This is a genomic window from Sporolactobacillus terrae DSM 11697, from assembly GCF_000648615.1.
GTDB classification, from domain to species: domain Bacteria; phylum Bacillota; class Bacilli; order Bacillales; family Sporolactobacillaceae; genus Sporolactobacillus; species Sporolactobacillus terrae.
This window is the reverse complement of the sequence record NZ_JFZC01000033.1, coordinates 1-51,844: the sequence shown is the minus strand read 5'-3', so window position 1 is coordinate 51,844 and position 51,844 is coordinate 1. Positions and strand designations below refer to the sequence as shown.

Below are 51,844 nucleotides of genomic sequence, written 5' to 3'. Positions count from 1 at the left end.
AAAAAGAAATAAAGAAAGAACTGCATGCCATCGCATCCTCTTACGCCCACATCAAATTTATCCCCCGAGAAACATTTTACACATAGGCTTGATGCTGCTGCTTATTTCTAAATAGGGCTGATAATTACTCCGAAATTCCCGTCTGTCTAATGGTTACGTCGACTTTGCAGTGGAAACGAGCGTTCGGGTAGCGTTCCGGCCATGACTTTCCATCAAAGTTGCGTGTGTAGCTGCGCACATGCTGCCCGAGTTGAAGCGGATCGATTTGCTTCCTTTGAAAACGGCGAACGAGCTGAACGGCCTCTTTAGCCATGTGTTTGTTTAGCTTTTTTTCCATACCCGGACCGGTTGTTTTGCTAAGCGTTTTCGGATAAGACTGGCGCACTTGCGCGCTGACGTTCACCGATGCGTAGATGTCGGGCGCAGCGCTGTTTCCGTTTTTAACTTTATAGTTCACATCAGTATGAACGTTTTTAAAAGCAATGTGTTTGTTCGGGGCAAATTCATAGTCATAGACGCCTTGGTTAAATTTTTGAAAGAGCATTTTAAACGTGAACACTCTATTCTCGCTAAGGCGCATAACATATTTGTCATTCTTAAATAAAGCGAGTCCGTGCATGGCAATATGGTCACCTTGCTTACGAATTATAGGAAGAAACGGGTCCATATAGTCGCCATAATAGGCGTACATGAAGGACTCCATTGTACTTTCCGGATAATTTTGCTCCGTGTTTTGCTCAATCATATCTTGAATATAACGGGCAACCGGAATTTGTGTTTGATAGTCCGCAGACGTCAGTAATTTCCGGCAGCTGCCTTCTACAACCGCAAAATTCATATCGCGTGGTGAGTCAGGATCGCGATTTCTTAAATCAATTTGTTTGTACAAACCTTTTTTTGCCATGGCCGTGTTAACCAGCATAAGCCGTATTTTGCCAACGCGAATGGGCATTTGTCCGGATTGTTGAAAACGGTCGACAAGCGATTTGCCGTCGTAGGTCACTCCGCTAAGATGACGCAGCATCGATGCGGTCGTCGGCAGTCCGGCGCCGCCGCTTCCAGGGTTTGGATTTTCAACATAGTTCGGCATGGTAATGGTTCCCATCACTTTCTCATTCCCAAGATAGTCAATCCCCTCTGCTTCAACAAGCAGAACATCGTCGAGGATGCTCGTTGGCAAACATCCGGACAGAAGGAGTAAAGCGATCAAGGGCGCGATAAGGACTGCCTTTTGTTTCATGATGCAGCTCCCCTTCCACATTTTTTCTTAATCCACTGACAAAACAAGAGAATTGGAAGATAGATATAGATAATCAGCGCACCGTACGTTGCATACACATCGTTTATCTTCTTCACTTGGAGTCCGCTATGGATCATCGTTGTCCCTGCAATAATTAAAGCGAGAATAACGATCAGCGAATATTTCATTTTAATCTTCGGTACAGTGAATTTTACAGCGCGAGCGATAATCCAGCTGCATAAGCAGATATTAGGGACAAGACTCCATAGTAAGAGGACGATCGCAATGATATCGATGTGTTCAACAAGAGGAAAGCGGACACCTTTCCAATAAGTGACCGTCGGCCAAATCGTGTTCTGCATCTCGCCTTGACTGAAATAAACAATCGCAAGAATGAGCGCTGTTGTATAAAAATAAATGGTTGTCAGTACACTGCGAAACGCCCATTTACGTGCTTCACGCGGATGGCTGATAAACGGATAGATATAAAGCAGCAATTCAAATCCCAAATATTCATGCGTGAGTTTATAACAGGATTTCAGCAGCGTTACCGGTGAGTGGTCAAAAAACGGTTGTAAATTTGCAAACTGAGCATGGGGAACAATAAAGAGGGTCAGGATACTCAACGGCATCAAATAGATGAAACTGAGCAGACAAACGCCGGTGATCGTTCGAATCCCTCCGCTGACAATATACCAGACAATGGAACAAAAGATAAGCGAAAATAGAAACGTTGACATTTGCGGAAAAACCCACACGTGTACAATTTCGACGTAACTACGTAAAAACATGATAGTGAAGAGAAGAATATGCGTCACGGTGAAGAGATTAAGGAAGGTTCCGATTCGTCTTCCGAAAATACGGGAATGGATCGAAAAAAGGTCGGGCATACCGAATTGACGCTCATTCTCCAGAAGGCGCAGAACAACCCAAAGAATGCCAAGAATAATCGCACCACTGATAAGCGCTGCGAGCCATGCGTCTTGCTGGCTGTACTTGGTTACGACGTGCTGGAACGAGAGATAGCCGATTCCAATCTGCATGGTCTGCGGAATAAAAAAGGCAGAAACAGGACCAACTTGATGTGCAGGTTTTATCTTATCATTCATAGAGCGTCAGATCCTCCATTTTGAAAAGGCAATTATTCATCAATATCCGGCTTTGGTTTGCCCTTCTTCTGCGTTGTCCGCTGCAGATTCACACGATTTTTATCCGCGGTGCGCAGAAACATCGGACGTTGTCCTTGCGCGCTGGTTGGCAAACGGATGAAGCTGTCCTTCAAATCTGTCACGCGCATGGGGTAGATGGGTTCAATAAACGGTCGGCCAAGCGAGGTCAGTTTCAACAGGTGGCAGACGAAAAACATAAAACAAAGACCGACACCGAGCAGACCGAACACTTGCGCAGCAAAAATAAATGGAAAGCGCATGAACCGGATCGTTGTTGCCATCCGATAGTTTGGTGTGATAAAGGCAGCCAGTGCCGACATCGCGATAATAATTAACAGAATATTACTTGTTACACCGGCTTGAACGGAAGCGGTACCGATGACAATACCGCCTACGATACCGATGGTTTGGCCAACCTTTGTCGGCAGGCGTGCGCCTGCTTCGCGAAGCAGTTCAATCATGACTTCAAGCAGCAGCACTTCAATGATCGGATCATATGGAACGGAACTGCGCGAAACGATTAAAGTTGCCAGTAAATCTTTGGGTACTAATTGATAGTGGTAGGTCAGCACAGCAACGTACAGCGATGAAGAAATGACGGAAAAGGCAACGGCAAACAAGCGCAGCAGCCGATATAAGGATGCGATCGGCCAGGTCAATGAATAGTCGTCGATGGTTGAAAAAAACTCAACAATTGTACTTGGTAGAATCAGTGCACTCGGAGAACCATCCACGAGCACGGCAATTTTTCCTTCGTAAAGGGCGCCGCTGACACGATCGGGACGCTCAGTATCGATGAATTGAGGAAAAAAAGACCAACTATTGTCGGCAATCATTAAAGCAAGCATGTTGGCATTGATTACGCTGACGGTTTCCAAATCGGTGATTCTTTGCTTAGTCGTATTCAGATTAGCCTTATTCGCGAGTCCTTCAATATAGAGAATGGAGATGCGCGTTCGCGACAGTTTGCCAATGCGGTGTTCCTCGACTTTAAATTGAGGAATCGGAATGCGCGAACGAATCAAATTGATATTGGTTTCCAGCGATTCAACAAAAGCGTCGTGCGCACCGACAATGCTGGTTTCGATTTCCGTCTGCTCGACTTGTCGCGCCTGTTTTTTTGGGCAGGGAATAAGATAGACGTGTTGCGAACGCTTCGACGGCTGAATCATTAAACAACCGTCAAGCAGACTTGTCTGAATGACGGATAAATCCCTTGTCTCGATTAATTTATCAACGGGAACGACCTGAGCAATGTCTTTCATGCGCTGCACGCGTTCAGAATAAAGCGCAGGCAGCAAGTCTCTGTGGATGTACTCTAAATCGACCACTGTGTTAATGAATGAAATCCAACAGGTAAGCGTTTTGCTGTTATGACAGAAATGATTGAAATCAGGATTGGTTTCAAGCTGAATCAGTAAGTCAGCCATGCTTTTTGAGGGCTGTGCCGGACCTTGGTCATTCTTTTTTTTACTGTTTTTCCAAAACACGAATAACCCCTCGTTTCATGTTAATTTGCATCCCGTTCCATCTGCTTTGCTTTTTTGTGTTCATCATGCCGTTGATCGAGAATCAGGATTATGAAAGGCATTAAGCAAGGAAAACAGATCAACAGATAAAGCAAGACTGTCGCACCCATCGAAATACGAAAACCGACGAAAAGTAAGAAAATGAACAGCAGACCAAAATAGGATGTATAGAGCAGCGTATACATAAGAACCTTCCTTTGTCGTTCGTCATTCACATGTGGGGTTAGTTTTCCCGAGAACGATCGTATTATTCCAATCTTTTAAGGCGATTGGCTGTGCCTTTCTAAAAAAACTGTCGTTTTCTTTTTTAAAAGAGCTGTGTTAAAGTATGGAAGGAGAAATGTAAATTGGTGACGAGTGGAAGGATTTTGTTATGAAATCAGCATGGAAAGTTATTCAGGAACAAATAAAAAACCTGTACTTAATCAGGCGTTTGTCTCTGTACGAATTAAAAAGCGAAAATAGCAACAATTATTTAGGGATGGCATGGATCATAATCAATCCAATGATTCAGATCTTTGTATACTGGCTTGTTTTTGGCTACATCAGTGGACGAGGCGATGTGCTTCTTGAAAATGGAAAACATGCACACTATATTACATGGCTGATCTCAGGGATTTTTCTTTGGTTTTTTCTGCAGCCGGCAATCATTCAAGGATCAAGATCCATTTACACGCGGATTCGTTTTATTGCTAAAATGAACTTTCCGATGAGTGCAATTCCGAGCTATGTCATTTTTGAAAAATTGTATCAGCACCTGTTTTTAACTGGAATTATTTTAGTGATCATGCAGTTTACTGCATTCAAAGCCAGTCTGTACCTGATCCAATTGCCCTATTTTATGTTCGGCGCTATCATGTTTTTGTTCTCAGTGTCATTAATTACATCGACACTATCAACAATTGTACGCGACGTTCATCAAATTTTAATTTCAGTGATGCGAATGATGTTTTATTTGACACCGATTCTTTGGGAGCAAGCGTATCTTGAGAAGGTACCCTCAATTTTACGGCAGGTTCTGCTTCTGAATCCCATGTACTATTTAATTCAAGGTTATCGGGCCTCTATTTTGGGAACCTCCTGGTATGCCGTTAATCATAGTGCCTATACTGTATATTTCTGGTGCTTCATTCTCATTGTGTTGATGTTTGGTTCATTTATTCATCTTAAATTTAGAGATCATTTTGTTGATTATTTATAAGGAGATCTCAACTCATGGAAAAATCAGTGATTGTAAAAAATGTATCAAAAAAATATAAAATGTACACAAAAAACTCCGAAAAACTATTGGATTTGATTTTGCCGAAAAGTTACGGAAAATCCTTCTATGCGCTGCATGATATTAGTTTTGAAGCGGAAAAAGGCGATGTTATCGGCATCATTGGTGTCAATGGGTCGGGAAAATCGACCTTATCTAATATTATTTCAGGTATTATTCCACCGACGAGCGGCACGGTACAGGTAAATGGCGAGGCGTCGTTGATCGCCATTCAATCCGGATTGAAAAATGAGCTGACCGGCCGTGAGAACATTGAACTCAAGTGTTTAATGCTTGGGTTTAATAAAAAAGAAATCATCGCCTTAACGCCGCAAATTATTGACTTTGCTGATATCGGTGATTTTATTGACCAGCCAGTAAAAACGTACTCCAGCGGGATGCGCTCGCGGCTCGGGTTTGCGATCTCCATTCATATCGATCCCGACATACTGGTCATCGACGAAGCACTGTCGGTTGGGGATCGCACCTTCGCCGATAAATGCTTGGATAAGATGAATGAATTTAAGTCACGCGGAAAAACCATTTTCTTTATTAGCCACTCCATTGGTCAAATGAAGAAGTTTTGCGAGAAAGCACTTTGGGTTCAATATGGACATGTTGAGCAATATGGGTTAATGTCTGAGGTCATGCCGAACTATGAAGCATTTATTAACAAGTACAAAAAAATGAGCAAAGCGGAGAAACAGCAGTTTAAAAAAGAAGTTGAAGAAAAAAGAATGGTACAAGCTTGAGCGCGAGCAGCGCTTTTTTTTTGCAGAAAAATATCCGCAATGACGATGCGGACAAATCAAAAAGTGAATTGGGGTTAGGGTTATTCTTATTATTGCCGCTTTCATTGGTAAATAAACCTATTTCCTGTTAAAAAAATAAATAAACCCGCACAATGTAGGAAAAATGAGCGGATGCCTAGGCTAAATAGTATCAATGTAAGCGCTTTTATTGTATACTAGCGATTAAAAATACGCCTTCGGTGCATACTGGAATCGGGAAGAGTGACCACAAAAATCGATAAGAAAAGGAAGGAGGAAGGATCGCTTTCAGCAAACAAATGTAACCGTTTTCCGAAAGCGAGTCCGTTGATGATGCATGTTAACCAACTGAGAAGAGCCGTCGAAAATCGAAAAAAACAGTTGATTCAAGCTTTAAGGGATCATTCAGCTGTGCCGGATACAGAGCGTCTCAACGCATGGACACTGTCTGAACTGGAGCGCGAATGGAGCAATTATCAGAGGAGCATGCACAAAGAGATTGGTTGAGTTCGGAATTTCATTTAGAGGCCATGTGACTTTTTTGATAGAATAGGGGGTATCACCTGCAAGGACAGAGGGTGATACGGAGGTGACTGCCAGGTGGGCAAACAACGTATCTTTCCTGATTTTTATGGAAATAAAGTGACACTGGCATTTTTAGCAGAACCCTTTTCAAAGGATCCCAGACATGTATGGGTGGTTTGCCGCTTTAATCACCAGTGGCTGTTGACAAGACATTCAAAACGTGGGTTGGAATTTCCAGGAGGAAAGGTCGATCCTGGAGAGCGGCCGGAAGAAGCCGCGCGGCGGGAGGTTTTTGAAGAGACAGGCGCTCATGTGGCGAAACTCTTTTTTATCGGTCAATATCAAGTTGAACAGCAAGCAGAACGGATCATTAAAAATATCTATTTTGCTGAAATTGATCGGATGGAATTCAAAAAGGACTATCTGGAAACGGATGGGCCGAAATTGATCCGCTCATTTCCGAATTCGATCAAAGACGAGAAACAATTTAGTTTCATCATGAAAGATCGGGTTTTCATTGATGCGTTAAACGCCGTACGGCAAAAAGAATGGCTTCCAGTGACTGTGTGAAGCGGTTTCAATGGATAAAGCAGGCGCCCCAAAGTCCGCTTGGACTGTGAGACGCCTGCTTTTTAAATGATTCCTGTAAGAAGATGAAGCGATATAAGGGGATGAGACTGCTGCTCCGTTTCAGTCAAGCAGGCAATATCACCGCAATGCCGGACCGGCGCAGCGAATCCGTTCGGACGTTTGTGCGGCAAATTGTTTAAAGTTCGCATGAAAAGCATGTGCCAACTGATTTGCGGCTTGTCGATAATCGGTTTGGTTCGCCCATGTTTTCCAAGGAAGCAGGATGGGATTGGAAATTCCGGGACAAGTTGTTGGGATCCGCAGTTGAAAGATCGGATCAGTTAAACAGGCGACATTGTTCAGTTGCCCATCTAAAGCAGACTGAACGATTGTTCGTGTATCGGAAAGGCGGATGCGTTTGCCGATCCCGTACGGTCCACCGGTCCAACCGGTATTGATTAGATAAGCGCTTACATTATGCTTGTGCATCAGCTGACCCAGAAGATCCGCGTAACAAGGCGCTGGAAGCGGCATGAAAGGGGCACCGAAACAGGTTGAAAATGTTTTTTCTGGAGCGGTTACGCCCCGTTCGGTACCTGCCAGTTTGCTTGTATAACCGGATAGAAAATAATACATGGCCTGTTCGGGAGAAAGAATGCTGACCGGCGGAAGCACACCGAATGCATCGGCGGTCAGAAAAATGATCGCTGACGGATGTCCACCGACACTGGGGTGTTTCGCACCGGCAACGTTTTGCAAGGAAAAAGCGGCACGTGTATTCTCGGTCCGCTGCGCAGAAGCGTAATCGGGCAGCCGACTTTTATCGGAAAAGGCGACATTTTCAAGTACGGTACCAAATTTGATACTGTTGTAGATTTGCGGTTCTTTTTTAGGCGACAGACGAATGGCTTTTGCATAACAGCCGCCTTCAAAATTGAAGATTCCTTCACTTGACCAGCCGTGCTCATCGTCACCGATTAATGGTCTTCCTGATGCGTTGGATAAGGTCGTTTTTCCGGTACCGGATAAGCCGAAGAACAGTGCCGATTTTCCGTTTTGTCCTTGATTGGCGGAACAGTGCATCGGCAGAATTCCTTTTTGCGGAAGCAGGAAGTTCATGACGGTGAAGAGTGATTTTTTGATCTCACCGGCATACTCGGTGCCCCCGATGAGGATGGTACGGTGCTTCATTGAGAGAATAATAAATGCTTCGGAGCGCGTGCCGTCAACTGCAGGATCGGCTTTAAATCCCGGAGCTGAAAGGATGGTGAAATCCGGATGATGGCTCTCCAACTCTTCTTCAGACGGCTCGATAAACAATTGCCGGCTGAACAGGTTCTGCCAAGCATACTCATTGACAACTTGGATTGCCAGACGGTGCTTGTGCGCAGCGCCAATAAAACCGCGAAAAACATAGCTTTCTTCGCGTGTGTTTAAATAATCGGCAAGCTTATGACGCAGTTTTGTGAAAGCGGTTTCATTTATCTGCTGATTACGTTGCCAATCGACTCGTTCCTGTGTTTGGTCGTCACTGACAATAAAGCGGTCTTTTGGTGATCTGCCCGTGTATTTTCCGGTCGATACGGCAAGTGCACCGTTGGTTAATAATACCCCTTCATTTTTTCGAAGCGCATGTTCAATCAATTCAGGAACGGGCAAATTAACATGCATCTGCCCAGTATGGAGCAATTTAGCGACAGGATTTTCTAAAGACGCATCATTCATTTTAACATTCCTTCCTTTGACAAGATCGTCGTCTTTGTATCACACATTATAGTGATTAGGCTATACTTTTATTCTAACGACTCCCTCCGTATTCCGCAAGACAAATCTAAGGACATAAATCGAGCGGATTCTTAGGTTTAATTTCACTTTTTTGCTTTTCAAAATGCGTTGACAGTTTTAATTCCCTAAGTTATGATAGGTATCAAATACGGCTGCTCTTATTCCGAGTAGGCAGAGGGACAGGCCCGATGAAGCCCGGCAACCGGTCGAATACGGCACGGTGCTAACCTGCAGAATAACGAGGAAGATCTTCTCTTTATTCTGATAATAAGAGGCGCGCGATAAGAATCGGCCTATCCTTTAATTGGAGTAGGCTTTTTTCATGCCTTGAAAACAAAAGCAGAGGGATCGGGTACCGTTGACACCATTTTGTATATAATGTTTGAAAGGCAGGGTGAAGTACTGTGACAAAAAAGTATTCAAGACGATTATTTACTTCCGAATCGGTAACGGAAGGTCATCCGGATAAAATCTGCGATCAAATATCCGACGCAATTCTTGATGAATTGCTGAAAGGCGATCCAAATGCGCGGGTTGCCTGCGAAACCGTTGTCAATACTGGGCTGGTTCTTGTAACGGGTGAAATATCTACATCAACTTATGTTGATATTCCAAAAGTGGTCCGCCATACTATCCAGGAAATTGGCTATACAAACGCGAAATATGGTTTCGACGCATCAAACTGCGCGATTCTGACCTCGATTGAGGAACAGTCCGCGGATATTGCTCAAGGCGTGAATCAAGCGCTTGAAGCACGAGAAGGAACGATGACTGAGGATCAGATCGAAGCAATTGGTGCCGGTGATCAAGGGTTAATGTTCGGCTTTGCGGTTAACGAAACCCCTGAATTGATGCCGCTTCCGATTGCGCTCGCTCACAAGCTGGCGAAACGTCTATCCGATGTTCGCAAAGATGGCACGATTGGCTATCTTCGTCCGGACGGCAAAACACAGGTTACCGTTGAGTATGATGAAGAGGGGCATCCGGAGCGCATCGATACGATCGTTATTTCTGCTCAGCACGATCCGGAAGCGACAGAAGAACAAATAAAGAACGATTTGCATCGTCATGTGATTGACCCAACCGTCCCAACCGGGTTAATTGATGATCGAACGAAATTTTTCATCAACCCAACGGGACGTTTTGTCATTGGCGGACCTCAGGGAGATGCCGGTTTAACCGGGCGTAAAATCATTGTCGATACGTACGGCGGCTATGCACGGCACGGCGGTGGTGCATTCTCTGGAAAAGATGCAACCAAAGTAGATCGCTCGGCTTCTTACGCCGCTAGGTATGTCGCAAAAAATATTGTTGCAGCAGGCCTGGCTGAAAAATGCGAGATTCAAATTGCCTATGCGATTGGCGTTGCAGAGCCGGTGTCCATCTCAGTTGACACATTTGGCACCGGAAAAGCAACTGAAGAGCAGCTCGTTCAATTAATTCGCCGTAATTTTGATCTTCGTCCAGCAGGCATTATTGAAATGCTTGACTTGCGTCGGCCAATTTATCGACAAACGGCGGCGTACGGGCATTTTGGTCGTACCGATATCGAGCTTCCTTGGGAAAATACGGACAAGGCTGAAATTCTGAAACAGCAAATCCAAGCGAGCGAACAGAACCAATAATTGATCTTTGTTCTATTGCTTTTCATACCTCTGGGTGTGAAAAGCTTTTTGTTTTTGAACCCGCATAGATTGATTTATCGTTTGCTATAATAATTGATAGATATGTGATCGGCAGCACGAACAATGCTCCGCATGTATTTATTGGAGGGATGTTGATGACGGTACCATCACGGCCATTGAAATTGATGGCAGAAATCTACACAAAAGTGCTTCCTGAGGTCCATCGTGAACTAAAAAGGTGGAAGGAAAAGGCATCCAAAATTCCTGACCCGGAACTGCGCAAACAGGCACTGTCCAGTATTGAATCCAAGACCTTCCATTGTGAAGGTGGTGCAATCTATAGCTTAATTGCTGAAGACAGGCGAAAAGAGGTTATTGCATTTATCGTCGCTTATCAAACGATTAGTGATTATTTGGACAATCTATGCGATCGCAGCACGTCACTTGACCCTGAAGATTTTCGCTGTTTACACCGGTCGATGCTGCATGCCTTGACGCCGGACGCGAGGCCTGAAAATTATTATCGCTGCCGCAGCCAGCAGCAGGATGGAGGCTATTTGGAAGCGTTAGTTCAAACCTGTCAGAAGGTACTGTCGGAACTGACCACACTGAAGATCATTCAACCGGCACTCCATGAACTTGCTGGTTTTTATTGTGATCTGCAAGTCCATAAGCATGTCGTTCGCGATCAGCGCGTACCTAGGCTGATGGAATGGTTTCAAAAAAATAAAGCTCATCTGCCTGAGATGAGCTGGTATGAATTTGCTGCGTGTTCCGGATCAACTTTGGGGATTTTTTGCATTGTTTCCTATGCAGCGGCACGCGGTGATGAAATGAGGCTGCTTGTCGGAAAGATCAAGGACAGCTATTTTCCTTGGGTTCAAGGCCTTCATATTTTAATGGATTATTTTGTCGATCAAGAAGAGGATCGGATCGAAGGCGATCTGAATTTTTGCTTCTATTATCCGAATGATCAAGCGATGATGGATCGTTTAAAACATTTTATCGAGGAAGCAGATGCAGCGATTGACACGATGCCGGACAAGAACTTCCACAAGATGATCAACCGCGGGCTGCTTGGTATTTACCTCGCCGATCGCAAGGTTGCCAAACAGCGCAATGTACGCGTTCTAGCTCGCAAATTGATTCGCAAATCGGGTGGCAGCGGTTTGTTTTTCTTTGTTAACGGATGGCTGTACCGTAGAATCAGGCAAAGTATTTAATCCTGATTTTGCAGTGGTATTTCGGCAAATTTACCTTGCCAACTGTCGCGTCGTTTTAATTCGTCGTCGATGGCATCGAGAACTTCCCATTTGTTCAGACTCCACATCGGACCGATCATTAAGTCTGCCGGCCCATCTCCGGTCAAACGATGAATGATCATATTTGCGGGCAGGATTTCCAACTGGTCGCAAACAAGCTGAACATATGTATTGAAATCGAGAAATTGGAGCATGCCTTTTTCGTATTGCTTGACCATTGCCGTTTTTTTCAGAAGGTGAAGCAGATGGATCTTGATGCCTTGAACGTCAAGCTTTGCCACAGCTTTCGCGGTCTCAAGCATCATCGCCGGTGTTTCCCTTGGCAATCCGTCAATGATATGAACACAAACGGGAATGTTGTGTTTGCGCAGTTTCGCAACGCCTTCGACAAAGCAGTCATAATCATGTGCACGGTTGATTAGACGTCCGGTTTCGTCGTGAACGGTTTGCAGGCCCAGTTCCAGCCACAAGAATGTGCGCGCGTTTAATTCGGCAAGGTAGGCGACCACATCGTCAGGCAGACAGTCGGGGCGAGTGGCGATCGACAAGCCGACAACGCCTTCTTGTTCCAAAACCGTTTCGTAACTTTCACGAAGCACGTCAATCGGTGCATAAGTATTTGTGAAGGCTTGAAAATAGCCGATGTATTTGTCGGCATGCGGCCATTTTGTTTTCATTTGTTCTTTAATGGTTTTGAACTGAGTGGCGAGACTGTCCTTGCGGTTCCCTGCAAAATCACCCGAACCTTTTTGACTGCAAAAGGTACAGCCGCCCCAGGCAACTTTTCCGTCGCGATTCGGGCAGTCGAATCCTCCGTCAAGCGGCACTTTAAATACTTTGCTTCCGAACTTGTCCCTTAAATAGGTATTCCATGTATAGTACCTTTTATCCGGCCCATAATGAGCCGGCCATTTTTGTTCCGCCATTTCACGTACTCCCTTCACTAACCTATGGCACATTCTAGCAAACATTCGCTGAAACATAAAGCCGTTACACCGACTGCGCCTGTCTGCAGAATCCCATCACTTTTCTCAGTGATTCCATTAAAACAACTTCAAAGATCAACTTTTTTCCGACCTGAGTTGACATCTGATTGCAATATCAATAAAATAAATACACAACCTAAAATGAACGACTACTGATGATGAAGAAAAGTAGCCTGTGAGCGGTTTTCAGAGAGTCGGCGCTTGGTGTGAGCCGATACGGTAAGCAGACGAACTCGCTTCGGAGGTGCGGGACTGCCCATCATTGGGTATCCCGACGCAGCCCGCGTTACAGGGATTAAGCGAGCGTGATGACGGCTGAAGTCTCATGCTAATCTGGGTGGTACCGCGGGAATAAAACAAGTCATCAACCTCTCGTCCCTGACAAACTGTTGGGGCGAGAGGTTTTTCTGTATTTCACAATCTATTTTGACGATGCAGGATTAAAAAGGAGGAAATCGCCATGGCAATGGCATTTGATCACCGAAAAATTGAAGCAAAATGGCAAAAATTCTGGGATGAGCATCAAACGTTTCGTACAGATGATGCATCGGATAAACCGAAATATTATGTTTTGGATATGTTTCCTTATCCATCAGGAAAGGGACTGCATGTCGGTCATCCGGAAGGGTATACAGCAACGGATATTATGGCACGGATGAAACGGATGCAAGGCTTTGAAGTGCTGCATCCGATGGGTTGGGATGCCTTCGGACTTCCGGCCGAACAATATGCGCTTGATACGGGCAACGATCCTGGCGAATTCACCAAGAAAAATATTGCTACATTCAAGAGGCAGATTAAATCACTCGGGTTCTCGTACGACTGGAATCGTGAAATCAATACGACAGATCCGCAGTATTATCGATGGACGCAATGGATCTTTCTGCAGCTTTACAAAAAAGGACTCGCCTACATTGCCGAAGTACCGGTAAATTGGTGTCCGGCACTTGGAACGGTACTTGCAAATGAAGAGGTCATTGATGGAAAAAGTGAACGCGGCGGCTTCCCGGTTGTCCGCAAGCCGATGAAGCAGTGGATGCTTAAGATCACCGCTTACGCGGATCGTCTGCTTAGTGACCTTGAAGATTTGGATTGGCCGGAGAGCATTAAAGAAATGCAGCGCAACTGGATCGGGCGTTCTGAAGGTGCAGAGGTTCAATTCCAAATTGAGGGTCATGGTGATGAAAAAGTAACCGTCTTTACCACTCGTCCGGATACGCTGTTTGGCGCGACCTATATGGTTCTTGCTCCCGAACACAAACTCGTTGACAAAATTGTCACTCCGGAACAAAAGGAAAGCATTGATCGCTACCGCGCAGAAGTGGCCGCTAAGAGCGATCTTGAACGTACCGATCTTGCAAAAACAAAAACAGGTGCTTTTACCGGTGCGTATGCGATTAACCCGGTCAATGGTAAAAAAGTGCCGATCTGGATCGCCGATTACGTTCTGATCACGTACGGCTCCGGTGCAATTATGGCAGTTCCTGGTCATGACGACCGCGACTATGAATTCGCAACCAAATTCCACCTGCCGATCATTGAAGTGGTTGCCGGCGGCGATCTGTCGAAAGAAGCATACACCGGTGAGGGTAAGCATGTTCATTCGGAATTTCTCAATGGATTAGGCAAAAAAGAAGCGATTACGAAAATGATCGATTGGCTTGAAGCACATAAAGTCGGAAATCGTAAAATTACGTATCGTCTGCGTGACTGGCTGTTCAGCCGTCAGCGTTATTGGGGCGAACCCATCCCGATCATTCATATGGAGGACGGATCGCTCAAAGCGGTTCCGGAAGAAGAACTGCCGCTTCGTCTGCCGAAAACTGAAAACATCCAGCCATCCGGAACGGGTGAATCACCGCTTGCAAATGACACAGAATGGATAAATGTCATTGATCCGGAAACCGGGATGAAAGGACGCCGTGAAACCAATACGATGCCTCAATGGGCAGGCAGCAGCTGGTACTTTCTTCGCTATATCGATCCGCATAATTCCGAGAAACTTGCGGATCCAGAAAAGTTGAAACGGTGGATGTCCGTTGATCTGTACGTCGGCGGTGCAGAACATGCCGTCCTGCACTTGCTGTATGCGCGCTTCTGGCATAAAGCACTTTATGATCTTGGCGTTGTTCCGACAAAAGAACCGTTCCAGAAGCTGGTCAACCAAGGAATGATTCTTGGCGGCAATCATGAAAAGATGAGTAAATCCAAAGGGAATGTTGTAAATCCAGATGAAATTGTAGGCTCGCATGGCGCAGACACGCTGCGTCTTTATGAAATGTTCATGGGACCGATTGATGCTGCCGTTGCTTGGTCTGAAAAAGGGATTGACGGTGCGCGCCGTTTTCTTGATCGTATCTGGAGACTGTTTGTGAGCCCAGAGGGTGGTTTGGCTGATCAGATCACGCAAAATGGTTCAACCGACGAGGCTTTTGAGAAAGTGTACCATCAGACCGTGAAAAAGGTAACGGAAGACTATGAAATCATGCACTTCAATACCGGCATTGCGCAATTGATGACCTTCATTAACGAAGCGTACAAACAAGAGACGATTCCTGCATCGATGGCAGAAGGATTTATCAAGCTGCTTTCACCGATCGCACCCCACATCAGTGAAGAGATTTGGTCGCTGCTTGGTCATGAAGAGTCGATTGAAACATCATCGTGGCCGTCGTTCGATGTGAAAAAATTGGTCGAAGATAAAGTTGAGATCATCGTTCAGGTGAACGGAAAGATCCGTACACGGTTCCAAGTTGATAAAGGGATTGCGCGTGAACGTCTTCAAGAAATTGCATTGAATGACGAACGGATTAAAGAACGTCTCAAGGGCAAATCCGTGAAAAAAGTGATTGCTGTACCAGATAAATTGGTCAATATCGTTGCAAAATAACCAAAAAGGGAAAGGCCTGCATAAAAACCGCTTTCTGTGCGAACGCATAGGAGCGGTTTTTTTTGCAGATAAAGAGAAGGATATGTGAGATGCTAGTGGGACAGCGATCAGCTGAAGTGTTGCTCAAGCTCAAGGTGGATAAATCAGCCGCTGATAAAGGATCGACTTAGCCCGGATAGGCAATGAGACAACCGCAATAGGATTTAGACAATGTTACGAGCGAACACCGCACATGACCAATACGATTTGTCATGGCAAGGAGGGTGCCCCCTTTTTTCGACAAAATGTTACAAATAACGTACGACCCTGTTGAAGCCATGCTGTACAATCGTTATATTGTGGTAAAATACAAAGAGTTGTGGGCCGTGCGCCCAATTGAAGATTAGGAGCGTTGACAGATGTCCGCATCGAAAATGATCCGAGGTGCCATGATTTTAACAGTCGCCTCAATTGTTTCACGTTTGCTTGGAATTTTCTTTATCATCCCATATAATGCGTTAACCGGCACAGAAGGGACTTTTCTCTATGGGATCGCCTATACGCCTTATGGTATTATGCTGAGTGTATCGACGATGGGTCTTCCGCTTGCTGTGTCGAAATTCGTTTCAAAGTATAATGCACTTGGCGACTATGAGTCCGGAAGGCGACTGCTTAAATCCGGCTTTGTCTTAATGGCGGTAACCGGGCTTATTGGGTTTCTGGTTCTTTTTATCGGAGCACCGCATATTGCTGCTGCTTATGGCTTGCCGGCAAACAGAATGAATGATGTGATATTGGTTATTCGTGTGGTCAGTATTGCCATCCTGATTGTCCCGGTCATGAGCCTGATGCGTGGGTATTTTCAAGGCTATCAGTCAATGGGTCCGACAGCGGTTTCTCAGATTGTTGAGCAGGTTGTCCGGATCGCCTTCATTTTAATCGGCGCGTTTCTTGTGATTAAAGTCTTTCATGGTTCACCGGTTACCGCTGCTGCACTTGCCACTTTTGCAGCATTTGTCGGAGCGGTTGGCGGCCTTTATGTTATGCTGCACTTTTGGGTGACGCGGCGCGGGCGTATGTCTAAGATGAAGCAAACGGTACAGAGAAGAAAGAAAATATCCTATTTATCGATGTATCGCGAGTTAGTCAATTACGCCATTCCTTTTGTTGCGGTTGGGATTTCGATGCAGCTGTATCAATTGATTGATCAATTCATGGCCTACCATTATTTAGCGTACAGCGCGCAAGTCAAGGAGCTCGTGATTACCGATTTAACGGTTAATGATCAAAAGATGGTGATGATACCGGTAACGCTTGCAACATCGCTTGCTGTCAGTGCTGTTCCGGCGATCATTAATTCTTATGCAAAGCGAGATATTAACGAAGTCAATCATAAAATCACACAAGCTTTTGAACTTGTATTATTTTTAACCATACCGGCTGCGGTGGGTCTTTCTTCTTTGGGGTATATGATTCACGGTTTGCTCTTTGAAATTAACCTGCATGACTTGCTGATTGGCGGGCGCATTCTGCAATGGTATGCGTTGACCGCGATTTTCTTTGCTTTGTTTCAGGTGACTGCGTCCATACTTCAAGGGATTAATCGGCAGCGTGTCACTTTAATCAGCCTTTGCGCAGGAGTCATGATTAAAATCTTGCTCAATCCATTATTTATGAAAGTATTTGGCATGGTTGGTCCGATCCTTGCAACCGATATTGGCTATGCGGTCTGCATCCTTATCAATTTAATTGCGATTAAACAAGCGACCGGTTACAAATACTCGGCGATTGGTCAGCAAGTGATACATATCGTTGGCTATACGGCCATTATGGCTCTTTCAATCCAGTTGATCTTTCTCCTATTCGGTGGTTCGATTCCAAGTGGCAGAGGCATTGCGTTTGTTGTCGTGATGGTTAGTGTTGCGGTTGGTGTAGCCGTATATCTTTTGCTTTCTCGATGGACCGGTTTGCTGCGCCGCGTGGTCGGCGGAATGAGAAAGCGCAGGACCGATTAAAACATAAAAAGGTGTCTCTTTGTCAGTAGTGACGGTGAGGCACCTTTTTTTGGGCGTTAGGTGTGGAAAACGGTTTATCGTTGCGGGAATCCAGGCCCGCCGAATGGAGGAACTGGAAATCCGAGTCTCCGTTCAATGGCGCGCACGCGGCGGTCAAGGTTCTGAATTTCGCGGTCGGTCTGTGCTTGCGAACGTTCCAACCGGTTTAATCTGCGCTCGAATTGTTGTGGATTAAATGGTGGTTGAGGCGGGCGCGGGGGTTGATGCATCTGTCTGCTTTCAGCGTCTTGTGAATCTTCGTTCCAGACAAAAGCGTGATCAGCATAAGGATTTGCTGTATGCTTAGAATCAAGAAACGGGGAAGATCCAGCCTTTGATTGTTCAGACGGAATTGTTGCGGCTTGCTGATTGAAATGAGGCGCGGTTTGATCAATCCATCCTCTTGGTGCCGATGCAGGCTGATAGGCACTCACGTCTTGCGGAAAAGCAGCATGTTCATTTGAAAACATAGATGATGATCCTCCTTGAAATGTCGGTTTGTTCATCCATAGTCTATGTTTCAAAATGATTTTTGCCCATGTGTTCTTGCAAAATAAAAAGAGCTGCGAACAAGCAGCTCAAGAAACCTTTACCTTCTTTTCTGTTACCGTCCATTGTCCTCGGCGGGGACTTTTTACCAAATTATTATAGGTGAGAATATTGAGATCTCTCTGCATTGTTCTCTGTGTCATGTCAAATTCTTCAACTAACTCCTTTGTCGTAACCGTACCTTGTTTTCGAATGAACAAATAAACGGACTTAACACGATTTAGCATACGATCAGTTGAAGGACCCAAGTCACCACTCCCCAGATTATTTATCAATAAAAGATATGTCTTTTACTGAGCGAAATATTCAAGCAAGAGTAAATACATTGAATTTTGTTGTACAATAGGATTCAAAACGTATTGAACGACGCGATTTCACCGACTGGATCGACATATTGTCTGATTCGAAGAGCACATACCGATTTGCTGCACTCTGAGGTCACATAATTTTCTGTCAACAGTTTAAATATAACGCTACATTTTGAAATGTCAAATATTTTTTGCTGGAAAAAGGCATCTATCCGCAGAAGTGCGTTTTGCTTCTCAATCAATGGCGATCCGAATACTTATGAATACAAGGAATCGTGTAAGAAAAACCGGGCGACGCCTAGTCCTTACTTCCGCAGGATGCGGTGGCTTTCGCGTTGCATACAGGACGTATGCGCACTTAGCGAAAGTTCCTTTTACTCTAAATGCGGCTTTCATTCATCAATGATATGCTTGAACGGCACACCAGCTGCTCGCTTGCCGCGGCAGGCGCCAGAGTACTTCTGCTTTGCTTCTCGGCCAAGACACTTTGCTTTGAAGACGAGGCAAAATCATGGGCTTTCTTATTTTGTAAAAAAACTGCACTCCCATCAGTTTCGGGGAGTGCAGTTCCATTAATGTGGGAAAATATCTCCGGACAAGTAACGTTCACCGGTATCATTGATCATACAGACAACGATTTGATCGGGTTTGAAGCGGCGAGCGACTTGCAGTGCGACATATACCGATGCACCTGACGAAGGTCCGCAGAGAATCCCTTCATCACTGGCTAATCTGCGCGTGATTTCGTAAGCATCATCATCGCTGACGTCGATAATTTCATCGATGAGCGACATGTCCATGGTATCTGGAATAAAGCCTGGGCTTGTTCCAACAATTTTATGACGTCCCGGCTTTCCTCCGGAATACACCGGTGATCCGGCCGGCTCGCAGATATGTACCGTCATTTCGGGGAAAGCCTCTTTCAGAGCCCGCCCTGTACCGGATACTGTACCGCCCGTACCTGCTGCGCCAACGAACGCGCAGAGTGGGCGTTTCAGCTCTTGAATATCACTGATGATTTCAGCGGCAGTTGTTTTGCGATGCGCCTCAGGGTTTGCCTGGTTTTCAAATTGCATCGGCATGTAGCAGTTCGGCAGCACTGCAGCAAGTTCTTTTGCTTTTTCTATTGCGCCGGGCATTTTTTTCCTTCCTGAGGTCAAAACCACGTCAGCGCCGAAGGCTTTTAATAAATTGATCCGTTCTTGGGTGATCGTGTCCGGCATAACGATCATCGCTTTATAGCCGCGTGCTGCTGCGGCCATCGCAAGGCCAATACCCATATTTCCAGATGTTGGCTCAATGATCGTTGCCCCTTTCTGAATGATTCCCCGTTTTTCAGCGTCGATAATCATATTCAGTGCTGCACGATCTTTGACACTTTTGGTTGGGTTGAAGTACTCTAACTTTGCGTAGATTGCTGCTCCGTTTGGATCGGGCAGTCGATTTAAACGAACCATCGGCGTTTGACCGACCAGTTCATCAATAGATTGAGCAGGTTTCGTCATTGTTTTCTCCCTTTTCTTCGTTGGATGCTTCTCATTAGCTTCTCGTTCATGAGGATAAAGTATTCCAATAGTAATGGTTCTATTATACAGGATGAAGTGAACTTGGGTCGACCATTGATAAGCATCTCTTATAAAAATAGTGGGTAATCTCGTTAATATCGAGCAAGTACAAGGATGGGAAGAAGGCGTTTTATGTCCAATCATTATTTTTTAGGCATTCCTGTTGCGGATGCATTACGGGAAACGTTAAATCAGGCTGCTCGCTCATATCTTACAGCTGCAGACTATAAGCGTAAAACCGACGCCCGCGATTACCATATTACGCTCCTCTTTTTGGGCGCACTGGCTTCCGAGCAGCGTACGGCAATTGTACAAGCTGTACACCAAACTTCGACGAACTGGACGCCATTTACGCTCGCTTTGTCAGGAATCGATGGGTTTGGTGATCGCAGGCACCCGCGCGTTTTATTTGCTTCATTAAAGGAAACAAGAGGTCTCACTGGTCTTCAAGCTGCAATTGTGCAAGCCGTGGCTCCGCTCGGCGTGCGATTAGAAAATCGCCCGTACCATCCGCATATCACACTGGCGAAACGCTGGGTAAGCGGCGACCTTCCGATGCAGTTGCCTGCGGTGCATCATGGGCTCGCTGGAAAACAGTGGACCGTATCCGCTGTATCGCTTTTTCAAGTTTGTCCGGGTAATTTGCCGAATTATCAACAGATATGCTTATTTCCCTTTCAATCTGAAAAGAGAGAGTATTCCTAAACCCTGTTTTTGTATTAAAATAGGTTTAGAAGACTAAAGGGGAAAAAGCATGGTTCAATTGATCAAAATTAATCAATGTATTTCGCGTTATCAATTAAATTTTCTTGGCTATGCCAATCGCTACCCGTGGCTGAAGAAGCGGCGGCAGGCAGAGTGGAAACTGCGTCAACAGGGCGCATTGGCCGATATTGCTGAGGAGTCGCACGGATTTGACGATTGGCTGTTTGCAAAACAATTATTGTGGGCAAGCCGTACCGCAGAGGCGTATTCGCCCTATCCGGATCAACTTTTACAAACCGTTTGGCTGCGGCGTATGTTAAAGGGAATTAATGATGTATCTTTTCTTATGTATCAGCCGGTCTTGCTGACAAAATCTGGGCCGGTTCAACTCGACTCAATTCTGCTCATGAACGACCGTATCTGCTGTATTCATCCGCTCTTAGGTGCAGCAGGCGATGTGTTCCAGCCAATGGAACAGCGGCGATGGCAGCAGATCACCAACGGGGCAAGGCAGACATTGGTCAATCCGCTGATTGCTTTACGGCGCACCAAAGCGGTCATTTCCGCCTTTTTACGCAATCAAGGAATGGCTGAACTGCATGTGCAAGGAATGGTTTATGCACCGCAAGCTTATATTGAAAAGGTGCCTGCCGAATCAGAAATCGTATTTGTTGACCGAAGAAATGAGCGTGAATGGTTTCAGCGGGCCGATCAGCATTCTCTGCTTCTAAAGAGAGAACAAGTTGCATGTGCCGAAGCGCTGCTCAATGCGAGCGAAACATTTGCGGAACCAAGGACGAGCTGATCATGAAAAAATGACAGAATTCGCGTTTTTATGATTGTTGATTATCCGTGAACGTGGTATATTTTTATGCATAGTCTGTTTTTTTCGATAACATGCGAAACGGACATGGAAAGGCAATGGTGGAATGCTTTGATTCATTTTTTCGATGGCGATAATTGGGAAATCTCTCCAGCAGGAGGATTGACAGGAGAAGCATATATGGCAAGCTCCGGGGAAAGTAAGCTTTTTATTAAGCGAAATTCTTCCCCTTTTCTTGCTGTTCTTTCTGCGGAAGGAATTGTTCCAAAGCTGCTTTGGACTCGGCGCATGGATAATGGAGATGTGCTCACTGCCCAAACGTGGTTAAAGGGGAGAGTTTTGACACCGAATGAAATGGCTTCAGAGCAGGTTGCCGAAATGCTTAAAAAAATTCATTCTTCCGAACCGCTCTTGACCATGATGAAACGCTTGGGCAAGAAACCCGTGACGACTACACAGTTGCTGAATCGATTATCGAGTCAGGCGCGCGGCAGGACGGAGACACGTGCATTGCGTCAATCGCTGAACTTTTTAAAAGATACTGCCGAGCGCGCGGAATATCCGAAGAAAATGGTTTGCCATTCGGACATCAACCATAATAATTGGCTGCTTGGCGAAGATGAAAAGAACTTATACTTGGTCGACTGGGATCAAGCGGTCATCGCTGATCCTGCCATGGATTTGGCGATGCTCCTTTATTGGTACGTTGAAGAGGAAGATTGGGAAGATTGGCTGCATCTGTACGGCCTGAAACGAACAAAATCGTTACAGTTGCGCCTCGTATGGCATATGATTGCAATGACCGTACGTTTTATGTTCTGGCATCAGGAGCATGCAGAAATGAAGAAAATCATCCTTTTTGAGAAGGACCTGCTGTGGCTGAATGACTATGCTGCCGGACTGCTTGCTTAATCGATCGAGTGTTCAACAGCAGTCACCGTTATCAATTCGTGGATCGGCATCTTTCCGTGACGGGAAGGTGCGCTTTTTTGCGGATCGGACAAACGCTGGTTTTTCTGCTTTTCGCTGATCATTAACCATTCTCCATGGTAATCTGGAGAGAAAAGAAATAGAATAGATGACGGACCCGCCTGAGCGCATGCAGCACGTTTAGGATGATTGTCCCGTATGAGCGAACAAAGGGAGAGTTACACATGAGAGTACGACACAAACCTTGGGCAAAAAGCAAACTGAATCAGCATTCGAATCTTGTGGTTCAATCGCCAAAAGATCACAATGGTGAATGGCATGATGTATTTCACCGCGAGGCACCGCTTCATGTAGAAATCGGCACCGGTAAAGGCCGGTTTCTTACAGGAATGGCGAAAAAATACCCGGATGTTAATTTTGTCGGTATTGAGCTTCATGAGAGTGTGATTGTAACTGCACTGCAGCGATGCTTGGATGAGGGTTTAGATAATGTGCGGCTGATTAATGAGGACGCGCGCGGTCTGACTGAGTTCTTTGCTGAAGACGAGGTGGATGCTCTCTATTTGAACTTTTGTGATCCGTGGCCGAAAAACCGTCATGAGAAGCGGCGCCTGACTTATTCTGCTTTTCTGGCACAGTACGAATATGTACTTAAAAAGGGCGGCATATTGAATTTTAAAACGGATAATCAAGGCTTATTTGAATACTCGCTCGAAAGCTTTTCAAAATATGGATTTATTCTCCAAAATATCAGTCTCGACTTGCATCATGCAAAAATGAAGGACAATGTCGTTACCGAATATGAAGAAAAGTTTGCTGAAAAGGGCCAAAAAATTTATCGCTGTGAAGCCATTTCAAGCGAATAAAGAAAATCTCCCGCTGCCAGCAACGGGAGATCATTCGGACTAGTCTTGCGCCTTTAATTCAAGGACTGCTCCGCTCTTGGCGTCAGCAATAAAGTCAAAGTGGTGCGTGTCGTTTTTCCGACTCGAGATGAGACCGCCTTTATAAACCAGATGAGTGAGACTGTCTTTGGACCAACTATGCGGGGTAAGGAAGATCCATGCGCCCTCGATTGGCATTTGGTCTTTGACTTCACGCTTGACTTGTTCCAATACATGTTCAGAACTTAACGATTTTTTACCGGCTGCGTTGCGTGCAGTGACTGCTCCGGCAAGATAACCGATTAGTGAACCGATCAAAAAGGCGGTACCGAAACCGAATCCTTTTTTCATGATCGTCCTCCTTTTTACGAACGCAGGACCGTGGCACGCAGTGTGCAGATGATCCTGTGTTTTGGTTTATTCATTGGGATGAACGCATGTGAATGCATAGTTTGTATTATAACATGGAAGAAGTAATAAGATACGCTTGATCGTTAATGAAACGGGTCCGTGATCTTTATGAAGAAATGAGGCGAACGGTATGATTATTATAGGTGTTGGAACGAAAAATCCTGCAAAACTCAATGCAGTGAAGCAGACAATTGAGGAGCAGGCAATCGATGCTGAAATTCGAAGTTATGATGTGCCTTCAGGTGTGTCCGCGATGCCGATGTCCGATCATGAAACAAGCCAAGGTGCAGTAAACCGGGCGAGAGCGGTGCTAAATCAGGATCCTGAGGCAACGCTTGGGATCGGCATGGAAGGCGGCGTTTCTGAACTTGATGGCGAGATGTTCCTGTGCAACTGGGGCGCCTGTGCCGATCGCGAAGGCCGGCTTATCCGTGCAGGAGGTGCCCGCATCTTGCTTCCGCAAGCGTTGGCGGACGGCGTGCGCAGCGGACGTGAACTCGGTGATGTTGCCGATGCTTATTTTCATCAGGAAAGTGTACATACACATGGCGGAACCATCGGCATACTGACTGAGGGACGTGTGTCGCGTACCGAGATGTTTCACCATATATTGAAACTCATTGAAGGGATCTACGCCTATCAGAAACGTTAAATGAACATTGTCTGAAGATCACACTGTAACTCCAGCTTTTATCTATGCTAAACTAAGTAAGGTATGTTTTCAGCCAAGCATGACTCATGCGAGAACAAGCAGAATAAAGGAGCTGATCGCTCAATGGATCGTGCCGATTTAAGAAAATTAGTTGAACAAAGATTGCAGTCTGATGAGACAACCATTCATTTTGATGATAAAAGCGAGCAGCTGCGCATTGAATTAATTAAAAGTGGAAAAGGGGTCACGCTTTCCATACCCGAACTTCTGCAGCATTATCATGAGAAAGGCGAGCCGGCGCTCGAACAAGCACTTGTTACGATTGAGCGCGGATTGAAAGCCATGTCGGTTTCACCCCATCTGAAAGGAAAAGAAAAGCGAATTTTTCCAGTCATTCGTTCGGCATCTTTTCCAGAAAAAACAAAGGACGGACGGAGACTGATTGCCAAGCCACATACAGCAGAAACAAAAATTCTCTATGCACTTGATCTTGGCAAGGCATGCAGACTGATCGATGAGCGTTTTCTTGAACAAGAAGGTATCGCAGAACAGATGCTTATGGAGTCTGCAGCCTTTAATTTAAACGCGCTGCCTGTAAAAATGAAAAAAGATGTTGTACGAAACAATGCGTTTTATTTTATAAACACAAAGGACGGCTACGATGCCAGCAGAATTCTAAACCGCAAGCTGATCGAAAAGATGCGCAGCAAGGCGCACGGAGATCTGACGGTAGCTGTGCCGCATCAAGATGTATTGATTTTTGGCGATATTGTCAATCCTGAAGGTTATGACATTCTGGCACAAATGACGATGAAATTTTACACTTCAGGAACGATTCCAATCACCATGATGCCGTTTATTTTTAATGAGCAAGGCGAACTGGAACCCATCTTTATCATGGCAAATAAACGGCCAAAACCGGGAAAAACAAAAAAACAGTAATGCAACGGCATGGATGGAAGCATCCTGTCTGGAAGGGGTTAAATGCATGATTCTTTATTACAACCGCAAAGGGATTGGCGATACCTTAATTGTTTATTTCAAAGAGGGTGAAAAACAGGCCGTTCAAACATCGGACTCCGTCACACGGATTTACGATGCAGCGACGAATGAAACGCTGGGCTTTAATTTATCCAATGCCTCTGCATTCTTAGGTACGCAAGAAAGCGGTCAACTAAAAGCGGATGGCGCATTGATTCATCTGCTGAATCAAAAAATAGAGCGTGCAGGATTTGACGCGACACTTCCTGAAACATGCAAACCAATGATTGTCACCGGTTATGTAAAAGAAATGAAGAAACATCCGGATTCCGATCATATGCATGTCTGCAAAGTTGACTTAGGGGACGAAGAACTGGACATTGTCTGCGGTGCACCGAATATCGATCAAGGGCAGAAAGTTGTTGTCGCCAAAATCGGTGCCTTGATGCCAAACGGAACATTGATTCGCCCAACGGTGCTTCGCGGAGTTGCTTCCTATGGCATGATTTGTTCCGCACGCGAACTTGCACTCCCCAATGCACCGCAGAAACGCGGCATCTTAGTTCTTCACTCAGAGACAAAAATTGGACAAGATTTTTATGAACGAGCAGCACATAAAATAAACGTATAAATCGAAAAATTTTTGCGAAGGTGAGGCGAATCGCAATGGCCGATAAATGGTGGCGCAAATATTTCAGTATGGACAGCGAAGATGAGCCTGATCGCCGTGAAACACCTCTAGAAAACGAGCAAACGTCAGCCTCGGTTGGCCGTTTCAAGGATCCAAATCGGAAGGTTGAAGTAAAGATGCTCGCGCGTTATCCGGAGCATGTACGCGCGGATACCTCATTTGATCGAGACAACAGCAGCAAGAGCAAGCGCAGCGCGGATAAGCGTGATGAGGCCCCGAAACCAAAGAAGAAACCGCCTTTTCATCCGACCCGCGTTCCATCTCCGGTTTTCGGCTTTCGAAAGCCGAATCAGGCAAAAGAAGCTGAAGGCTACTTGGACGTGAAGAAAGAGGATCAAGAAAAACGGCAGATTGAAGCCTATCGTCAAGAAGAATTGAACCGATCAAATGAAAAGCATCCGTCAATAGCGGATCAGCCGGCGATTAGTCGAACGAAAGATCCATTAACTGACCGTGAAGCAACCGATGTTCCTGCTGATCCGCTGTCTGAAACGGATCAGAGACAGGTGCCATTGAATGAGGCAGCAGCTGAACCTGCAGCCACTCACCGTCAGGATGAGCAGCCGGATTCGGTATTCCAAGAAGCGGAGCCACCTGCAGAAATGGTTAGGCAAGAGACGGCACCGGCTTCGCAGGAGTCGACCATTCAACAGAAAAAAGAGCCGATCCGCGTGACGAGTCGCTTGCCGCGCTCACCGTTTCGTCAGGAACGCCAGTCCAAAGTCCCCTTTAATGTTTTGATGTTCCACACGGATCGAAAAAATAGTACAACGGTGAAAGAGCGGGAGCCTGCACAACAAGCGACAGCTCCTTCCGACTTTTTGCTGCCGCTTGAACTGCTTCATGATGCTGCTACTTCAGAAAAAGACAGTGCATCCTGGATTGAGGAAAACAAAGCAATATTGGTTGAAACGTTGGAAAATTTTCATGTTGATGCCGATGTCGTCGGGTATGTTCAGGGGCCAAGTGTGACACGATTTGATCTTCACCTGCACCCCGGCGTCAAAATAAATAAAGTGCTCAGTTTGACAGAGGACATTAAATTAAGTCTTGCTGCACGGCAAATTCGAATTGCGCCGGTGTTGGGGACAAGCAGCGTAGGCATCGAAATTCCAAATAAGGTTCGACGTCCTGTGCTGCTTAAAGAATTAGTCACATCAAAGAATTTTAGAGAAAGCAAGGCACCGCTGATTGCTGCACTCGGTCAGGATGTTTCCGGAAATCAAGTGGTCACGGATCTGGCGAAGATGCCGCATGGTCTTATTGCCGGGGCAACCGGATCAGGCAAGAGTGTCTGCATCCACTCGCTTATTCTCAGTTTAATCTACCGTACATCACCGGAAGATCTGCGTTTTCTGTTAATTGATCCTAAGGTCGTTGAGCTTGCCCCTTATCAGGAATTACCACATCTGGCTGCTCCGGTCATTACCGAACCGAAAGAAGCGGCGGCTGCACTTAAATGGGCTGTTGATGAGATGGAGCAACGCTACCGAACGTTTGCCGAATGTGCCGTTCGCGATATGGATGGCTACAATCGCAAACGACGCTCCGGTCAGATCCACGGCGACAAGATGCCTTACATCGTTATAGTCATTGATGAACTTGCCGATCTGATGATGGCAGCGCCGCAGGATGTTGAGGAATCGATCTGCCGAATTGCGCAAAAGGCGCGGGCGGCGGGGATTCATCTGCTGGTTGCTACCCAGCGCCCCTCGGTAGATGTGATTACCGGTTTGATTAAGTCGAATATACCGACGCGGATTGCGTTTAGCGTTTCCTCACAAACCGACTCGCGAACAATTTTGGATTGCAGCGGTGCTGAGCGCTTGCTCGGACGCGGTGATTTGCTGTTTGCGGAAAATGGATCGCGAAGTCTGCGACGGCTTCAAGCTTGCTATATATCTGATGAAGAAATCGGCCGTGTCACTCACGCATTTCATGATTGGCAAAAGCCGGAGTATCTTTTTTCTCCTGAAGCAGTGCGTACCGATTATGAACGCTCGGAGCAGGAAGATGAATTGCTCGGCGAAGCAGCTGCGTTTGTCGTTGCGCAGGGTCAAGCTTCCGTTTCCGCCATTCAGCGTCACTTCAGAATTGGCTATAATCGCGCCGCCAGACTTGCCGATGAGCTGGAGATGCGCAATATTATCTCAGCAAGTAATGGAAGTAAGCCGCGTCAAGTATTGGTTTCCAAGGAGAAACTTAGTGAGCGGCTTGGCGAACCGGATTAAAATGGAGGACAATTTTTTTAGCATTTTATATGGATAAAATATGCTTTTACAATGGTGTTAATAAAGGTTAAAATAAATGTCGAGCATGACGGCAATGCAGAGCGGAACACGCAATACAATGAACGTTGTGAGTTTTTATGCAGTGCTCGCTCCATTGATCGGTTTTTATATTTTTTGCTAAAAACGAATCTGCAGCACACAGAATAGCCAATGAATGAGTATACTATTCATATTGCAGCGATTTGGTCATGCACGAAGCAATTTATGGAGGTCATTTGTATGACGAAGTACCATTTTGTTGGCATAAAAGGCACTGGAATGAGCGCACTTGCTCAAATCCTTCAGGGGCTGCACCACGAGGTCCAAGGCTCGGATTATGACAAACGTTTTTTTACTCAAAAGGCACTTGAGGATAAGAAGATTACGCTTCTTCCCTTCACGGAAGCTAATATATCCTCGGACGAGGTAGTGATCGCCGGTAACGCGTTCCCGGATCAGCATGAGGAAATAAGCAAAGCCAGAGAGATGGGTGTTCCGGTTTATCGTTATTACGATTTTTTGGGCATGCTGGCGAATCACTATACAAGTGTCGCGGTGACCGGTACACATGGAAAGACGTCAACGACCGGACTGCTTTCATTTGTTTTTAAGGCGTTTGCCCCAACCGCCTATTTGATCGGCGACGGCACCGGTTACGGCGATGACAAGAGCAAGTACTTTATTTGGGAATCCTGTGAATACAAACGGCACTTCCTTCATGCTGATCCTGATTATTGCCTGATTACCAATATTGAATTTGATCACTCGGATTATTACAAAGACCTTGATGACGTTGTCAGTGCGTTTCAAGAACTTGCACTTAAGGTGAAAAAGGCAGTATTTGCTTGTGGCGATAATGAACAGCTTCAAATGATCAAATCGAATGTGCCGATGATCTATTACGGATTTAATGAAGAGAATGATTTTCAAGCAAGAAACGTTCATTTTCTTTCTGATGATTCGGGAACGGAATTTGACGTTTATATCCGCAATGATTTCTATGGACATTTCAAAATTACCGGATACGGCAAGCATAATGTGCTCAATGCACTTGCGGTGATCTCATTCTGTAATTATATGAATGTCCCGCTTGAACTCGTTCAGGAACGTCTTGCCAAGTTTCATGGTGTGAAGCGCCGCTTCTCCGAGATGAAGCTGGAGCCCAGGGATCAGATTATGATCGATGACTATGCACATCATCCAACCGAAATTCGAGCAACGATTGATGCGGCGCGTGAAAAATATCCGGATCGTAAACTGGTTGCCATTTTTCAGCCGCATACGTATTCTCGGACCATGACGTTTATGGATGAGTTCGCTGCTGCACTGGCTACGGCAGATGATGTTTATCTCTGTGATATTTTCGGCTCTGCTCGAGAAAAAAGCGGCAAACTGTCCATTCATGATCTTCAAGACCGCATTGACGGCGCACATATTCTGCACAACAGCATGATTGATGATCTGAAGCAGTATCAGCACAGTGTGCTGTTGTTTATGGGAGCCGGAGATATTCAGAAGTACCAAACCGCATATAAAGAAGCACTTGAAGCATCTGCGCTCTAAAGTGTTTTCAATAATGGGGACGATGAAGCCTTGCTTCTGTCTGCATGCGAGAAACTTGCCGGCCGGCAAGTTTTCTTTAATATGTCTAAAATGTTAAGATAGGAGAGTAGGACAGACGGGGTGGTGGAATTTTAATCCCGTGGACGTATAGAAAAGCGATGATTCATTAAACTAATATGGAACAAGTGAAAGGGAGGATGTACGGTGATCATTATTTTGTACCTAGCCGTTGCTGTTATTGCGATCGCATTTGCTGTTCTGGTTTATTTCTTGTCACAAACACTGAGTGCTGCTCAAAAAACGATGGAAGATGTAGCCTCAACGCTTGAAGACGTTCAGGAGCAAATGAAGGGTTTGACTGAAGAGACGACGGAGCTGCTGCACCGGACAAATGGTCTTGCAGTAGACTTGCAGAAAAAGTCGAAAAGCTTAAATAGTGTTTTCGATGCCGTTGAAGGCTTTGGACAATCACTTGGAACCATTAACACTTCAGTTAAACGTGTTTCAGCGAGCATTGAAAATAAGGGAATGGAGCAATCCGATAAAGTGGCACGTACGGTTCAATGGGGCAGGGCCGCCATCGATTTGTTTAACCGTTGGCAAAATGCTCGCAAAACAAATCAGTGAGAGGAAGTGTTTGAATCATGAGCACGCATGAAACAAGCCCAACAGGCAAACGTGCGGCTTTCATTTCCGGTCTGATTTGGGGCGGGCTGCTTGGCGCGGCAGCGGTCTTTTTCACAACTGCTCCTTCCGGGAAAAAGATTGTCCAGCAAATGCAGCAAGAAAGTATTTCGCTTAAAGGAAAAAGCGAAGACCTCTTTCAAACCGCTAAGCGTAAGTCGATCGATCTGACACATCAATTGACAGCTGCAGCGAGAAATGATCAAGAGGAAAAGGAACAGATGATTCCAATCCCGAAGGACTACTGATCTGCTTACCGATTCGGAGGAAGTAAGAACTAGGCCTGACCAGCTTTGATTTTGGATTTGCTGATGCTGGGATAGCAGCGCAGCATACTTCAATCAATCAATCAATACAAGACACAAACTGGGAGCCAGGGGAGCCTTCGCAGGCAATTGCGTGTTCGAGAAATCTCTCGGTTCGTCCGCGGTTGTGCTCGGTTGATGCGCGCGGCTGAAGTGACACTCCGCTTAAGATCGATAATTCGGCCGCATACATAGTGACAGTAACGGTTCAGCCTGTCCGGCTCAATGTATCTGCGGAAAACGCAAGCAAATTCGTGCGGCCTTGTCAAAAAAATATAGCACATGAGGTCGAAATTTGTTACTATTAAAAATAGGCATCAATGAACCATTGATGCGTATTTGGCTTACTTAAAAATGAAAACGTTATAGAGCGTGGACGGAGTTCAGGCTGACTATAGAAAATGGTGGATTTTGAGGAGGAATGAGCATTGAGCGCAACGATTTATGATGTAGCCAGAGAAGCTGGCGTTTCGATGGCGACGGTTTCGCGAGTGGTAAACGGCAATCCGAATGTAAAACCGACAACACGGAAGAAGGTATCCGAGGCAATAAAAAGGCTTGGCTATCGGCCAAATGCTGTTGCTCGAGGTCTTGCAAGCAAAAAAACAACAACGGTAGGGGTCATCATTCCCGACATTTCAAGCGTTTATTTCTCGGAGCTTGCACGCGGTATTGAGGATATTGCAACGATGTACAAGTACAATATCATTCTTTGCAACTCGGATCAAAACAAAGATAAAGAAATTCATTTGATCCAAACCTTGCTTGGTAAACAGGTTGATGGAATTGTCTTTATGGGCGGTAAAATTGATCAGGAGCATATTGAAGAATTCAAACAAGCCAATGTACCGATTGTTCTTGCATCGACAGTGGACGAGCAGCGTGAGATTCCTTCAGTGAATATCGATTATGAACAAGCCGTGTTCGAAGTTATTTCTAAGCTGGCTGAATCAGGAAATGAACAGATTGGCTTTATCAACGGGCCTAGCGAGATTCCGCTTAATGGCAAATACAAACTGAATGGATACAAACGCGCGCTTGAAGCCCACGGTCTGGCGTTCAATGAGGCTCTGGTCGCAGAGGGCGATTACACTTATGAGTCCGGCAAAGAAGCAGCTGCACAATTCCTGAATCAAGACGTAAAGCCAACGGCCATTTTCGTTGATTCCGATGAAATGGCGATCGGCGCCATTCATGAGGCGCAAGATGAAGGATTAAAAGTTCCTGAGGATGTTGCGGTGGTCAGCAGCGAAAATACGCGACTGGTTCAAATGGTTCGTCCGACGCTCTCAAGTATCGCTGAACCTACGTATGATATCGGCGCGGTGGCAATGCGTCTCTTGACAAAACTGATGAACAATGAAAAAGTCGACTCCATCACGGTTCAGCTTCCGCATCGGATTGATTGGCGCAATTCAACAAAATAAATCAGTAAAGCGAGCAAAAAAGTTACCTAAAAGCCTCTATGCTGCTGTGAATCACAGCAGCATGGAGGCTTTTTTACACGAGAAGAAGTATATGATTTTGTTTTGTGGTACGACGCTCAGCGGTATTCCCGCAGGAAAAATGCCTGTCTGAGGAGGTTTGCGGTGCGCCGCGGCAAGCGAGCAATCGGCGCGGTGATTCAGCACCGAAAAGACACGAACCCATCACACATGAAGGAACTTTCCTAAAGGAACTTTCCTAAAGGAACTTTCCTAAAGGAACTTTCGCTAAGTGCGCATACGTCCTGTATGCAACGCGAAAGTCATCACATCCTGTGAAAGTACGTCCTGTATGCAACGCGAAAGTCATCACATCCTGTGAAAGTACGTCTTGTGCACAACGCGGAAGCCACCGCATCCTGCGGAAGTAAGGACCGAGCGCTTTTTGCCCGGTTTTTCATATACGTTAAGCTTAAGCGCAAAAAGATAAGTGAAAATAGTATAAAGGCTCAGCCGGCACCTAAAAAGGCGTAGCTGAGCCAAATGTTCTTTAAAGGATATGATTTTGGAATTTACGGCAAGTAAGCAGCTAAAGTTCGTTCAAGCACAAGATTAACGATGAAAGCCAAGCCGGCTGAAGACAAACGGGAAAGACCAGCACAGCTTATTTATCTTCATTAATCCGAGTGTTGATTAAGGACGAACTTTGCCAAGAAGTTCCGGCCTCGCAGCCTTCAGATCTGTATATGGAAAATGTGATTGAAGGAAGTCGGGCTTTATTCGGAACAATCCATTTTGAGACTGCTCATTTTCTTGAGGCTGTTCCGCTTCATGTCCATCATTTTGGCCAGGAATCAGATTTGGATCTTGTGCCGGATCTTCCACGTCCGGCTGCTGTTGTTCGGTCGTCAATGGCTCGAGGGCCTCTATTTCATCTCGCGGTTCATATTTTGCATTCATTAAATCATTGACCTCAAAGCCCGCCGCCTTGGAGTAGCCCGTTGGTTTTCCACCGGTCAGTCCATCATAGATTTGTTTTGAAACACCTTCAGGCTGTTTGAATCGATCTTTTGGCGCCATCAGTTCAGGATCGACATTATAGGCGCGATTTGCAAAGCCAGCAAACAGCGTGCGTGTTTGTTCCGAATAGCGGCTGTGGTTTAACTGTTGGTTATGTGCATATCCATTCCAAACGCCCATCGTAATATTCGGGTTTGAGGCGACCAGCCATGAGTCGCGCCAATCCTGTGACGTACCGGTTTTTCCAGCCCAGTCAGCGGAAAAATTGAGCATACCGGGCAATGCTCTGCCGGTTCCGTATTTAAAGACATCACGCATCATATCCAACATTTCATAGTTCGCTTGTTGCGAAAAGACGTTTACCGGTTCCGTCTTATGTTTATAAATGACTTTGCCATTGCTGTCTGTAATTTGATCGATCATATAGGCATCAACGAAGTTTCCGTTATTTGCAAAGGTCGTATAGGCATCCGTATTTTCTTCAATGGTAACGCCTCGCTTGATCCCCCCGAGTGCAGCAGAAACATTATACCCGTCCGAACCGACCAAGGAAGTCATGCCCATCTTCTTCAAGTAATCCGGTGCCGTATTTGTTGTTGCACTCAGGCGGGTAAAGACACTTATCGCGGGCACGTTATGTGATGCGGCCAAAGCTGCACGAGCCGTTTCGAATCCGTGGAATGCTCCACTGGTTGATGTGGTTCCATAGTTTGTCGGTGCATACAATTTGCCGTTAATCATCCGTTTGTAGGGAAGATCGGCGACGATCGAGCCTGGCTGAATAAGCCCAAGTTCCAGGGCCGGTGCGTAGACGAGCAACGGCTTCATTGTAGATCCGTTCTGACGCGTAACCTCGGTCGCATAGTTTAATTGTGAATGGTTAAATCCACGTCCGCCGACGAAACTGATAATTTTACCTGTTTTATTCTCAATCAGAATCGATCCAACTTGCATTGGATCTTTTACCGGTACTTTTTTTCCGTCGCTACCGGTCACTTCTAGTAATTTTCCTTTTGCATCGCGCGCATATTGATCCGGACTGTAACCGGAATAATTTTGGGCAAACGACTCCATATCATCATAAATCGCTTTATTGATTGTTGTATAAATCCGGTAGCCGCCGTTTTCCAATTTTCCTGCGGCATTGCTCATGAATTCTTTGAATAGATTATAATGATTCGTCAGCGTTGCCGCGTTGTAGTCATGGACTTTTGCGATTTCCTGCAAACTTTTTCCTTTATAGATTTCGTGGTTGTACTCGTATACGATATTTTTGTAATTGAGATAATCGTTATAAAGCTTATCACTGCTGTATCCTTGGTCTTGCGCCATCATTTTGGCAAGGATTATGGCGGAGCGATTTTCGATTTCTTTAGATAGATAAGGATAGTCATCATTAATATTTTTGCTTGGTTTCGCAAAGTGTTTTTTATAGTCATACTTGAGCGCCTGATTTAATTCATCTTTGCTGATGTAACCGGCAGCGTACATACGCTTCAGTACGGAGTGCGCACGATTGATTCCGGCAGAGACATCTTTCTTTAGCCCACCATGGTTTTGAAACGGTGAGTATGAAAACGGGTTTTTCGGCAATCCGGCAATATATGCGGCCTGCGGGATTGAGAGCTTGTTTGCCTTGACGGCGAAGATTCCTTCAGCCGCAGTTGCTGCACCATTTATATTTTTTCCGGATGAGTCTCGTCCGAACGAAGCCATGTTTAAGTAGGATTCAAGAATCTCATCCTTTGAGAAATAGCGTTCTACGCGCAGCGCGAGCAGAATTTCTTTGAATTTACGTTCATTGGAAACTTCATTCGTAAGGATTTGGTTTTTAACCAATTGCTGCGTGATTGAACTTCCGCCCGTGGCTTGGGGCCTATGTAACACTTCTTCCGTACTCGCTCTGAGGATCGCTTTCGGGACAACGCCTTTATGTTGATAAAAGAGTTCGTCTTCGGTCGCAATCACTGCATTGATGAGGGCAGGGGAAGTCTCTTTTAATCGTGTTCGAGTCTGCACGAGATCGCTGTTCATTTTCCCGATCGGGATCTTTCCAGCAAAATAGGTGATGCTGCTCTCTGAGTAATTGTCAATATCTTGTTTGAGTGTTTCGTAACTTAGAACAGGCTGATCGCGTACTAAAGCAGCGAAATAACCGCTAACGGTTCCTGCTGCAAAAAAGGATCCGATCAGGAGCAAAGACAGTGTGAATAAAAATGAATTCCATATCATTCTTGTTATGGATTGCGCGTTTTGGATGACTGAGCTGGTCGCCCATTTTTCCGCCAACCGGTCGAAAAAATCGGAAAAGCTTTTTAATGGGGCATGCATTCGCAAATCTCCTCTTAATCATTAGTCATTATTATCATGCAACATTTGAAAAATTTCATTAAAGCTTCTTATATATTAGCGTAAATCGATAAGGAAGAAAAGAATTAATGCGTGTTGCGTGTTGCAGTGATGTCCATATGTCTTGGTAATTAAAAAACCTTTCCGAGAAACCCGGAAAGGTTCAATGCAGGACCCATTATTTTGAGTAGAATTCGACGATCATTGCTTCGGTAATCTCTGCAGGGAGTTCCGAACGTTCAGGAAGACGGTTGTAAGTACCTTCCAAAGTCTTCTCATCAAAAGTCAGGTATTCCGGAACAAATGTATTTGTTTCCAGAGCATCCTTAATAATCACAAGGTTGCGTGATTTTTCACGAACACCAATCGTGTCGCCAGTTTTTACACGATAAGACGGAATGTCGACGCGTTTGCCGTTAACAGTGATGTGACCGTGATTTACGAGCTGACGTGATTGTCTGCGTGTTCTTGCAAGACCGAGACGATAAACGAGGTTATCGAGACGGGATTCAAGCAGAATCATGAAGTTTTCACCATGAACACCTTTCATTTTCGCAGCATCGTCAAAGGTGCGGCGGAATTGGCGCTCATTTAAACCGTACATGAAACGCAGTTTTTGTTTTTCTTGTTGCTGACGACCATACTCAGACAGCTTAATCCGTTGGGTCGGACCATGCTGACCTGGAACATAGGGACGTCTTTCGAGTTCTTTGCCCGTGCCGCTGAGTGAAATACCCAGACGACGGGACTTTTTCCAAACTGGACCAGTATATCGAGCCATTGAATGACTCCTCCTTCGTCATTTTATTCGAGAGTGTTTGCGTGTAAGCCACAAACAAACTCAAGCGGTATAAAATGACACCTCTGCACGCGCGTCAAAGATATTTTGCTATCTTGTACCTTCGCCCAGGCAGTCTAGGTTACACAGTACACCTCTTTACTAAGAGGAACAAAATAGAAGGGCTTTGAAGCCATGCAGTGCTGCCGTCTTTTACACGAAAGCGATTATACCCTTTTTCAGGAGAACATGTCAAGCCTAGAGGTAGGCAACTAATGTTTCAGCGAACGCTTCCAGAAATTGTTGATCGTCTTCTGAGAAACGATCGCAGATTGGGCTGTCGATATCGAGCACGCCGATCAAGGTGCCGCCTTTAATCAGCGGAACGACGATTTCCGATCGTGACGCTGCGTCACAGGCAATATGTCCCGGAAATTCATGAACATCAGGAATGCGGAGAATTTCGCGTTCTTTTGCTGCTGTCCCGCAAACGCCCTTGCCGATTGTAAGACGTACACAGGCGGTTTTTCCCTGGAATGGGCCAAGGACAAGCTCGTTGTCCTCCACTAAATAAAAGCCTACCCAATTTATTTTATCAAGGCATTCATTTAACCACGCAGAGGCATTTGCCAAATTTGTTATTCGATTGGGTTCATCCTTGATTAAGGATTCGAGAACCTGAATTCTTGTTTTATTGACAGAATTCATTATTTCCACCTCGATCATTAGAGAAATTACTCTAATTTTAGCAGAACAACACGTATTTTTCAGCTATGATGTCGAAAGGTTCTGAGAGGGGGAGAGGTATTTAGAGTCGAACATATATAATAGTAAGAGGGCGAGCAGGATCTGTTCAAGAAAAGGAGCGAATTGGGATGCAGACGAAACGGGTGAATCAGGCAAGCGGAAAGAAAACAAAGGATGCTGTGGTGCATTCAGCGCTGAAACTGTTCAATATGAGTGGATACGATGGAGTTTCTGTTCGTGCGATTGCATCGGATGCCGGGGTTAACGTAGCACTTGTTTCCTATTATTTTGGCGGGAAACAAGGTTTGCTGGAGTATTTAATGGCCGCTTTTTTCGAAGGGTATTTGTCTACTTTAGAAGAAACGGAGCAAATCGTAATGGAAAACAAATCCGCAGCTGACTGTCTGACTGAACTTGCGGATCAATTGATTCGCTATCAGCAGCACGCATTCTATCTTTCACGTTTCGTCCATCGCGAAATGACGTTTGACAATCAGCTGGTTAGAGAATTGATGTCGAGTTATTTGATGAAGGAAAAATTTTTGTTCATCAATTTCTTTCAGCATTTGTTTCACGAGGAATCATTGAGTCCGATCCAACTTGAATTTGCGATCATTCACTATCGTGATTTGATCATTCAACCGTTTCTTCAGCCCCAATATTTTAGGGAAGTCTTTTTTATGCAGCCAAGTGAGCCGTCCTTTCGCATCCAATATTTACGCTTTATTAATGAGTGGGCATGCGGGCTGGATCGACGCTTGCAGCAGGTCTGACGGTGTCCGTTATCTCGAAATGAATAGATGTAGCGTGCTCGTCAGAGAGTGATTTCACTACACTGGCGAGCTTGTTTGTCGTTGGAACGGTTTTAAGCTGGAGCATTAGAAACGTTGTCTGTGAAGGGTGGCGTTGGCTTGATAAAAAAACGGGGAATTGCTTTGGTCACATAAAAAACGACCGTTTGCTTAATTTATTGACCTTAAACCGCATTATTTTGTTACAATGTAATCATATAGAAGCAATGTGAGGTTCCATGCGAGAATGGGGGAAATTCCGTATGTTGTTATACGTTCTGGTAGGCTTGATTTTAGTAATCGTATTTCTCGTTGGTTACGGCGCTTGGATGCGAAAGCGCCTGTTCGGCGAAATTGACCGTGTTGAGGAACGAAGGGTCGAAATAATGAACCGGCCGGTGGCTGCCGAACTGTCCAAAATTAAGCAGCTGAACATGGCGGGAGATACTGAGGAAAAGTTTGATCAATGGCGCAAGGATTGGGACAATATCGTCGGCCAGTCACTGCCGAACCTTGAGGAGATGCTCTTCAATGCAGAAGAATTGACGGATAAATATCGTTTTCATAAAGCGGAACAGCAGGTTAAAGAAACCGATAAAAAGATCGACGCGATTCAAAAAAGCATTGATGAGATGATAAAAGATTTGAATCTCATCGTTGAAAGTGAAGAGAAGAACCGCACGGATATCACACCGATCAAAGAAACTTTTCATCAGATTAAAAAGGATATGATTACAAAGAGAAGCCGTTTTGACAAAACGCTTCCAGCTTTAGAACAATCGATGAAAGCCGTTGAAACGCAATTGATGAACTATGGGGCGGAAACAGAAAACGGCAATTATCTTAATGCACGTGAAATCCTCGTACATGTTCGTGAAGCTGCTGATGTTCTGGCTGATCAAATCAATCGCATTCCTGATCTCTATAAGGATCTTCGAAAAACAATTCCGGATCAAATGAAAGAACTTCGCCAAGGCAAACAAGAGATGATCGATGACGGCTATTATTTAGATCAGCTGCAAATTGATGAGCAGTTGGAAGAAATGGAGAAACACCGTCTTCTTATGGAAACGGCTGTGAACAAGCTGGACCTTGACGAAGCAGAGGATGGATTGAAGGGGATTCATGACCAGCTGGAATGGCTGTATGCACAATTGGAAAAAGAAGCGGTCAGTCGCCAAAGACTACAGGAGCTTGCACCTGCAATCGAAACCAATGTGACACGTATCGGTACAAAAATCAAGAATCTGAGCGAGGAAACCTCTGCGATTCAAGACAGTTATCATATTTCCGATGAGGATTTGAAGATGCATCATGATCTCAGCCGGTCTTTTCAAAAGATTGAAACGGTCTATGTTGAAACGCAGACCGACAAGCAGCAGGAAGCCTTCAGCGCTATTTATGAAAAATTGGAGACCATTAAATCGGATCTGTCTGAAATGGAGACGGTGGCCGATGAATTCAATCAAAAAATAAAAGCACTTCGCAAGGATGAAATGAAGGCGCGCGGTCAGGTCCAAGACCTCAAGCACCAGCTTTATGAAGCGAGACAAATCCTTTTGAAAAGTAATCTTCCCGGCGTACCGGGTTCATTTGCTTCAGCATTGCAGAAAGCAGGAGAGCAACTGAGCGCAGTAAATGCCCAGCTTGACGAAAAGCCGCTTAATATGGTGATGGTACAGAAACTGCTTGAGCAAGCCGGTCAGGATGCCGATGATGTTTGCCAGCAAACCGAGAAACTGGTGGATACGGCTAAATTTGCGGAAGAGATGATCCAATACGGAAACCGGTATCGTTCTGATGATGCTGAGATTGACCAAGCGTTAAAAAAAGCAGAGCAGCATTTCAGAAATTATGACTACCAGTCGGCTGTCGAAACGGCTGTTCATGCCATCGAAAAAAGAGAACCGAAAATTCTGAAGCGCACAGAGCTGTATGAAAACCAAGAAGCAAATTGAAGGAAATGCATGAACGATTTTATAGAAAAATTGCATCTTAATGTACAAGAAGGAAATACTCATGCTAAGATTCAAATAAAATGGGCAATGGAGAGAATAGCTATTTTATTAATGAACTGAGCTTTTCTGAAAGGAGTTCCCTTGTTTTCATGATCTATTTAGATAATAGTGCGACAACGAAGCCGTATGCTGAGGTGCTTGACACCTACCGTACGGTTTCTGAACAATTTTTTGCTAATCCGTCATCGCTTCACAGTCTTGGTGGGAAAAGCGAGCAGTTGCTTACGCGGTCTCGTGAACAAGCAGCTGCACTGCTTGGGGTTGAACCGGGAGAGATTGTGTTTACTTCCGGAGGCACGGAAGGTAATAACTTGGCGATTAAAGGCGCGGCCTTTGCGTATCGAAAACGCGGCAAGCATTTGATTACGACGGCGATTGAACATGCTTCAGCAGGTGGTGCGTTCACGCAGCTGGAGTCGCTTGGCTTTGACGTGACGTACTTGCCTGTTGACCGTGACGGGCGTGTTTCATTTGAACAGTTTAAACAAGCCTATCGCGATGATACGATTCTTGTTTCGCTGATGCATGTGAATAATGAGGTCGGAACGGTACAGCCGGTTAAAGAAATTGCCGCTTTTTTAAGTGATAAGCCGAAAACGGTCTTTCATGTCGATCATGTTCAGGGTTTCTCTAAAGTACCTCTGCAACTCGCGGAAAGCGGGATTGATCTGTGCACTATCTCCGGTCACAAATTCCATGGACCAAAGGGAACCGGACTTCTTTATGTTCGACAAGGCACTGTGCTGTCGCCGCTTTTTGCCGGCGGCGGTCAGGAACAGCAGCGCCGATCAGGAACCGAGAATCTTCCGGGCATTTGCGGCATGGTTAAGGCACTGCGCATCACGCGCGAACATCAAAACGAAGGCATCTGCCATTTACAAAAACTGCAAAACCAGCTGTTTGAGGGATTGCGGAACATTGATGGTGCCGTTATTCATACACCGGTCGAGCATTCCGCTCCAAGTATTGTCAACGTTGCGCTGCGCGGCGTTAAATCAGAAGTACTCGTTCACGCACTGGAAAAAGACGAGATCTATGTCTCAACGAAGTCGGCATGTTCGTCAAAAGAAAATAAGGCAAGTGCGGTGTTAACGGCGATGGGTATCTCGGATGAAGAAGCAGAGCAAACCATCCGGATCAGTCTGGCCTATGAGACAACAGAACAAGACATTGCCGTATTCTTAAAAAAACTGGCTGAAAGAGTCGGTCAGCTAAAGATAGTGATGAGGTGAATCAGGTGATTTATGATTATTTAGTGGTTCGCTTTGGTGAAATCACGTTGAAAGGCAAGAATAAAAAACAATTTGTCGTGAAATTGGAAAATGATGTGCGCGACAAATTACGCAAATTTGCATCGCTTGAGATTAAACGTCATTTTGATGACTTGGAAATAAAACTAAATCATGAAACAGCCGACGATGTGCTCGCTGTTCTGAAGAAAGTTTTTGGCATCCAAAACATTTGGCCGGCGATTAAAGTTGGGACCGACATCGAAGCCATTCGCGAAGGTGTACTCCGCATTGCCAATCAGGAAAAAAGTGCCGAAACGTTCAAAATCGCTGCCCGGCGAAAAGATAAGCGCTATCCGATTCATGGCAGCGAACTCAATCAGGATCTCGGCGGCACGGTGCTGAAACATTGCGACTGGCTGCATGTTGATGTCCATGATCCCGATCTCCGCATCAGGGTTGATGTCGGGTATCATGAGACGCATATTTATGGGAAAGAAGTCCAAGGCGCAGGCGGTCTTCCGGTTGGCGCAAGCGGAAAGGTCATGCTGCTTTTGTCCGGAGGAATCGACAGCCCAGTAGCAGCATACCTCGTTGCGAAACGTGGTGCGATCGTTGAAGCGGTTCACTTCCAAAGCCCGCCGTATACAAGCGATCGTGCCAAACAAAAGGTTATTGATTTAGCGAAGAAGTTAAGGGAATACGGAGGCAAGTTTGTACTGCACCTTGTTCCGTTCACAGAGGCGCAAGTTGCGATAAGAGATGCAGTTCCCGAAGATTACCGAATCACGATTATGCGCCGTCTGATGTTCCGTATTGCGGAAAAGCAGGCAGCTCAGCGCGGTGCATTGGCACTTGCTACCGGTGAAAGCTTGGGGCAAGTAGCCAGTCAAACGCTGGAGAGTATGAATACGATTAATGCGGTAACTAATCTTCCTATCCTTCGCCCACTGATCACGATGGACAAGATTGATATTGCAAAAATTGCAAAGGAAATCGATACGTATGAGATTTCGATTCGCCCTTATGAGGACTGCTGTACCATCTTCTTGCCAAAAGCCCCGCGTACACGGCCGGATCGTAACCATGCGGCACGTTTTGAACAGAAACTGGATGTTGACGCGCTGGTTCGTGAAGCGGTTGACGGGATTGAAACCATCGTGATTGATGAGGATGCCCAGGAAGATGTACTCAGTCAGTTACTGTGATTCCGTACCGGTTTAAGCCGGTACAAATACACAAAATGCTTTAGAAAAAATTACCATCCCTCCTTGTGTATGTAGACCACTGAGTCTGCACAATATAATGGCACAAGGAGGTGAGAGACATGGCAGAAAATAATAGCAACCAGATCCTTGTTCCAGGTGCAGAAAAAGCGCTTGAACAAATGAAAACCGAAATCGCTTCTGAATTTGGTGTACAACTTGGTCCTGACACGACCTCACGTGCTAACGGTTCCGTTGGTGGTGAAATTACGAAACGTCTCGTTGCAACGGCGCAACAGCAGCTTGGCGGCAAATACTAATTTGAATATCGCGTGAAAAAGGACAGCTTCGGCTGTCCTTTTTTGCAGGAAAAGAGAGTAATATTTTACCCTGTCTTCAAGCCGATAGATCTAGACCAAGAATCAAAGCGTAGGTGCTCTGGTGCCCGCGGCAAGCGAGCAACCGAAGCGACGATTCAGCACCGAAAAGGCAGGAGACCATCATACATGTATGAAGGAACTTTCCTAAAGGACCTTTCGCTAATTTAAAGGACCTTTCGCTAAGTGCGCATACGTCCTGTATGCAACGCGAAAGTCATCACATCCTGCGGAAGTAAGGACTGGGCGTTTTTTGCCCGGTTTTTCTTACAGGATAAGAAAGTATATGATTTTGACCTGTCTTCAAACCAATAGCCCAGTGTCTTGGCCGAGAAACAAAGCGGAGGTGCGAGACGCCTGCGGGAACAGCGTGCCAGCGAGACCCCGCAGATACCTACCTGTCTGAGGAGGCTCGCGGTGCGCCCGCGGCAAGCGAGTAACCGAAGCGGCGATTCAGCACCGAAAAGACACTAGTCCATCACACATGGTTGGAGATTAAGGACCGGGCGTTTTTTGCCCGGTTTTTCTTAATGTTCTGGATTTTGAGAGATTTTCTATTGACTAATGGCAGAAATTCCGCTAAAATACACGTTACATACTTTACTATGCTAATGAGATAAAGCGACTTTCCTTTTATGATAAAATACATAATAAAAAGGTACTGCGAGAAGGAGAAAAACATGATGTCCCAACCCTATATGTTTGAAAAACCGCTTGGGCTGCGTGATACACTGCCACAAGCTCAAAAAGAAATCTCCCGATTAGAAATGATTTTTCAACGTGAATTGCAGCGTTGGGGTTACGATTTTATTAAAACACCGGCTTTGGAATATGCAGAAACCATTGGTCGTGCTTCAGCGATTGCCGATAACCGTCTGTTTAAATTTTTAGATGCGGAAGGACATCCGGTCGTTTTACGTCCGGATATGACAACCCCCATTGCACGGATTGCTGCATCCAGTTTGCGGGAAGAACCGCTGCCGCTTCGTTTGGCGTATACAGCAGATCTTTACCGGAGCCAGCGCAAAGAAGGCGGACATCCGAGCGAATTCGAACAGACCGGTGCCGAATTAATCGGCGATGCAACCCCTTATGCAGATGTAGAGGTCATTTCCTTAATGATGAGCTTGCTTGAGAAAAGCGGATTGGCATCCGTGCGCTTGGCGGTTGGTCATGTCGGATTCGTGAATGCTTTTTTCTATGATATGGTTAAAGACAAAGCGATTGTGAATCATTTACGTAATCTGCTGTACAGCAAGAATGATGTTGGTTTTCACGACTATGTAGCGACGCTTCACGTCACGCGCGAAGTTGCTTCTCTATTGAATAGCTTCGTTGACTCAAGACGAATGAACAATGCGGAGACGCTTCAATTTTTGGAACGATTGGCGGGTACGTCTTCGACTCCGGTTCACTCCTATTATCAAAATATTACGGAACTCATTCATTTGTTGAAGTTAGATAATCTCGACGCACAGATTGATCTTGATATCACGCTTGTGCCTCATCTGAGTTATTACACCGGTTTTGTTTTCCAAGGTTTCGGTGGTAAGCTTGGCTTTCCGGTAGCAAGCGGAGGTCGGTATGATGACTTGCTGGCAAAATTTAATCGACCATGTCCGGCTACCGGATTTGGCATTCGTTTGGACCGGCTGATGAGTGCCATAACCATGCCTGCGGCAGAACATGAAAAGAAATGTGCGGTCATCTACGACCGTGAGAATGCCGGCAACGCCATGCGCTACGCCGCAGAAGAACGTGAGAAGGGGCGATCGGTCGTTCTGCAGCATGCAGAAGGTATCGACACACTGGAAACATTTGAACAGCAATTTGAATCGGTTACTTATTTTCTTGAGAGAACGGAGACTGAAGAATGAATGACTCACTTATAACGATTGCTATGCCTAAAGGACGAATATTCGGCGATGCTTGCAGACTGCTGAGAAATGCCGGTTTTCGGCTTCCGGAAACATTTGAAACAACGCGAAAGCTGATCTTTGATCTTGAATCCGAACCGTTCCGTTTTATTCTTGCCAAACCGGTTGATGTACCAACCTATGTTGAGTATGGTGCGGCCGATATCGGCATTGCAGGGAAAGACGTTTTGCTTGAAAGTGGAAGAGATGTATACGAAATGGTAGATCTTGGGATCAGTAAATGTCATATGGCCGTTGCCGGATTGCCAAAGCATCAAAGCCGTCGGCCGTTTTTAAAGATTGCCACGAAATATCCGAACATTGCTTCGGACTTCTATCGCAAACGCGGCGAACAAGTGGATCTTATTGCATTGAACGGCTCGATTGAGCTGGCACCCATTGTCGGTCTCGCCGATGCAATTGTCGATATTGTATCTACCGGACAGACGCTGAAAGAAAACGGTCTGATCGAATATGACCGGCTATTGGACGTCAGCTCACGGCTTGTTGTGAATCCGGTCAGCTACCGATTAAAAAAAGGACTGATTGATCAAATCGTTGAAAAAATGATCAAAGCAACGGAGGGGACCAAGGTTGGAATGGATTAAAGACGGGAATTTGGACTTTTTGAAAAAAAGAAAAGTTGAAGCAAGAGAAGATGCGCAGAAATCGGTTGCGGAAATTATGAATCGTGTGAAAAGCGGCGGCGATGAAGCGCTGAAGGCATTTACGAAGCAATTTGACGGCATTGCACTGGAAGCGATACAAGTAACGGAAGATCAGATGACTGCCGCCGCTGCGCGTGTACCGAAACCGGTTCTTCAAGCGATCAAGCAAGCTGCGCGTAATATTCGTGCTTTTCACGAAAAACAGATCCCTCAATCATGGACGGAAACCGTGGACCAAGGTGTCGTTCTTGGTCAAAAAGTGACACCGCTGGACTCGGTTGGTGTTTATGTACCCGGCGGAACGGCTTGTTATCCCTCATCCGTTCTGATGGGCGCAATTCCGGCACTGGTCGCCGGCGTGAAACGGGTTGTACTGGTATCCCCGCCACAGAAAAACGGCTTAATCGCTGACGGTGTACTGGCTGCTGCACATGAGATCGGTATTCATGAAATCTATCAAGTCGGCGGTGCCCAAGCAATCGCAGCACTTGCCTACGGTACCGAATCGATACGTTCGGTAAATAAAATTGTTGGACCGGGGAACCTTTACGTGATGCTCGCCAAGAAATATGTATTCGGCGATGTAGCGATTGACAGTCTTGCTGGTCCAAGTGAAATTGCCGTTGTTGCAGATGATTCTGCGAATCCGTCATGGGTGGCCGCCGACTTGCTGTCTCAAGCAGAACATGATCGTTTGTCAATGCCGGTACTTGTTACCGATTCAGAGCCATTCGGCCGACAAGTGGAGCAGGAAGTTGAAAAGCAGTTAAAAGAACTTCCGCGCGAAGCCATTGCTTCAGAGTCAGCGAATAAACAAGGGAAAATCATCTTGACTGCCAATCTGCAGCAGGCTGCCGACGTCATTAATCAAATTGCTCCGGAACATTTAGAACTGGCGACACGGGAACCTAAGGAAGTATTGAAATTTGTTCGGAACGCCGGTGCAATTTTCCTTGGAAAATACAGTTCTGAACCGGTAGGCGACTATTTTGCCGGTCCGAACCACATCATTCCGACGAATGGTTCGGCACGCTATGCGAGTCCGCTGGGTGTGGAGAGCTTCATCAAACGCTCGAGCATCATCGAGTACAGTGATGAGGCGCTGCAAGCAAACGGACAAGCTATTGCCGCATTCGCGCGATTTGAAGGATTGGAAGGCCATGCACGAGCAGTTGAAAAACGGATGAAGGGTGCTGTCATTCATGAGTAATCGAACAGGATTTGTGGAACGTAATACATTTGAGACACAGATTAAATTAAAATTTGCGATCGACGGCAGCGGTGAATCGCATCTGGAAACCGGTGTACCTTTTTTAACGCATATGCTGACACTGTTTAGCAAACACGGCTTGTTTTCTTTGGACGTTGAGGCCCATGGGGATACCGACGTCGATGATCACCACACGACCGAAGATATCGGTATTTGTCTTGGCAAAGCAATCAGGCAGGCCGTGGGAGATAAAAAGGGAATCAATCGGTACGGTTATGCAGTTGTCCCGATGGATGAGGCCTTGTCTGAAGTTGCTATCGATTTAAGTGGGCGTCCTTATTTCGTATTTAACGGAAACTTTCCTTCTGAAAAAGTCGGTACCTTTGATACGGAACTTGTAAAGGAATTTCTCGATAAACTGTGCATCGAAGCGCAGATGAACCTTCATGTGACCGTACGCTACGGAGAAAATACGCACCACATGATCGAATCGGTATTTAAAGCGCTTGGCCGTGCCCTTGACGCGGCGACTGTACAAAATCCAAGAATTCAAGGGGTTCTGTCAACGAAAGGAACGCTGTGATGATCGGAATCGTAGATTATGGCATGGGCAACCTTTACAGCCTCAGCCAAGCATTGGAAAGATTGGAACAACCCTATGTGATCAGTGATGATCCGAGCGAGTTGGACAAGTCCGACGGTTTAATTCTTCCCGGTGTCGGTGCCTTTAAGGATGCGATGGGACTGCTCAATCAGAAAAAATTGAGCGATTACCTTAGCGCATATGCTGAGAAAAAGCCGCTGCTCGGAATCTGCCTTGGTATGCAGCTTTTATTTGATGAAAGCGAGGAAGGCGTCCCGACTAAGGGACTTGGCTTAATTGCTGGTCGTGTGGTTCGTTTTTCCGGAATTTCTGAAAAAGGGGGACGCTACAAAGTCCCCCATATGGGATGGAATACCTTGACCTTCGTCACTCCTGATTCAGTGCTTCTGAACGGGTTGAAACCGGATTACGCCTATTTTGTGCACTCGTACCGTGCCAAGCTTACGGATCGTTCGGCGCTGATTGCTGTTGCCGATTACGATGGTGAAGTTCCGGCCGTTGTTGGCAAGGGCCGTGTTTTTGGTACCCAGTTTCATCCTGAAAAGAGCGGGGCATTCGGCCAGGCACTTCTCAAAAATTACGTGCAGTTCGTGCACCAAGATAATAAAGGCGACACTTGTGATTTAGAAAAGGGGAAATGTTGATGTTTACCGTATTTCCGGCAATTGATCTCATTGATGGCAAATGCGTCCGTCTGTTTCAGGGCGATTACGACCAGTCGACGGTCTATGGAGAGGATCCCATCCAAGTCGCGCGTTCCTTTTTTGATCAGGGTGCGGAGTGGCTGCATGTCGTCGATCTTGACGGTGCCAAAGCGGGGCATCCGCTGAACCAAGAACTGATCGCACGTATGGCTCAAGAAGTGCCGATTAATATTGAAATTGGCGGGGGCATTCGTTCCATGGATTCGGTAGAATGGTATTTGGAAAAAGGAATTAAGCGTGTGATTCTCGGGAGTTCGGCAATCAGCGATCCGGACTTTTGTAAAAAAGTGCTTCAACGCTATCCAAATGCGGTTGCTATAGGTTTGGATGTAAAAAAAGGCAAAGTTGCTGTACGCGGCTGGCTCGAAGTGTCCGATTTAAGTGCTGCTGAATTGGCTAAACAGCTGATTCAAGAAGGCGCTGAGCAATTTATCTATACCGATATTTCGCGCGACGGTGCTCTTAAAGGCGCAAATGTTGCAGCGGCGGAACAGCTTGCCGAAGAAATCGGAAAACCGGTGGTAGTTTCCGGCGGAGTCACGACGCTGGATGAAATCAAAAAGATGATCGGCAATCACAAAGTGAGCGGAGCGATCATCGGTAAAGCACTTTACACGAAACAGATCGCGTTAAGCGATGTGTTGAAGGCGGTGAACGACTGATGTTGGCCAAACGAATTATTCCATGTCTGGACGTCAAGGACGGCCGTGTTGTAAAAGGCAAACAGTTCGTGCAACTGCGCGACGCAGGAGATCCTGTGGAACTGGCGATGTTTTATAATCGTGAAGGGGCCGATGAACTGGTCTTTCTTGACATATCTGCTTCGAATGAAGGCAGAAACACCATGGTTGAAGTCGTCAAACAAGTTGCCGCCAAACTCAACATTCCTTTTACGGTTGGCGGTGGGATTCGAACATTGGAAAATATCAAAACACTGCTTCGCGCCGGTGCAGACAAGGTCTCCCTGAACAGCTCAGCAGTAGCGAATCCTCGGCTAATTAAAGAAGGGGCCGATTTTTTCGGCAATCAGTGTATTGTCTGTGCGATTGATGCCAGGTGGGATTCGCAATCAGCTACATACAAGGTCTATACACATGGCGGACAAAAGGAAACCGAACTTGATGCTGTCGAATGGGCAAAAAAGGCGGTTTCCCTAGGTGCGGGAGAAATCCTGCTCACCAGTATGGATCAAGATGGTGAGAAAAATGGATTTGAATTGAAGCTGACGCGAAAGATTAGCGAAGCAGTCGATGTTCCAGTCATTGCTTCCGGCGGAGCAGGCAAAGCCGAGGATTTTCTCGATGCATTTGAATCAGGCAAGGCAGATGCAGCACTCGCCGCATCCATTTTCCATTACAAAGAAACATCCGTTGCAAAGGTGAAATCGTTTTTAAAACAAAAAGGAGTGGCAATACGATGAATGCAGAAACACTAAAGTATAACGAGCAAGGATTGATTCCAGCCATTGTACAAGACGCGCAGAGCAAGGAAATCCTAATGATGGCTTATATGAATAAGGAATCGATTAATAAATCGCTGGAGAGCGGCGAAACATGGTTCTACAGCCGTTCACGTCAGGAACTCTGGCACAAGGGCGCAACCTCGGGTAATACTCAGAAGATCGTTGACTGGGCGGTTGACTGCGATTCAGACACTTTGCTGATTAAAGTGAAACCGGCTGGACCTGCCTGCCACACAGGCAAGTACAGTTGTTTTGTTCCGGAAAAAACTGACAAGCAGGAAGCTGAAACGGTAGGATCCGCTCGCTATGAAATCCTTGCTGAACTGGAACACGTGATTGCAAAGCGCGAGGCAGAACGTCCGGAAGGCACCTATACAACGTATCTGTTTAACGAAGGCATTGACAAGATTTTGAAGAAAATCGGTGAAGAAACTTCCGAAGTAATCATCGCTGCCAAGAATCATTCCATTGCAGAACTGGAATGGGAAGTATCTGATGTGGTCTATCACACACTGGTTATGCTGCGTGAACAAGGCGTCGGCTTTGACCGCGTGCTTCGTGTGCTTGAACAGCGTCACCGTGACAAGAGCGAATTTCAGCGGGAAAAAGCAAAAGATCTTGGCTTATAATGCATTTATAAATATCGGCCCGAGAGCAATCTGTCTCTCGGGTTTTTGTATGTTTTGAACTATTTTTCGAATACTAGAAAGTATAAAGGGTACAAAAAAGGAGCGTTTGATGGTGCGCCTGTTCATTGTCTTGTCAGGGTTAAGTGTTGGACTTTTGATTCTATTGGTCCTATTTATTTTAAAAAGTACGCTGACACTGCGCGTCAAGTATCTGATCGGCGTGCACCATTTCGAGTGGAAGGCTGATCTGTACCTTGGGCGGAAGAAAATTTTTACATTTCACTCCGAAACGCCAAGAAAGAAACCACGTGGGAATCCCTCCTCTAAAAAAAATGAAAACAAGACCATTTCCCAAAATGACGAAAAACAAACGACAGACCGTGCGGCGTTCCTTTATCAACAATTGGAAAAAGGCGTTGATTTTCTTCGTACGGGACAGCGAGGCCAATCTATTCAAATGACTCATGTTGTGTGGGTGACGACATGCGGAACCGGAGATGCCGCGGAAACGGCTATGCTTTGCGGATTGATTTGGGCAGTTAAAGCGTCGCTATTGCCTTGGGTGAACGCAATGAGCGCTGATCATCCGCGGATCAATGTTGTTCCGGCTTACCAAAGAAAATGTTTGAACTCAGCCTTGTCGTGCATGTTTCAGATGCGGTTCGGAGACGCTATAGCTATGATCAGGAAATTAAGGAGCCAATTGAAAGAGGGGTAACTATGGCAGATCATCCGATACAAGGGTTGATGAAGACTGCACTCGAAAGCCTGCAGTCCATGGTGGACGTAGGCACGATTGTCGGAGATCCGATTGAAACAGAAGACGGACATACCATCATCACTTTGTCAAAGGTCGGTTTCGGTTTTGTTGCTGGCGGCAGCGAGTTCAATACAAAGAATGAAAATCCGGATGAAGATCCAACGGAAGAGACCGAAGCCTATCTTCCATTCGGCGGCGGTACTGGCGGCGGTGTGTCGATTACACCGATTGCTTTTTTGATCATTGGCGATGAAGGTGTAAAGACGATTCATCTCGACAATAACACGCATTTGTATGAACGACTGATCGATTTGGCACCGCAAACGATTGAGCGTATTAAAGAAATCCTTGAAAAAAGCGGTTCAGGAAACAGTTCAAAGCGGAAAAAACGCCGCAGTGAATGGAACGACGAAGAATAACGCGATTAACTGAACAAAACATGAGAGTGCATCTTAAAAGTCTGCTGCTGACTTTGGGATGCCTCTTCTTTTATATTTATAACCCGCTTGAGTGGCGCGGACACCGCATCCTGCGGAAGTACATCCTGTGCACAACGCGGAATTAAATAGACGGAAAAATTCCCCTTATATACCTCTGAAATGAGCGCTACTCTGCATATAGCCGAAAAATCTCCGCTTATTTTTACTTAATTAAGGATCAGAATGCTTAATGAAACAGAAGTGAGGGGGATGAGGATCATTTTTTTTATTATTTCAATAATGTCCAAGCCCCCCCTCATTTAGATACTTGGGCGCCTGCGGGATCGCGCCTTGTTGATGCGTGCCGGCGCGACCCCGCAGATTCTTGCCCTGTCTGAGGAGGCTCGCGGTGCGCCCGCGGCAAGCGAGTAACCGAAGCGACGATTCAGCACCGAAAAGACACGAATCCATCACACATGTATGAAGGAACTTTCCTAAAGGAACTTTCCTAAAGGAACTTTCGCTAAGTGCGCATACGTCCTGTATGCAACGCGAAAGTCATCACATCCTG

48 protein-coding genes, 1 riboswitch and 1 other annotated feature are annotated in these 51,844 nt (G+C 45.7%); of the genes, 35 read left to right on the top strand and 13 right to left on the bottom strand.

Going from position 1 to position 51,844, the window contains the following annotated elements; translation table 11 throughout:
• Positions 1-124 precede the first annotated feature (124 nt).
• From AA84_RS0105565 to AA84_RS0105555, 3 genes are read right to left on the bottom strand one after another with little or no spacing between them, the layout of a single operon-like run.
• A complete protein-coding gene (locus tag AA84_RS0105565) occupies positions 125-1,240 on the bottom strand; it encodes a Ger(x)C family spore germination protein (protein WP_028976393.1) in 1,116 nt (371 codons plus the stop codon).
• Complete coding sequence (locus tag AA84_RS0105560) at positions 1,237-2,349, bottom strand: GerAB/ArcD/ProY family transporter (protein WP_028976392.1); 1,113 nt, start codon at positions 2,347-2,349, stop codon at positions 1,237-1,239. Before AA84_RS0105560 ends, AA84_RS0105565 begins: the two co-directional genes overlap by 4 nt.
• A gap of 32 nt (positions 2,350-2,381) precedes the next feature.
• A complete protein-coding gene (locus AA84_RS0105555) occupies positions 2,382-3,899 on the bottom strand; it encodes a spore germination protein (protein ID WP_028976391.1) in 1,518 nt (505 codons plus the stop codon).
• Positions 3,900-4,311: 412 nt separating this feature from the next.
• Here AA84_RS0105555 and AA84_RS0105545 point away from each other — a divergent pair, with 412 nt between their 5' ends.
• From AA84_RS0105545 to ytkD, 4 genes are all read left to right on the top strand, one after another.
• Entirely contained in the window at positions 4,312-5,139 is an 828-nt protein-coding gene (locus AA84_RS0105545) for an ABC transporter permease (protein WP_028976389.1), read from the top strand.
• 14 nt (positions 5,140-5,153) lie between these two features.
• Positions 5,154-5,948: a teichoic acids export ABC transporter ATP-binding subunit TagH gene (tagH, locus tag AA84_RS0105540; protein ID WP_028976388.1), complete on the top strand. Its 795-nt coding sequence runs from the start codon at positions 5,154-5,156 to the stop codon at positions 5,946-5,948.
• A gap of 261 nt (positions 5,949-6,209) precedes the next feature.
• Positions 6,210-6,473, top strand: a complete 264-nt coding sequence (gene fbpA / locus AA84_RS0105535; protein ID WP_028976387.1) for a Fur-regulated basic protein FbpA — start codon at positions 6,210-6,212, stop codon at positions 6,471-6,473.
• 93 nt (positions 6,474-6,566) lie between these two features.
• A complete protein-coding gene (gene ytkD / locus AA84_RS0105530) occupies positions 6,567-7,061 on the top strand; it encodes an RNA deprotection pyrophosphohydrolase (protein WP_028976386.1) in 495 nt (164 codons plus the stop codon).
• A 138-nt stretch (positions 7,062-7,199) separates the two neighbouring features.
• On the opposite strand, the gene pckA is transcribed toward ytkD, so the two are convergent.
• Positions 7,200-8,786 (bottom strand): phosphoenolpyruvate carboxykinase (ATP), encoded by a 1,587-nt coding sequence (gene pckA, locus AA84_RS0105525; protein WP_028976385.1) that lies wholly within the window; start codon positions 8,784-8,786, stop codon positions 7,200-7,202.
• Positions 8,787-9,001: 215 nt separating this feature from the next.
• A riboswitch (SAM riboswitch) is annotated at positions 9,002-9,120 on the top strand.
• Between the two features lie 130 nt (positions 9,121-9,250).
• On the opposite strand from pckA, the gene metK reads away from it, so the two are divergent.
• Together metK and AA84_RS0105515 are read left to right on the top strand one after the other, a co-directional pair.
• Complete coding sequence (gene metK / locus AA84_RS0105520) at positions 9,251-10,471, top strand: methionine adenosyltransferase (RefSeq protein WP_028976384.1); 1,221 nt, start codon at positions 9,251-9,253, stop codon at positions 10,469-10,471.
• A gap of 155 nt (positions 10,472-10,626) precedes the next feature.
• Positions 10,627-11,694: a tetraprenyl-beta-curcumene synthase family protein gene (locus AA84_RS0105515; RefSeq protein WP_028976383.1), complete on the top strand. Its 1,068-nt coding sequence runs from the start codon at positions 10,627-10,629 to the stop codon at positions 11,692-11,694.
• Here the strand turns inward: AA84_RS0105515 and mnmL are convergent.
• Positions 11,691-12,659, bottom strand: a complete 969-nt coding sequence (gene mnmL / locus AA84_RS0105510) for a tRNA modification radical SAM protein MnmL/YtqA (RefSeq protein ID WP_028976382.1) — start codon at positions 12,657-12,659, stop codon at positions 11,691-11,693. The genes AA84_RS0105515 and mnmL overlap by 4 nt on opposite strands.
• 206 nt (positions 12,660-12,865) lie before the next feature.
• Positions 12,866-13,102 (top strand) — a binding site (T-box leader).
• A gap of 83 nt (positions 13,103-13,185) precedes the next feature.
• Here mnmL and leuS point away from each other — a divergent pair.
• Both leuS and AA84_RS0105490 read left to right on the top strand, forming a co-directional pair.
• The gene (leuS, locus tag AA84_RS0105505) at positions 13,186-15,609 is read left to right on the top strand and encodes a leucine--tRNA ligase (RefSeq protein WP_028976381.1); all 2,424 of its coding nucleotides are present in this window, start codon (positions 13,186-13,188) and stop codon (positions 15,607-15,609) included.
• Positions 15,610-16,007: 398 nt separating this feature from the next.
• Positions 16,008-17,603 (top strand): putative polysaccharide biosynthesis protein, encoded by a 1,596-nt coding sequence (locus AA84_RS0105490; RefSeq protein ID WP_028976380.1) that lies wholly within the window; start codon positions 16,008-16,010, stop codon positions 17,601-17,603.
• Between the two features lie 74 nt (positions 17,604-17,677).
• Here the strand turns inward: AA84_RS0105490 and AA84_RS18295 are convergent, their stop codons facing one another.
• The 3 genes from AA84_RS18295 to cysK all read right to left on the bottom strand — a co-directional run bounded on the left by AA84_RS18295 (position 17,678) and on the right by cysK (position 20,004).
• Complete coding sequence (locus AA84_RS18295; RefSeq protein ID WP_051577819.1) at positions 17,678-18,112, bottom strand: hypothetical protein; 435 nt, start codon at positions 18,110-18,112, stop codon at positions 17,678-17,680.
• Positions 18,113-18,220: 108 nt separating this feature from the next.
• Entirely contained in the window at positions 18,221-18,439 is a 219-nt protein-coding gene (locus AA84_RS0105480) for a DeoR family transcriptional regulator (RefSeq protein WP_028976379.1), read from the bottom strand.
• Positions 18,440-19,071: 632 nt separating this feature from the next.
• The gene (gene cysK / locus AA84_RS0105475; protein ID WP_028976378.1) at positions 19,072-20,004 is read right to left on the bottom strand and encodes a cysteine synthase A; all 933 of its coding nucleotides are present in this window, start codon (positions 20,002-20,004) and stop codon (positions 19,072-19,074) included.
• A gap of 192 nt (positions 20,005-20,196) precedes the next feature.
• Here cysK and thpR point away from each other — a divergent pair, with 192 nt between their 5' ends.
• The 3 genes from thpR to AA84_RS0105460 all read left to right on the top strand — a co-directional run bounded on the left by thpR (position 20,197) and on the right by AA84_RS0105460 (position 22,504).
• On the top strand, positions 20,197-20,769 hold the full coding sequence (thpR, locus tag AA84_RS17140; RefSeq protein WP_051577818.1) for an RNA 2',3'-cyclic phosphodiesterase: 573 nt from the start codon (positions 20,197-20,199) through the stop codon (positions 20,767-20,769).
• A 49-nt stretch (positions 20,770-20,818) separates the two neighbouring features.
• Positions 20,819-21,574 carry a hypothetical protein gene (locus AA84_RS0105465; protein ID WP_028976377.1) on the top strand — a complete coding sequence of 252 codons (756 nt, stop codon included), beginning with the start codon at positions 20,819-20,821 and terminating at the stop codon, positions 21,572-21,574.
• Between the two features lie 198 nt (positions 21,575-21,772).
• Complete coding sequence (locus AA84_RS0105460; protein WP_223362281.1) at positions 21,773-22,504, top strand: phosphotransferase family protein; 732 nt, start codon at positions 21,773-21,775, stop codon at positions 22,502-22,504.
• Here the strand turns inward: AA84_RS0105460 and AA84_RS19490 are convergent.
• The gene (locus AA84_RS19490) at positions 22,501-22,626 is read right to left on the bottom strand and encodes a hypothetical protein (RefSeq protein WP_255304667.1); all 126 of its coding nucleotides are present in this window, start codon (positions 22,624-22,626) and stop codon (positions 22,501-22,503) included. The genes AA84_RS0105460 and AA84_RS19490 overlap by 4 nt on opposite strands.
• A gap of 120 nt (positions 22,627-22,746) precedes the next feature.
• Here AA84_RS19490 and trmB point away from each other — a divergent pair, with 120 nt between their 5' ends.
• On the top strand, positions 22,747-23,388 hold the full coding sequence (gene trmB, locus AA84_RS0105450; RefSeq protein WP_028976375.1) for a tRNA (guanosine(46)-N7)-methyltransferase TrmB: 642 nt from the start codon (positions 22,747-22,749) through the stop codon (positions 23,386-23,388).
• A 39-nt stretch (positions 23,389-23,427) separates the two neighbouring features.
• Here the strand turns inward: trmB and AA84_RS0105445 are convergent, their stop codons facing one another.
• Entirely contained in the window at positions 23,428-23,757 is a 330-nt protein-coding gene (locus AA84_RS0105445; protein ID WP_028976374.1) for a hypothetical protein, read from the bottom strand.
• A 190-nt stretch (positions 23,758-23,947) separates the two neighbouring features.
• On the opposite strand from AA84_RS0105445, the gene AA84_RS0105440 reads away from it, so the two are divergent.
• The 8 genes from AA84_RS0105440 (at position 23,948) to ccpA (ending at position 32,390) form a co-directional block, all read left to right on the top strand.
• Positions 23,948-24,469 carry a DUF84 family protein gene (locus tag AA84_RS0105440; protein WP_028976373.1) on the top strand — a complete coding sequence of 174 codons (522 nt, stop codon included), beginning with the start codon at positions 23,948-23,950 and terminating at the stop codon, positions 24,467-24,469.
• Positions 24,470-24,592: 123 nt separating this feature from the next.
• Entirely contained in the window at positions 24,593-25,411 is an 819-nt protein-coding gene (locus AA84_RS0105435; protein WP_028976372.1) for a DUF1444 family protein, read from the top strand.
• Between the two features lie 46 nt (positions 25,412-25,457).
• Positions 25,458-26,081, top strand: coding sequence for a YtpR family tRNA-binding protein (gene ytpR / locus AA84_RS0105430; protein ID WP_028976371.1), 624 nt, complete (start codon positions 25,458-25,460; stop codon positions 26,079-26,081).
• A 35-nt stretch (positions 26,082-26,116) separates the two neighbouring features.
• Positions 26,117-28,372 carry a DNA translocase FtsK gene (locus AA84_RS19340; RefSeq protein WP_028976370.1) on the top strand — a complete coding sequence of 752 codons (2,256 nt, stop codon included), beginning with the start codon at positions 26,117-26,119 and terminating at the stop codon, positions 28,370-28,372.
• A 279-nt stretch (positions 28,373-28,651) separates the two neighbouring features.
• A complete protein-coding gene (gene murC, locus AA84_RS0105420) occupies positions 28,652-29,974 on the top strand; it encodes a UDP-N-acetylmuramate--L-alanine ligase (RefSeq protein WP_028976369.1) in 1,323 nt (440 codons plus the stop codon).
• A 204-nt stretch (positions 29,975-30,178) separates the two neighbouring features.
• On the top strand, positions 30,179-30,601 hold the full coding sequence (locus AA84_RS0105415) for a DUF948 domain-containing protein (RefSeq protein WP_028976368.1): 423 nt from the start codon (positions 30,179-30,181) through the stop codon (positions 30,599-30,601).
• A 17-nt stretch (positions 30,602-30,618) separates the two neighbouring features.
• On the top strand, positions 30,619-30,906 hold the full coding sequence (locus AA84_RS0105410; RefSeq protein WP_037563055.1) for a YtxH domain-containing protein: 288 nt from the start codon (positions 30,619-30,621) through the stop codon (positions 30,904-30,906).
• A 485-nt stretch (positions 30,907-31,391) separates the two neighbouring features.
• Entirely contained in the window at positions 31,392-32,390 is a 999-nt protein-coding gene (gene ccpA / locus AA84_RS0105405; protein WP_028976366.1) for a catabolite control protein A, read from the top strand.
• 690 nt (positions 32,391-33,080) lie between these two features.
• Here the strand turns inward: ccpA and AA84_RS0105395 are convergent.
• From AA84_RS0105395 to AA84_RS0105385, 3 genes are all read right to left on the bottom strand, one after another.
• Complete coding sequence (locus AA84_RS0105395) at positions 33,081-35,738, bottom strand: transglycosylase domain-containing protein (protein WP_028976365.1); 2,658 nt, start codon at positions 35,736-35,738, stop codon at positions 33,081-33,083.
• A gap of 196 nt (positions 35,739-35,934) precedes the next feature.
• Positions 35,935-36,537, bottom strand: coding sequence for a 30S ribosomal protein S4 (gene rpsD, locus AA84_RS0105390; RefSeq protein WP_028976364.1), 603 nt, complete (start codon positions 36,535-36,537; stop codon positions 35,935-35,937).
• Between the two features lie 255 nt (positions 36,538-36,792).
• Positions 36,793-37,242 carry a GAF domain-containing protein gene (locus AA84_RS0105385; protein WP_028976363.1) on the bottom strand — a complete coding sequence of 150 codons (450 nt, stop codon included), beginning with the start codon at positions 37,240-37,242 and terminating at the stop codon, positions 36,793-36,795.
• A gap of 167 nt (positions 37,243-37,409) precedes the next feature.
• Between AA84_RS0105385 and refZ the strand changes: the two genes are divergently transcribed.
• The 15 genes from refZ to ytfJ all read left to right on the top strand — a co-directional run bounded on the left by refZ (position 37,410) and on the right by ytfJ (position 51,273).
• The gene (gene refZ / locus AA84_RS0105380) at positions 37,410-38,054 is read left to right on the top strand and encodes a forespore capture DNA-binding protein RefZ (RefSeq protein WP_051575092.1); all 645 of its coding nucleotides are present in this window, start codon (positions 37,410-37,412) and stop codon (positions 38,052-38,054) included.
• Between the two features lie 281 nt (positions 38,055-38,335).
• Positions 38,336-40,030: a septation ring formation regulator EzrA gene (gene ezrA, locus AA84_RS0105375; RefSeq protein ID WP_028976361.1), complete on the top strand. Its 1,695-nt coding sequence runs from the start codon at positions 38,336-38,338 to the stop codon at positions 40,028-40,030.
• Between the two features lie 149 nt (positions 40,031-40,179).
• On the top strand, positions 40,180-41,322 hold the full coding sequence (locus AA84_RS0105365) for a cysteine desulfurase family protein (RefSeq protein ID WP_028976360.1): 1,143 nt from the start codon (positions 40,180-40,182) through the stop codon (positions 41,320-41,322).
• Between the two features lie 5 nt (positions 41,323-41,327).
• Positions 41,328-42,527, top strand: coding sequence for a tRNA uracil 4-sulfurtransferase ThiI (gene thiI / locus AA84_RS0105360; RefSeq protein ID WP_028976359.1), 1,200 nt, complete (start codon positions 41,328-41,330; stop codon positions 42,525-42,527).
• 119 nt (positions 42,528-42,646) lie between these two features.
• Positions 42,647-42,844 carry an alpha/beta-type small acid-soluble spore protein gene (locus AA84_RS0105355; protein ID WP_028976358.1) on the top strand — a complete coding sequence of 66 codons (198 nt, stop codon included), beginning with the start codon at positions 42,647-42,649 and terminating at the stop codon, positions 42,842-42,844.
• Positions 42,845-43,584: 740 nt separating this feature from the next.
• Positions 43,585-44,778, top strand: coding sequence for an ATP phosphoribosyltransferase regulatory subunit (locus tag AA84_RS0105345; RefSeq protein WP_037563053.1), 1,194 nt, complete (start codon positions 43,585-43,587; stop codon positions 44,776-44,778).
• Positions 44,775-45,425: an ATP phosphoribosyltransferase gene (gene hisG / locus AA84_RS0105340; RefSeq protein WP_028976355.1), complete on the top strand. Its 651-nt coding sequence runs from the start codon at positions 44,775-44,777 to the stop codon at positions 45,423-45,425. The genes AA84_RS0105345 and hisG overlap by 4 nt, the downstream gene beginning before the upstream one ends.
• Positions 45,412-46,695, top strand: coding sequence for a histidinol dehydrogenase (hisD, locus tag AA84_RS0105335; RefSeq protein ID WP_028976354.1), 1,284 nt, complete (start codon positions 45,412-45,414; stop codon positions 46,693-46,695). The genes hisG and hisD overlap by 14 nt, the downstream gene beginning before the upstream one ends.
• Positions 46,688-47,278, top strand: a complete 591-nt coding sequence (gene hisB, locus AA84_RS0105330; RefSeq protein ID WP_028976353.1) for an imidazoleglycerol-phosphate dehydratase HisB — start codon at positions 46,688-46,690, stop codon at positions 47,276-47,278. The genes hisD and hisB overlap by 8 nt, the downstream gene beginning before the upstream one ends.
• Positions 47,278-47,943, top strand: coding sequence for an imidazole glycerol phosphate synthase subunit HisH (gene hisH / locus AA84_RS0105325; RefSeq protein ID WP_028976352.1), 666 nt, complete (start codon positions 47,278-47,280; stop codon positions 47,941-47,943). The genes hisB and hisH overlap by 1 nt, the downstream gene beginning before the upstream one ends.
• A complete protein-coding gene (gene hisA / locus AA84_RS0105320) occupies positions 47,937-48,665 on the top strand; it encodes a 1-(5-phosphoribosyl)-5-[(5-phosphoribosylamino)methylideneamino]imidazole-4-carboxamide isomerase (protein WP_028976351.1) in 729 nt (242 codons plus the stop codon). Before hisH ends, hisA begins: the two co-directional genes overlap by 7 nt.
• Positions 48,665-49,423 carry an imidazole glycerol phosphate synthase subunit HisF gene (gene hisF / locus AA84_RS0105315; protein WP_028976350.1) on the top strand — a complete coding sequence of 253 codons (759 nt, stop codon included), beginning with the start codon at positions 48,665-48,667 and terminating at the stop codon, positions 49,421-49,423. Before hisA ends, hisF begins: the two co-directional genes overlap by 1 nt.
• Complete coding sequence (hisIE, locus tag AA84_RS0105310) at positions 49,420-50,094, top strand: bifunctional phosphoribosyl-AMP cyclohydrolase/phosphoribosyl-ATP diphosphatase HisIE (protein ID WP_028976349.1); 675 nt, start codon at positions 49,420-49,422, stop codon at positions 50,092-50,094. The genes hisF and hisIE overlap by 4 nt, the downstream gene beginning before the upstream one ends.
• Before the next feature lie 112 nt (positions 50,095-50,206).
• Positions 50,207-50,812, top strand: coding sequence for a DUF2953 domain-containing protein (locus AA84_RS0105305; RefSeq protein WP_160168697.1), 606 nt, complete (start codon positions 50,207-50,209; stop codon positions 50,810-50,812).
• A gap of 2 nt (positions 50,813-50,814) precedes the next feature.
• Entirely contained in the window at positions 50,815-51,273 is a 459-nt protein-coding gene (gene ytfJ, locus AA84_RS0105300) for a GerW family sporulation protein (protein WP_028976347.1), read from the top strand.
• Positions 51,274-51,844: the final 571 nt, after the last annotated feature.

Excerpts from the sequence above, each read along its gene's own strand:
- AA84_RS0105565 (WP_028976393.1), bottom strand. The coding sequence starts at position 1,240 with ATGAAACAAAAGGCAGTCCTTATCGCGCCCTTGATCGCTTTACTCCTT.
- AA84_RS0105560 (WP_028976392.1), bottom strand. The coding sequence starts at position 2,349 with ATGAATGATAAGATAAAACCTGCACATCAAGTTGGTCCTGTTTCTGCC.
- AA84_RS0105545 (WP_028976389.1), top strand. The coding sequence starts at position 4,312 with ATGAAATCAGCATGGAAAGTTATTCAGGAACAAATAAAAAACCTGTAC.
- tagH (WP_028976388.1), top strand. The coding sequence starts at position 5,154 with ATGGAAAAATCAGTGATTGTAAAAAATGTATCAAAAAAATATAAAATG.
- pckA (WP_028976385.1), bottom strand. The coding sequence starts at position 8,786 with ATGAATGATGCGTCTTTAGAAAATCCTGTCGCTAAATTGCTCCATACT.
- AA84_RS0105515 (WP_028976383.1), top strand. The coding sequence starts at position 10,627 with ATGACGGTACCATCACGGCCATTGAAATTGATGGCAGAAATCTACACA.
- mnmL (WP_028976382.1), bottom strand. The coding sequence starts at position 12,659 with ATGGCGGAACAAAAATGGCCGGCTCATTATGGGCCGGATAAAAGGTAC.
- leuS (WP_028976381.1), top strand. The coding sequence starts at position 13,186 with ATGGCATTTGATCACCGAAAAATTGAAGCAAAATGGCAAAAATTCTGG.
- AA84_RS0105490 (WP_028976380.1), top strand. The coding sequence starts at position 16,008 with ATGTCCGCATCGAAAATGATCCGAGGTGCCATGATTTTAACAGTCGCC.
- AA84_RS18295 (WP_051577819.1), bottom strand. The coding sequence starts at position 18,112 with ATGTTTTCAAATGAACATGCTGCTTTTCCGCAAGACGTGAGTGCCTAT.
- cysK (WP_028976378.1), bottom strand. The coding sequence starts at position 20,004 with ATGACGAAACCTGCTCAATCTATTGATGAACTGGTCGGTCAAACGCCG.
- thpR (WP_051577818.1), top strand. The coding sequence starts at position 20,197 with ATGTCCAATCATTATTTTTTAGGCATTCCTGTTGCGGATGCATTACGG.
- AA84_RS0105465 (WP_028976377.1), top strand. The coding sequence starts at position 20,819 with ATGGTTCAATTGATCAAAATTAATCAATGTATTTCGCGTTATCAATTA.
- AA84_RS0105460 (WP_223362281.1), top strand. The coding sequence starts at position 21,773 with ATGGCAAGCTCCGGGGAAAGTAAGCTTTTTATTAAGCGAAATTCTTCC.
- AA84_RS19490 (WP_255304667.1), bottom strand. The coding sequence starts at position 22,626 with ATGATCAGCGAAAAGCAGAAAAACCAGCGTTTGTCCGATCCGCAAAAA.
- trmB (WP_028976375.1), top strand. The coding sequence starts at position 22,747 with ATGAGAGTACGACACAAACCTTGGGCAAAAAGCAAACTGAATCAGCAT.
- AA84_RS0105445 (WP_028976374.1), bottom strand. The coding sequence starts at position 23,757 with ATGAAAAAAGGATTCGGTTTCGGTACCGCCTTTTTGATCGGTTCACTA.
- AA84_RS0105440 (WP_028976373.1), top strand. The coding sequence starts at position 23,948 with ATGATTATTATAGGTGTTGGAACGAAAAATCCTGCAAAACTCAATGCA.
- AA84_RS0105435 (WP_028976372.1), top strand. The coding sequence starts at position 24,593 with ATGGATCGTGCCGATTTAAGAAAATTAGTTGAACAAAGATTGCAGTCT.
- ytpR (WP_028976371.1), top strand. The coding sequence starts at position 25,458 with ATGATTCTTTATTACAACCGCAAAGGGATTGGCGATACCTTAATTGTT.
- AA84_RS19340 (WP_028976370.1), top strand. The coding sequence starts at position 26,117 with ATGGCCGATAAATGGTGGCGCAAATATTTCAGTATGGACAGCGAAGAT.
- murC (WP_028976369.1), top strand. The coding sequence starts at position 28,652 with ATGACGAAGTACCATTTTGTTGGCATAAAAGGCACTGGAATGAGCGCA.
- AA84_RS0105410 (WP_037563055.1), top strand. The coding sequence starts at position 30,619 with ATGAGCACGCATGAAACAAGCCCAACAGGCAAACGTGCGGCTTTCATT.
- AA84_RS0105395 (WP_028976365.1), bottom strand. The coding sequence starts at position 35,738 with ATGCATGCCCCATTAAAAAGCTTTTCCGATTTTTTCGACCGGTTGGCG.
- rpsD (WP_028976364.1), bottom strand. The coding sequence starts at position 36,537 with ATGGCTCGATATACTGGTCCAGTTTGGAAAAAGTCCCGTCGTCTGGGT.
- AA84_RS0105385 (WP_028976363.1), bottom strand. The coding sequence starts at position 37,242 with ATGAATTCTGTCAATAAAACAAGAATTCAGGTTCTCGAATCCTTAATC.
- refZ (WP_051575092.1), top strand. The coding sequence starts at position 37,410 with ATGCAGACGAAACGGGTGAATCAGGCAAGCGGAAAGAAAACAAAGGAT.
- ezrA (WP_028976361.1), top strand. The coding sequence starts at position 38,336 with ATGTTGTTATACGTTCTGGTAGGCTTGATTTTAGTAATCGTATTTCTC.
- AA84_RS0105365 (WP_028976360.1), top strand. The coding sequence starts at position 40,180 with ATGATCTATTTAGATAATAGTGCGACAACGAAGCCGTATGCTGAGGTG.
- AA84_RS0105355 (WP_028976358.1), top strand. The coding sequence starts at position 42,647 with ATGGCAGAAAATAATAGCAACCAGATCCTTGTTCCAGGTGCAGAAAAA.
- AA84_RS0105345 (WP_037563053.1), top strand. The coding sequence starts at position 43,585 with ATGTCCCAACCCTATATGTTTGAAAAACCGCTTGGGCTGCGTGATACA.
- hisG (WP_028976355.1), top strand. The coding sequence starts at position 44,775 with ATGAATGACTCACTTATAACGATTGCTATGCCTAAAGGACGAATATTC.
- hisB (WP_028976353.1), top strand. The coding sequence starts at position 46,688 with ATGAGTAATCGAACAGGATTTGTGGAACGTAATACATTTGAGACACAG.
- hisH (WP_028976352.1), top strand. The coding sequence starts at position 47,278 with ATGATCGGAATCGTAGATTATGGCATGGGCAACCTTTACAGCCTCAGC.
- hisA (WP_028976351.1), top strand. The coding sequence starts at position 47,937 with ATGTTGATGTTTACCGTATTTCCGGCAATTGATCTCATTGATGGCAAA.
- hisF (WP_028976350.1), top strand. The coding sequence starts at position 48,665 with ATGTTGGCCAAACGAATTATTCCATGTCTGGACGTCAAGGACGGCCGT.
- hisIE (WP_028976349.1), top strand. The coding sequence starts at position 49,420 with ATGAATGCAGAAACACTAAAGTATAACGAGCAAGGATTGATTCCAGCC.
- ytfJ (WP_028976347.1), top strand. The coding sequence starts at position 50,815 with ATGGCAGATCATCCGATACAAGGGTTGATGAAGACTGCACTCGAAAGC.